The organism is Mucilaginibacter sp. SG564 (assembly GCF_013149275.1).
GTDB lineage: Bacteria > Bacteroidota > Bacteroidia > Sphingobacteriales > Sphingobacteriaceae > Mucilaginibacter.
The window spans coordinates 1-57,671 of sequence record NZ_JABGNA010000004.1 but is presented as its reverse complement, the minus strand read 5'-3'; the positions used below and the strand labels follow the sequence as shown (position 1 = coordinate 57,671).

Here is a 57,671-nt window from a genome sequence, read left to right as displayed (position 1 = left end):
CTACTTACGCCAATGCCAATACCACTACCTGCTAAATAATCAAGCTTAAATTTGGGTTTGTAGGCGATGTTGACAACTGAATCGGCAGGAATCTTCTTATAGGCCAGGTAATTATTCAGATTAGAGTTGATCAGATCGACGCCAACAGCGCGCGCCGGTGGCAATATACCTGCACTAAAGTTTACATCGGTGGCCTGCAAAGTAGCGGGTTTAAAGTCGGAAGCTTTGGCATTATAGATAGCATATTTTTGGGCCCGATAGTAAGAGTAAACTATATCATCGTGACTGGAGATACTTAAGGCGGGCGAATACTCGGTGATACCACAGATGCCAGTAAACAGATCGGTCATTTGCTCAATTTTGCCGTTGCTGAGGGTATAACGGTACATATTGCGGAAACCATCGCGGTTGGATAAAAAATAGATCTGTGAGCCGTCGGCAGAGTATTGTGGGTTGAGGTTATTGGAGCCGTTGAATATTTTGATGTCAGTTATCTTTCCGGTTGCAATATCAAGTTCGGCCAGGTTAAAGGGGATATCCTGCTCTAAGGATTGGTCATAAGTGGTTCTATCACTCGAGAAAATGATCTTTTTACCATCCCTGGAATAGCTTGGTTGGTAATCGGAATATTTATCGTTGGTTAATTGGGTAACCTTTTTAGTATCAAAATTATAAGAGTACAAATCGCCCTGACCTTCGGATAAGCCTTGGAAAACAATATCCTTTCCGGTAGGCGACCAGGATAGATTACTGAACTGCTCTGCTTTTTCCATCGACACGTCATTGAGCGTATTGCCACTGGCTACGTCAACCACGATCATACGATTTCGGCCCTTGCTGAATACGCTAAAGGCAAAACGCTTCCCATCAGGCGACCATGCACCTGCCGACTCAATAAAGTTAAACTCGTCAATATGCGTGTTGGATACCTTGCTCGTGAGCTTTCGTAAGATGCGCCCCTTGTGTGCATCGGCGAGATAAAGGTCAATAGAGAACAAACTTTTAGCAGATAGGAAAGCCACGTAATTGCCATCCGGGCTCACTGCCGGTGCCACCACCAGATCGCCGCCGGTTTTACTGTCCACCAGTTTAAGGCCTACGGGTTTTTGAACCGTATCTTTTAAAAAAGGTTTATAGGTGTTTTCTATCGATGTTTTCCAAAGGCGCGATAAAGTCTTGTCGTCATATCCAAAGGTGCGCCTGATGCCATAATTAAGACCGTAGCGGGCCGTATTTTTAAAGAATGGTACAATTACCGTATCACCATAGGTTGAGCCGAGGAACGACCAGAAAGCCTCGCCATAGCGGTATGGGAAATACTTATTGCTTTCTGTAAGGTCACGTACCGAGGGTATATCATGGTTAAGGTAGGCATCACGCATCCACATAGCCGTGTACGAATCTTTTTTACCCAGTGAAAGATACTCGGCCATACCCTCGATCATCCATAGTGGAATGTTGTTGATCTCCTCAAAATTATCACCCTCGCCACCTTGCAGTGCCCGGTATTGAAAAGCGTGCACCAACTCGTGCCCGATAACGTGGCGGGTAGTTTGATTAGTTTCCATCACCGGCATCACTACCCGGTTTTTTAAGCCTTCGGTAACACCTCCGGTACCCACACCAATTTCGCCGTCGATGGCTGTAGTTTGCTGGAAATCGGGGTGATTGGCATATAAAATGATGGGGTTGGCGGTCTTAAATGTGTCTTTAAACACCTGCTGATGTAAAGTATACCACAACTCACTTTCCTGGGCAAATCGCTTTACCATACTATCATTTTTTAGGTAATAGTAAATTTCAAAATGCGGAGTTTTGTAAACATTAAACTTTAGGTTTTTATAACGAACCTTATTTTGCCCGAAATACTGGGCATAGGCACCCGTACTTATCAATAAAGAACCTATAAAACAAAGGAATATAAACGTGAGCTTTTGGGCCTTATTTGATAAGGAGTAGTGTTTATTCATAACTTAACTAAATAGATATTGCTAATTTAATGAAAAGCATCAAGACTCAAGATATTAGAATCAAGAGTCAAGATGGGTGCAAAACAGTTCATTATAAAAGTACTTTTATAAGTGCAACGCTAACCTTTTATTCCTGACTCTTGATTGTAATATCTTGACTCGCTATTTACTGCCCCGGCGGTGTACCTTCCGGGTTTTCGGGTGTAGTGGTTGGTGTTGCCGGTGTAGGTAATACGTGCGTTGTGTCAATAGGGTTGCTTGTGCTGTCGACAGTGGCGGTATCGGTTACTATTCTTGGCGATGGACAATTGTACTCCTTAGTGATTTTTACCCAAGGTTTCGGGAACGAACCATAAGTATAGCCCGATTTTGGATCGGCATAAACTTTTTCCATAAAGCGCCCAAAAATAGGTAGCGCCGTATGCGATCCCTCACCGGTTTCGGAGGTGGTAAAGTGTACACTGCGGTCATCAGCACCAACCCAAATACCGGTTACCAGGTCTTTGGTAATACCCATATACCAGCCATCTACATAGTCAGATGAAGTACCTGTTTTACCACCAATCTGGTTATCTTTTTTCCACAGGCCAGGATATTCCCATAAAGCCTGTGAAGTGCCTCCCGGTTCTTCCATACCACCGCGGAACATGTATAGCATCAGCCATGCCGTTTCCGGACTGATAACCTGCTCTTGTTTTAAGGTAAACTCTTTCAATACGCTGCCGTCCTGATCCTCAATTCTGGTTACCAATATGGGGTCTAATTTCTGACCTTTATTCAGGAAGGTGCTGTATGCCCTTACCATTTCAAAAACCGAAACATCATTTGAACCCAATGATACCGATGGTACTGATTTAAGCGGACTTTCGATGCCGCATTTATGGGCATATTGCACAATTTTATCCCAGCCTACTTTTTCGGTCAGCTGAGCGGTAATAGAGTTTACCGATTTACCCATGGCCCAACGCAGCGACATTTCGCGGTACGAGAAATTAAAGTCGGCATTGTTGGGTTGCCAAACTTCATCCTTGCCGTTATCCTTATATTTTATGGTTACAGGCTTATCCGTGAATTTATCGCAGGGGGTAAAGCCATTATCCAGCGCGGTTAAATAAGCGAAGGGCTTAAATGTTGAACCCGCCTGGCGACGTGCCTGGTTTACGTGATCGTAATTAAAAAAGCGATGATCGATACCGCCTATCCAAACCTTTATTTTGCCTGTTGATGGCTCCAGGGTCATCATACCGGTATTCAGGATCTTCGCGTAATATTTGATCGAGTCGATGGTGGAGAAGGTGGTATCCTTTTCGCCGTTCCAGGTGAAAACGGTCATCCGTTTTTTCTGTTTAAAATATTGCTGAATCTGAACGGTATCGCCCTTATATTTCTTTTCCAGTAAACTGAATATAGGCAGGCGTTGTTCGTTTTTGAGGATAAAATCTTTGATCTCGACACCCTTGGAGTCGCGCCATGGGTTTTTATTACCCCAAAGGTTGTTGAAACGCTTTTGCAGCATTTTCATTTTTTCGGCAACTGCCTCTTCAGCATATCGCTGCAGGCGGGAGTCGATGGTGGTATATATCTTTAAGCCATCCTCATACAGATTATAGCCATTCTCTTTACACCATTTGTCCAGCCATTTTTCTACCGCGCGGCGCAGGTAGGAGTCGCCATGTGAGTCCTCTTCCACATAGCTGAGGTTAAGCTTTATAGGCGATTTGAAACTGGTATCATAGCCGGCTTTAGTCAGGTAGCCATATTTCTGCATCTGTCCTAAAACTGTATTCCGACGCTCCAAAGCGCGGTCGGGATTTTTAATCGGATTGTAGCTCGAAGTAGCTTTAAGCATCCCGATCAATAAGGCGGCTTCGGCCGGTGTAACCTTATCCGGGGTTTTATTAAAATATTTTAACGATGCGGTTTTAATACCGAAAGAGTTATTGCCGAAAGGTACCGTATTTAAATAAAGCGTAAGTATTTGCTCTTTGTTATAAACGTGTTCAATTTTAAAAGCGGTAAGCCACTCTTTGCATTTATAAACTATGGTGCGGATAACCGGGATATGCTTAATAAAGCCTTGCGATTTGCGTTTGCGGGTCTCGAACAGATTCTTGGCCAGCTGTTGTGTAATGGTACTGCCCCCGCGGCGTTCGCCTTTGGCGGTGGATAACATACTGGTAAAGAACGAGTAGAAATCAACCCCGTTGTGTTTGTAAAAACGGACGTCTTCAGTAGCAACAAGTGCGTTGATGAGGTTGGGGGAGATGTTTTTGAGCTCTACAGGTGAGCGGTTCTCTTTATAGTACTGGCCTATTAGCTTACCATCGGCTGTATATACCTCAGAACCAACGGACATTACAGGGTTTTTAATGTCCTGCATATCAGGTGAGTAACCCGAAAGCCAAAGGAAATTGAGTTCGATACAACAAAAAAAGATGATGACGAAGTAAATAAATATGGCGAAATATCTTAAAAATCGGTTTCGTATACGTCGGAACATTGGGTAAAGATGTAAAATAATGACACTAAATCATAGTGTCAAACAAATATTAATATATACAGTTTACATAAAAGTTACAGTATACCCGTCACCAACCTGTTTGCAAGTATAAGGTATTAAATTTTCAGTACCTTAAAACCGTTTTATTATAGGTCTGGTCAAATCGAATTGGCCTTTTGGTGCGGATATTTATAAATTTAAATAAACTGCATTATTATCAACGCAATTTTAACATCTAAATTTTAAGCTGGCAAAAGGTAAAGCAATTTCTTTGATATGAGTAACATAATTAACAAGTTTAAGATTGATAACGGCAAAGGGTTTTCGCTCAAAGATCAGGACGCTGCTTATGCCGATGGTTTTGAAAAGGACGATGCCAAAGATGTGCTTACCGCGCTGATAGCAGAAACATTTGACCTGCAAACCGAGCTTTACGCTGCCAATAAATACGCGCTGCTCATCATTTTCCAGGCGATGGACGCAGCCGGTAAGGATAGCGCCATAGCACATACGTTATCAGGCTTAAATCCGCAGGGCTGTCAGGTGTATAGTTTTAAACAACCCAGTACCGAAGATTATGAACACGATTTTTTATGGAGGCATTACAGATCGCTTCCCGAGCGCGGGCGTATTGGTATCCATAACCGATCGCATTATGAAAATGTGCTGGTTACCAAAGTTCACCCAGAACTGATATTAAAAGAGAATTTACCCGGTATTCAAGATGTAAAACAAATAGATGGCAAATTTTGGGATAAGCGTTACCAAAGTATCCGGGCCTTTGAGGAACATCTTACCGGTAATGGAACGGTGATCATTAAATTTTTTCTGAACGTATCAAAGGGAGAGCAAAAGAAACGGTTTTTAGAACGAATTGATGACCCAAAGAAGAACTGGAAATTTTCGGCTGCTGATATCGAAGAACGTAAACGTTGGGGCGATTACATGGATGCTTATCAAAGGGCTATCCAGGAAACAGCCACCCCAAACTGCCCATGGTATGTGATACCGGCCGACAAAAAATGGTTTACCCGTATAGCCATTTCAACCGTTATTCTTCAAACACTAAAAGATCTGAAATTAAAATATCCGGTGTTGCCCAAAGAGGAAAAGGAAAAGTTGGAAGAAGCGAAAAAGCTGCTGGAAAAAGAGTGAGGGGCATTAGCGCATAAGAAATACTTGCAAAGTTTTTAAAACTTCGCAAGTATTAAAATATAAAAGGGTGATACCCTTTGTTCATTAGAAATGCCTTATATATTCGAGAACATTGTTTGTGCTCTTTCGCCGATAAGCGGTATTGGTTTACTTTCGCCATTAATGGCACCAATAAAGCCTATCACCCATAAAATAAATAACCCAACGCGTACTATCCAGAAAAGTGAGTAACCAATAGTATATCCTCCGGAGAAAAATATGGCCGCGAAGATGGCCGAGGCCGCCCAGTAAATAACTATGGAAACGATGTGAAATAATAACGTTTGTCTTAACTGATAGCTCGCCTGTGCGGTTTTATTATCCTTATACATAGCAAAATAAGCGATAAGCCAGCCGATGATAAAAAAGTAACTTACAATTCCGGCTGTTTTGCCGTCGTCTTTTGATGGAATGTCATTCATGGTGATTAATGATTTAGATTTTACAGTTTATTAATTAAAGCTAACCATATTTTGCCATTAAATGTTTGAATTTTTTTTTAAATCATAGCTTTTGAGGATGTAGTGGGGAGATGAGAACTAAAGAAAATCATCTTTAACTTGTTTCAGGATCTCGCAGGACAGGTTAATCATGATGTTGTGTAAGCCTGCATGTGGGATGCCGAAATAAATTCGGCATGCCGTATTCTTAATTTTCCTTCACAAAACTAGCCTCATCAACAAAGCTGCTTTTACCGTTTACAATGGCTATGGCTTTAACCATTGTACTGGCCGATATAGTGACCGGCGTGTTATACAAGGTTGACGAGGCTGTTGGTGCCGATCCATCGAGTGTGTAATATATTTTAGCATCAGCATCCGAGCTTTTGATCTGGATGCTGAATGGTTGTTTAAACGTTTTGGATGGCGCTATGATGTAAGGATTGGCCACGATGAGGTTATCAGTAATGGAGGATATGGGTTTTTCCAGATCTTGTAAAAACAGTTTGTTGGATAGCCGGCCGGTAAATACTTCAAATTCGCCGCCATCAGCCATGTCACTGTAGTTTAAATACAGTTTATTATATGATTTTTTGGCCAGGCTCATGCCCTGCAAATAGGTATTGGCCCTGCTTATACCCGCGCCCGAATTGGTGATAGTGAATTTTTTGCCATTCTCCAGGTAAACAGTAGCCTTATCAAACTGGGGTATCCCCACCAGGAACTGGTTTTGCCCCGGCGCGATGTTATAAATGCCCAGGGAGCTCATCACATACCAGGCCGACATTTGACCGCAATCTTCATTACCAGCCAAACCATCCGGTTTTTCGCTGTATTCCTCGCGCAGGATACGGTCGATATAGAACTGGGTTTTATCAGGCGAATCGGTAAAGTTATACAGGTAAGCCATATGATGGCTCGGTTCGTTACCGTGCGCGTATTGCCCGATCAAACCGGCCACATCGGGTGGCGTGTTACCGCTCAGTTTGGAATCGGTGGTAAATAGTTCATCAAGCTTAGCCTCAAAAGCCTGTTTACCGCCCATGCGGGTTATCAGACCATCGACATCCTGTGGTACCAGGAACGAGTATTGCCAGGAATTGCCTTCGGTATAATTGTGGTTGATTTCGGTAGGATTAAAAGGAGCAAACCAGCCGCCGTTAACACGGGCCTGCATAAACCCATTTTGGTTGTTATATATGTTTTTCCAGTATTGGGCGCGTTGTATGTATTCTGCATAATCCTGGGGCTTATCCAGCATTTTAGCCATCTGGGCAATACACCAATCGTCATAAGCATACTCGAGCGTTTTCGAAACAGACTCCTTTTGCGCATCGGCCTGTACAGCACCATTTTTACGATAATTATCCAAACCAAACTGGTCGCGGTTTACAGCGGCCTTCATGGCTGTAAAAGCCTCGGCAGCATCAAAATCACGGATGCCTTTGGCATAAGCGTCAACAACAACCGGGATAGAATGGTTGCCGATCATACAATAGGTTTCGGAACTGGCCAGCGGCCATATCGGCAATAAACCACCCTGCTCATACATCGCCAGGAAAGTTTTGATAAAATCGTGTGTCCGTTTTCTATCTATCAGCGTTAACAAAGGGTTCTCGGCCCGGAAGGTATCCCATAATGAAAACACAGTGTAATAATTAAAACCCTGCGCGGTATGTACCTCTTGATCAAGCCCAAGATATTGCCCGTCCACATCGTTGTAAATGTTGGGCGCCAGCATGGCGTGGTATAAAGCGGTATAGAAAATGGTTTGTTTAATGCGGGAATAATCGGGTACTACCGGGCGTTTTTCTTTAGGTACACGACCAGTACCGCCGCCGCTGGCCCTAAGTTCTGTTTGAGCGGTTTGCGTGGCCTGGGCAACAGTAGGGGCGCCACCTTCTACTTGTATCTTGTTCAGCTCGATATTCCAGGTGGCCCTGGCAGCTTTTTGTACTTTTTTAAAGTCAAAATCGGGCACTTCGGCATCCAGATTTTTTAATGCCCCCTCTGCACTTACCGAGGATATACCCACTTTTGAGATCACCTCGCCAGGGTTATCAAACTGCAGGTACATCTTGACGTTTTTGCCTTCCACCTTTTTCTGGCCTTCCTGTAATTGGTCGTTGCTGGCTATACCATAAGTTTTAAAAGGTTTAGAGAATTTAGCGTAGAAATAAACAAGCTGACCTTTGGCCCATGAGCTGGATTTACGAAATCCACGCACTTCATGATCGTTCACCACTTCTATCCAGGAATTAATAACCGCGTCGCGGTGTTGCAGATCAATAATAATATTAGCCTTTGCGGTACCGGGATAATCATAACGGTGAACGCCAACCCGGGTAGTGGCGGTAAGTTCTACGCCGATGTTATATTTATCAAGCAGGGTTTTATAATACCCTGGCGAGGCCAGTTCGTTCTTCTTTTTAAAGCCCGAGCTGTAATCGGTGTTTTTAAATTGCGGATCGCCGGTGGTGGGCATAAACAATACATCGCAATAATCGGCAATACCGGTACCACTCAAATGCGTATGTGAAAAGCCATAAACCACGGTATCGGTAAAATGATAGCCTGAGCAACCATCCCAGCCGGTCAAACGTGTATCCGGACTTAGCTGCACCATACCAAAGGGCAATACCGCACCGGGATAAGTATGCCCATGCCCGCCGGTACCAATAAAAGGGTCAACCAGTTGCGCATAATCTTTCTCCTTTTTCTTTTCGGCCTTTTGGGCTATCGCAAGAGATGCCGAGGCTAACAATAAAGAAAATGTTAAAACATTACGTAGTGCAAATTTTGTTACGGGCATACAGGTAAATGCTGTTTATTATATCACGCAAATTAAAACTTAAAAGTCACAATCAAAAAACGCAAATTAAGTGAGTGGGGATTTTGGGAACAACGAGTAAGGGCTTTCAAAGTAATGAGTAAAATGCCGGGTAGGTTGCTAATCAAATCCTGAGAATTATTAAATTCTGAAAACCCTGATTCAGATGATTTCTGTACATATAACAAGAGTCCCGGTTTCCTTGAATAATGGAAAATCGGGACTCTTTAGTTAAGATCTACAAGGGATAAAACCGACCGTTTGGTATGTAGTTATTAATACTTTTTAAAACTTTTAAAACCCGCCAAAAATTTGTTAAAAAGTGTTAAATTGGTGTTAAAAATTCGTTAAACAGGGTAAAAAGAGGCCCTTTTTGTCCTGTTTTTGATCAAAAAGTGTTAAAATAAAAGCTTTAAAAAGTTTTTAAGCATTGCGCACCATCCCCATTTTTTTCAAAAGTTTACGGTTTTCACGGCGATGGATAAGACGGTAAACAATGGCATAAATGATTGGCAAAATCAGTAATGTCAAAATAGTTGATGTCACCAGGCCACCTATCACCACAATAGCCAATGGCTTTTGGGTTTCGGAACCGATACCGGTTGATACTGCTGCGGGCAATAAACCAATAGCAGCCATCAGCGCAGTCATCACCACCGGGCGAACCCTGGAAATTACGCCCTCTAATATGGCTTCATTGAGATGCATTTTTTCTTCGAGGTTCTTTTTGAAAACCGATACCAGGATCACACCATTCTGAATACAAACACCAAACAAGGCTATAAAACCTATACCTGCCGATATACTGAAGTTGGTGCCGGTAATATGCAGGGCCAGGATCCCGCCAATAAGTGCAAATGGTACGTTCATGATAACCAGTATAGCATCCTTGGCATTGCCAAAGGTGATAAACAGAATCAGGAATATAACCAGTAAACAAACAGGCACTACATGAGCCAGCGTGTTTGAAGCGCGGATCTGGTTCTCAAACTCACCGTTCCAGGTAAAGGAATAGCCCTGATCGAGCTTAACGGCGGAATTTACTTTTTGCTGTGCTTCGGCGATGGTACTGCCCAAATCACGACCACGAACCGAGAATTTAACCGCTATATAACGCATGTTATTGTCTCGGTAAATAAAGGCCGGTCCGGTTTGGGTGGTGATGTTGGATATTTCCTTGATAGCGATCTTAGAACCATTCATAGTAGGTACCATCAGGTTTTCGATTTTATCCTGAGTATCTCTGAAGGGCTTTTGGTAACGGATCCGGATATCGAATTTGCGCTCGCCTTCGTAAAGTGTAGTGGCCGCTTTACCACCAATGGCCATTTCAATAACGGCGTTGGCATCGGCAGTTGATACGCCATAAAGGGCCATTTTGCGCTGATCGAGTTCAATCCTGAACTCGGGCTGACCCAAGTTGCGAAGTATGCCAAGGTCTTCAACACCTTGTACGTGTTTGAGCACCTCCATTACAGAATCAGCCTTATGGTCAAGTACATTGAAATCCGGGCCGAATATTTTTACAGCCATAGAAGCAGGTACACCAGCAACTGCTTCAGCCACGTTATCAATAATAGGTTGCGAATAGTTGAAGATGATACCAGGAAACTGGCTGAGTTTTTTATCAATATTGGCGATCAATTGCTCCTGGGTAAGCCCGCTTTTCCACTGGTCTTTTGGTTTCAGATCCACCTGTATCTGTACGTTAAAGAAACCCTTCGGATCGGTACCGTCGTTAGTACGACCAACTTGCGATAGGGTCTGTTTTACCTCGGGAAAGGTGGCCAGTACATCGCGCATCTTGTTGGTCACGTTTACCGAGCTTTCCAGCGATGTGCTCATCGGTAACTGTGCTGTTACCCATAATGCGCCCTCATTAAGCTGCGGTAAGAACTCAGAACCTAAGAACTTGGCCGAAAAGAAGGTGACCGCCATAAAGGATACTGCCACTAGTAAACTTAACTTTTGATTGCGATAAGTATAATTAAACATCCTGCGGATGCCTTTCTCGAAAAATATAACTATTGGGTTATGTTTTTCCCTAACGTTTTTGCTCAATAATATACTGGATAGGGCCGGTACCAGGGTAAGGGTGAAAATCAATGCTCCCAATAAGGCGAAGCCTAAGGTGTAGGCCAATGGCGAGAACATTTTACCTTCAACCTTTTGGAAGGCGAAAATCGGCACTAAACAGGTTAAAATGATGAGTTTGGAGAAGAATATGGCTTTACCCATTTCGGAGCCTACATTTTTAAACAAGCCCAATTTGGCGAGGCCGTTAAACTTCTGCATGCCTACTTCTTTGGCGCGATGGTCAAGGGCCACAAATATCCCTTCAACCATTACCACGGCGCCATCAATGATGATACCAAAATCGACGGCACCCATCGAAAGCAGGTTGGCGCTCATGCCCTTTAAGCGTAAACATATAAATGCAAATAGTAGTGCAAGTGGTATAATGATGGCCACAATGAGCGTTGTACGCCAATCGGCCATGAACAGGAATACGATAACTGTAACCAGGATGATACCCTCACACAGGTTATGGATAACCGTTTCAGTACAAAAATCCATCAGGTTGGTACGATCGTAAAAAGTATCGATCTTCACATCCTTGGGTAATACGTTATTGTTTAGGTCGGCTACTTTATCACGGATGCGTTTTAGGACTTCGGCAGGATTTTCACCTTTGCGCATTACTACAATGCCTTCAATAACGTCGTTATGCTTATCGCGCCCTACCTGTCCTAAACGGGGCAAACCGCTTTCTTTAATTTCGGCAACGTCTTTGGCCAGGATTGGTACGTTGTTTACATTTTTGATGATGATGTTCTGGATCTCATCAATATTATTGATCAAACCAATACCACGCACAATATAGGCCTGGTCGTTCTTTTCAATAATATCGCCACCTACGTTAATGTTGCTGCGGTTGATAGCGTTGTATACGTCCAACGAGGTAAGGCCATATTTTTGAAGTAAGTAAGGATTAACACTTACCTCGTAAGTTTTTTCCTCACCGCCAAAGCTGTTTACGTCGGCCACACCTGGTACCGATTTGAACTGACGATCCAGGATCCAATCCTGAATAGCGGTCAGATCATGAATGGTTTTGGTACGGCTTTTAAGCGTATAACGGTAAATCTCGCCGGTAGGGCCGTAGGGTGGTTCTACTTCGGGTTTTACACCGTCGGGTAGGTCGGCATTTCCCAGGCGACTTAATACTTGCTGTCGGGCGAAGGCATCGTCCACATCGTCATCAAAAATGATACGGACATAGGATAAACCAAATGAGGAAGTAGTACGCAGGTTAGCCTTTTTTTGTACCGAGTTTAAAACGGTCTCCATGGGTATGGTGATCATTTTTTCAACCTCCTCGGCGCTGCGGCCAGGCCATTGCGCTATGATGATGATCTGCGTATTGGTAACATCGGGGAACGTTTCAATAGGCGTATTCATGTAGCTCCATATACCGAGCACTACCAGTACCAGTGTCATAAAAAACACGAAGTAACGATGCCTTAACGAAAAGTAGATTATATTTTTAATGAATTTATTCATTGCAGTATCTTGTAGTTAAGTTAGTATCGAGTAGCTAGTATCAAGTATCAAGATCTTTTGGAGACTATAAATATCACGATTAGGGTCATGATACTTGATACTAGCTACTTGATACCAATAAAAAATCTATTTATCACCCATTAGCGCATCATAAAACAATAGCTGATTTTTAGAGATGATCTTATCGCCGGCATTTAAGCCCGATGAGATGTAGCTTACATCATCAACCGTTTTAATTACACTTACTTCGCGTACTTTTAAATCACTTTTACTGTTGTATACCACTACGTAGTACTTACTGTTATCGAAAATAACTGCTTTTGCAGGTACAGCTACTGATTGAGCCTTGTCATTATTAGAGATCACCACATTAGTAAACATTTCCGGCTTCAGCAGCATATCTGTGTTCGGTAATACGATCTTGATCTTCATTACCTTGTTATCAGGGTCAAGCACCGAGCTGATGGCGTCAACCTTGCCGGTAAATACCTTACCCGGATAGGCTACTGTAGTTACCTTTGCGGTATAGCCGGGTTTTACCTTGCTGATATCAGATTCAAACACGTTGGCCCATATCCAAACATCTTTCATGTTAGAGATAGTGAACATGTTGCCGCTATTATCAGGGCGTATAAAGCTTCCGGCCGTGATGTTTTTTTCAACGATAAAACCACTCTCCGGCGCCTTAATGATCAGGGAACCACTTGCGGAGGTGTTACCACCGCCGTTGATGGCAATTTGCTGTTGAACCTTGGTACTGGCTGCAGCTGCTTTGTTGTAGTTTTCTTTAGCTTCGGTATAGTCGCGCTCGCTTGAAATGCCATTTTTGTACAAGTATTCTGCTTGCTCCAACTGGCGTTTGGCAATAGCGAGATCCGATTTGGTAGCTGTTAAATCGGTGTAATTACCGGCAATATCAGCACTGCGCATTACCGCCAGCGTTTGGCCTTTTGTAACTTTATCACCCAAGGACACTTTTACTTCCAGTATCTGACCACCAGCAAAAGGGAATACCTTGATCACGTTATTATCATCATAAGATACTTCACCCGAAAGGCTAAGCTCATCTTTCATGGCGGTAGTTTTTGCTGTGTCAATAGTGATCATACGCGCCATAGAGTCGCTTACAGTAACAGGCAGGTTTTCTGCCACAGGCTGGGGCTTGCCTTTGCAGGCGGCAAGTAATAGTAAAGCGGAGATGCCGGACAACAGCGTTTCTCTTTTCATCATTATTTTATATTTATAAAAATTATCAGGATTTAATTACAGGAATACCAATAGCAAAATTGAGATCAGCAATAGATTTTTGCAGATTATACTGCTGTTGCAATATCTTGAGCTTGGTGTCTTTATAGGTATCAAAAAAGTCAACAAATTCAATCAGGCTGATCTGTCGTTGCTGAAAGCTTTTGAGCATGCTGCTAAATAATTTATCATACTGCTCATTAAATTCAACCTGCTGTGTAGTAAACAGCTGCTGATTTAATTTATATTGATTTACAGCAGCAACAACATCATTTTTAAGCTGTAGTTCGCTTTGTTTTAAAGTGCTCTCCTGGCTCTGGATGTTATACTTAGCCGATTTGATATTACCCTGGTTGCGGTTAAAGAAGGGCAAGGGTAAGCCAATTTCCAGGCCATAATAGTTTGGTGCGTAGTTACTGTTTTTATCATATGATGCACCGATGGTAATGTCTGGAACTGCCAGTGCCCGCTGATAGGCCAGGTTATGCGTGGCTGAATTCAGTTGGTACTGGTTCGACAGGTAATCGGGTCTGCTGGCTTTAGCCTGTTCAATTAACGACGGAATATCAAGCGACACGTTCTCTGTTGGGTTATCATTAATGATCGGGTCTACAAAAGCAGTCTCTTTGGTTTGCAGTAAGGTTTTTAGCTCGGTTTGAAGATCATTGATCTGGCGGTTGTTCTCTACCATGTCGTTCTGCAGGCCGAAAAGTAAAGCTTTAAGCCTGATCAGATCTTTCATGGAGGTATTACCCGCATCATATGATTTTTGGATAGCCTTCACGAGGTTGGTTGCAGAAGTGATCTCGTTCTGATAAACTTTAGCCTGGGCGTTCAGCGTAGCCAACTGACTAAAATCAAGGCGGAGATTATAACGCAGGTTGCGCATCAGATCATTAAAAGCAGCCTCCTGCACCATGGCATCATCTTTGGCCATTTGTACCTGTTTGCCGCGTTTACCGGCTGTGGTAAATACCTGGTTTAACTGTACAAATACTTGTCCTTGGCCTTTACTATGGTCAAAGAATTTGTTGCTGCCACCGGTATGGATGTTTTGATCGGTGCTTAATACGGGATTGTCCCAAAGTTTGGCCTGTTGTATGAGCGCCTTCGACGCTTCTATGTTATACTTTTGGGCTAAAAGGCTTAAGTTGTTTTCAAGAAATTGTTTTTCTGCATCCTGAAAGGTAAGCTTAACGGTGTCAGTTTGGGCCTGGGCCCGGGTGGTACTAAAAGTAAAAAGTACGACTGATAAAAAAAGCAGGGGTTTTATCTTATACATAGTCCTAGTCTATTCAACACTACAAAAATTCATAATAGGTATGAATTTTATATGAAGATGGGTTAATGATAGAATTAAAAGAACGTTGATACAAATACGGGCGATACAATATAATATATCGGGCAGTGATAAAGTGTAAATACAGTTAAATATAGAGGTTATCAGAATGTCTTACGTAAAGTTTTCAAAATAAGTTCGGCAAAAGGCTTACCAAAAGTTTTTGGCTTGAAAGTTATCAATGGGGAATTTTTAAGAAGCTTGTAGCTAATTTCCTAAAGCATAATTTTAAAAAAAAATGGGACTATTTTATTAAAAAAGTGGGTTTACATGGTTTACACTTTTTTATGGTTTACATTGATTTAATTAATTGATAATCAAATTATTGAGTATATTTTATAGCCGTAAAACAGGTTTATGTGTAAACCCACTTTATGACGATGAAAGCGATCTTAGGAGGAGATACGTTAGTCTTCAGGATTCTATGCGAGAACCCTGGCGATATTGTAAATGGGTTCGATATTGGAAATTAAAAATTCATTATTCGATACGAATTCTCTTATTCCTGATTGGGTTAACAACAGTTAAATTTCTATCTCAAATCCATCGGCGTCCTTTAAGAAAGGCAGAGCCCGGCGGGCTTTTTGAACTTCATCGGCTATAATGGAGAAGGTGTACACATCATCTTCGTCGCGTTTGTAATATACCACATTGCCATTCGGGTCGATACAAGTGGAATCGCCGGAGTGATAAACCTCATTACCATCATGGCCTACACGGTTTACGCCAATTACATAGCTCTGGTTTTCCACGGCGCGCGCAGGCAATAGTGTACGCCAATGTAAGGCGCGGCGTTCGGGCCAGTTGGCTACTACAATGAGCAGGTCATAAGCGTTTTCGTTTATATTACGAAGCCATACCGGGAAACGAAGGTCGTAACATATTACGGGGCAAATTATCCATCCGTTAAGTTCAACAAAAAGCTTTTTATTACCTGCTGTGTAAGTATGGTGTTCTTTACCCAGTGCAAAAAGGTGACGCTTATCGTAATGATTATAAGCGCCATCTGGTCGCATCCAGATGAGGCGATTGTAAAACTTATCACCTTCTTTTATAATAATACTGCCGGTTACTACGCAATCATATTGCTGAGCGGTTTTAAGCATCCATTGCATGGTTTTACCATCCATGGGTTCTGCCAGTTTTTCGGCATCCATAGTAAAACCCGTGCTAAACATTTCGGGTAATATAATGAGATCGGTTTTCTCGCGTATTCCGCCTGATAATCTCAAAGAAATGTTCTGTAAGTTTTTATCGGTATTTTCCCAGAAAAGGTAGCCTTGAAAAACAGTAATTTTAAGATTATCCATAAGCAGTATTTTAATAGTTAGTAGATGGACAGGTGGTTGTAAAAATAAATTACAATTACTCTACCTTATTGCTATTCATCAAAAGTATGATTTATAGACAATATATTTAACCATAAATTAAACCTTCAATAATCTATCAACGGCTTTATCCAAGGTTTCTTGCCTTTTGGCAAAACAAAATCGCAATACATGATGATCGATGCCTTTGGTATAAAAGGCCGAAACGGGTATAGAAGCCACCCCGTTTTCCTTAGCCATACGGATAGCAAAGTCAGCGTCTTTTTCATCCGTTATGGCACTATAACGTACTGATTGAAAATAGGATCCGTGGCAGGGCAATAGTTCAAAACGGGTTTGTTCAAGCCCTTTCCGGAAGTAGTCTCTTTTTTGCTGAAAAAAATCAGGTAAGCCTAAATAAGTCTCTTCATTTTTTAAATGTTCGGCAATGGCATATTGTATAGGCGTATTCACCGCAAACACTAAAAATTGATGGATCTTTCTAAACTCTGTCATCAGATGCTCCGGGGCCATGCAATAGCCAATCTTCCAGCCGGTAGCATGAAAGGGTTTACCAAATGATGCAACTATGAAACTCCTTTGCTGTAATTCGGGGTACCGGGCCATGCTATGATGGGTTTCGCCATCATATATCAGATGTTCATATACCTCGTCGCTCAATATCAATATGTCCTGATTTTTAACTAAGGCGCTCAACTCGTCAATATCCTGCCTGTGTAATATGGTGGATGTTGGATTTTGAGGTGAGTTAAGGATGATCATTTTAGTTTTGTGATTGATCAGTCTTTTTACCATATCCCAGGCAATGCGATAGTTTGGCGGTTCAAGCGCCAACGACTTTACAACGCCTCCCATCAATTTAATGGCAGGGGCATAACAATCAAAAGCCGGCTCAAAAATGATCACTTCATCATTGGGGTGAATAACCGCGCTAATGGCCGTAAATATAGCTTGGGTGCCACCAGCGGTTATCGTGATCTCGGTATCCGGATTATAAACGGCTCCGTATAGTTTTTCTGTTTTCTCAGCAATTTTTTCGCGTAAGCCCATAACACCTGCCATGGGCGCATACTGATTATGGCCATTTTTCATAGCCTTGTTTACCAGTTCAATAAGTTCTGGTGAACAATTATAGTCAGGAAAACCTTGCGAAAGATTTATTGCACCAACCTCGTTGGCCAGGGCCGACATGACGGTGAATATGGTTGTGCCAGTTTGGGGGAGTTTTGAAACAACAGGTATCATTGGGGTTAAAAATAAACAAAAAACAGTAACCACACATGCGTAAAAACACGTTTTTTTTGTTTATTGAAATTATTTATTCTTATATGAAAATTAATTACGCCCAATGTATCACCGCATAAAGCGCACTGGCAGATATGGCTATCCATAATAATATGCTTTGAAACAGAGGCCTGAAACCTACAGATAATAAAACCGCACGGGATAAACCGGCCCCGATCAGGAATAGGGTGAGCGTTAAACCGGCCTTGGCAATTTTGATGATGTAAGGGCTGATAACAGAAACGGCAGGTAAATAGGTATCAATGATCATGGCCAAAATAAACAGGCCTATAAAATAGGGCACTTTTATTTTTTTTGAGTTGTTTTTAAACAGGTATGAGGACAGAAAAGCTACAGGTATTATCCATAAAGCCCTGGCCAGTTTAACGGTAGTTGCAATTTCCAAAGCATGGGTGCCATATTTGCTGGCGGCGCCTACTACCGAGCTGGTATCATGAATGGCTATCGCGCACCATAAACCAAACTGGCTTTGTGACAGGTTTAAATAATGCCCGATCAGCGGGAATATGAATAACGCTACGGAATTAAGAATAAAAATGCAGCCCAGCGCTACCGATATTTGTTTTTCTTCGGCTTTAATTACTGGTGATATCGCCGCGATGGCACTTCCGCCGCAAATAGCGGTTCCTGAAGAAATAAGGAAAGATGTTTTCTTTTCGATATTAAACCATTTACCCACGAAATATCCTAAAATAAGCGTTCCGCTGATAGAGGATATGGTAAATAGAAAACCTTCGTTACCCGCATGCAGCGCGCTATGAACGTTCATGCCAAAGCCCAAGCCTACAACCGATACCTGTAATAACAAATGTGTGGCCTTATGATTAAGATGGAGGTAAGGGTGACCAGTGAACTGAGCTATAATAAGCCCCATTAAAAGTGCTACCGCCGGACTTACAAATGGCGTTAAGCAAAGTATAAAACATATTATAAAAATTACTATGCGCGCGTTAGAGCTTACATTAAGCAATAACGTATTTGTGTTATTGGTAAATTGATGATTGGTATGCATGTGATATATAATTTAACACCACAAAAGTGAACTTTTACTCACTGCAATTTTTATCACAAAAGACAATCTTTGATAACTTTTAGTTATGGAGCGAGCGTGTTTTAATAAAATGTATATGATTAATGAAACAGGTAGGGATGTGCGTGTTTCTTCTGTAAAAGGATCAATAGATAAAATAATTGCCTTTGAATATTCCCTTTTTTATATGTAAATTTAATAAGACGCATTATTTAATACTGATCTGATGAAAAATGCATTTGTTAGCGGCTTAGTTGTAGGTATATTTAGCGGAACCTGGTTGTTCGTGATGCATACGTTTGGTTACAGTAATTCGGGTAACCATGTGTATCCTATTGAATACTTATCTATTTTAATACCATTAGTAGGTGTTTACATGGGGGTGAAAAGTTATAAGGAGAATGAGAAAGACAATAACCTTAGTTTTTTCGAAGCATTTTTTCAAAGTTTCAGAATATTAGTCATTGGTGGTATAGTTGCCTGTCTGGCCGGGCTTGTATATCTTAATTATGTGGATCAGGGTAATAACTTTCTGGGTTTTTCTGGTCGTTTATTGGGCGGAGCGCTAATAGGGGTGTTGATTTGTGTAGCTGTATCTGTGGCTCTGATGAATCGTCCGGGTAAGCTGAACTAGGTTATCATCTGTTAAACCTGAAAATATCAGCGTTGTTATTTTTTTTACCCATTATCAAGTCATGTATAATTTCTGCTGCTATCACACTGAAGGTTATTCCATTACCGCCAAAACCCAGTGCAAAGAAAGTATTTGGTCTTTCCGGTATCGAACCTATATAGGGTAAGCCATCCTTTGTTGAGGCAAACGCGCCTGCCCAGCTAAAATCGGGCACCAGAGGAATGTGCGGCATTCTTTTCAAAAAAGCTTTCTGTAACATCTCTGTTTTCCGGCTAATTACCGAAGGGTGAATGTGAGGGTGGTGAAACGGATCATCTCTACCGCCTACCAAAATTCGATTTTCGCTAACTACCCTGAAATACATATAAGGGGTGGCGGTTTCCCATATCAGGCTGTTTTTATGCCAAAAGAATTCATCTGGTAATGGCTCTGATACCAAAGCATAGGTTGAGTTGATGTCTGCGATTTTTTTTGGGATATATTGCAGGCTTTCGTAACCGCAGGCTATGATCAGTTTTTTTGCTTTTACCGTGTAACTATTGTTAGTATGCAGTATAATATTCTGCTTCGCATATTCAATATGTTTTACACCTGTTTTATTATAAACCTGGTGACCCGAACTCTGAAAGCTTTTAAATAAGGCATGTGTAAACAAATACGCGTCTATCTCACCACCATCGACAGAAAACAAGGCGCCTGGCGCGTCAAAATTGAATTTTTTTCTTACATCTGCGTTTTCAAGCCATTCCACTTTAAAACCGTGTTTTTTCCGAAGACTGAATTCATCTTGTAAAGCTTTAGTGTGGGTTTTAAAACTGGCGTATTGTAGGCTCGGTCGTAAGTGAAAATCAAATTTAGGTTTGAATGTCTGGCAAAGATCGCCGATATCATATATCGCCTTACGGCAAAGCTCATAACTTTTAACTGCATCCTTTTCTCCAACCAGGTTTTTCAGTTGGATTAATGGTGTATCTATCTCATATTGTAAAAAAGCAGTACTCGCGGCGGTACTGCCCATGGCAGTGTGGCCTTTATCGAAAACGGCAACAGATAATCCCGAATTTCGTAAATTATAAGCAGTTAAAGCAGCGCTTATGCCCGCACCCATAATAGCTACGTCTATTTGTAGATTTTGTTGCAAAGAGGGGTATGACGTAACAATACCATTCTTCATTAACCAATAAGGGTGCTGTTCGTAAAGATTCATGTCTGTTGAAAGTTTGTTTGAACAACAGGGTTGGTTATTTAAAGTTTTAATGCATTTCGTTATCTTAAATTATAGTAATTACAGGTTATAAACATTTACGCTGAAATTTTTTTAAGTTCAAATCTGTGCTAATGAATGGGTTAGCTTTTAACTTGAAAAATCTTTTAAAAAAAGTTTTGCAACTTGATTTAAAATCCTACTTTTGCAAACCCAATCGGGAACGGGATGTAGCGTAGCCCGGTATCGCGCCACATTTGGGATGTGGAGGCCGCAGGTTCGAATCCTGCCATCCCGACACCAGCGATACCAAACTGAGTCAAAACCCTCTAAATTGTAAGATTTGGAGGGTTTTTTTTGACCATTTCAGTAATTATAGTCCAAGGCAACCTATATAGCACCAAACTTCTGAATGCCCTATTTCGCACCCTCTTTTTAATCTTTAAAATTGTTCAATGCGTTTTACTCGTAACTCGAGGTTGCTTGTAACTGATTTAATGTTTTAATCCGCCCAGCATAAATGGAAAGTTATGGTGGTGGGGGAATAATATCAAATGAGTTTTAAGAATAATGGTATGAAAACAACAATTTCATTCAGCGTCCTTTTTTCTGAAAAGGATAAAGCCAGCAAGGGCCTTGCGCCCGTCTATGTGCGGATTAATGAAAAACTAGTACAGTACCGAGTGGTATGTTAGAGAGTTTCTGATCAAACAAAAAAACGAACCGACATCTACCTATCCCAATTGGAATTATAAGTTGGTAGCCGCCTGTTCATTATCTCCGTTTTGATAAACAATGACCGAGGAAATGAATGGATTTAGACGTTGTTTAAATTAAATGGGAGTTTCCTGATCCTTTTGCCGGTTAAGTCAAAAATGGCATCCGTAAGCGCAGGAGCAAAAGGGGGGAGGCCCGGCTCGCCCACGCCACCGGCATCCGCTGTGTTTTCCATAATATGCACTTCAACTGGAGGCATGTCACTCATCCTCGGCATCAGGTAGTCATAAAAGTTCTTTTGTTCTACTAACCCATTTTTGAAAGTGATCTCATGAATAGTAGCTGCGCCAAGGCCCATTACGACAGATCCTTCCACCTGCGCTTTGATAATATCGGGGTTCACATACCAGCCACAATCCATCACTGCCCAAACCTGGTCGATCTTAACTTTTCCATTGGTATGTCTGGAAACTTTAACAATCTGGCCTACAGTGGTTTCAAAACACTCGGTGATGGCTACGCCAAACCCTTGGTTCTTTTTCCTGGATTTCCAGCCTGAAACCTGTTCCATTTTATCGATCAAAGCCTGGCAGCGCTCATCCTTTAAGTATTTCCTTCGAAAGTCGAGCTGATCCTGTCCCGCTAAAACAGCCATTTCATTGATGAAGCTTTCATAGGCAAAACCATTAGTAGATGCATAAACTGAACGCCACCACATGTTGGGCAGGGGCATTTCATAAGGAACGTCAGCAAAGCTGATGTTTTTAATATTGTCGAAATAAGACTTTAAAAATCCTTCTGTTGTGCTACCATTTGCCTTATCTCTTTTGTTATTATTCCAGTGGTCTATATTTTGACCCGCCATTTTGAATTTCAAAGCGCTGATCTCGCCATTTTCAATCGATCCTTGTCCCCGGTAGGAGATCCCGGCACGATAAGGCCCCTGTGTCAGATCATCTTCTCTGGTCCAAACTACCTGCACCGGTCCGCCAATTTGCTTGGAGATGGCAACCGCTTCCTGGGTATAATCCAAAAAAGCTTTTCTCCCAAACCCGCCACCTAAAAATGTCATATTAACTACGACCTTTTCTTTCGGCATTTTGAATTTATCGCTAATGTCGCCTTGCACCCAATCTGGAGCTTGTATAGGTCCCCATATTTCTATTTTGTCGCTTTGATAATGGGCGACGCAATTTAGCGGTTCCATAGCGCCATGCGATTGATAAGGCGTCTGGTAGATCACGTCTATCTTTTTTGAGGCTTGTGCCAGTACGGGATCTGGTTCGCCTTGCTTTTTAAAAGAAAGCCCTTCTTTCGTTTTAAGTAGTTCCTCGTGGGCTTTATAGATATCGCTGGTGTTCACATGCTCAAATCCACTGTCATCCCATTCAACGCGCAGGGCTTTCCTGCCCTGCATAGCTGCCCATGTGGAATCGGCTATAACGACCACCCCATCCCGGGTAGTATTAAAAACAATCATTTGTACCTTAAATACCTGCTTAACACCAGGAACTTTTAAAGCTGCCGAACCATCAAAGCTTTTTACTTTGCCCCGTAGTCTTGGATTGCGCTCCACTGCCGCATAAAGCATTCCCGGTAGTTTTTTATCCAAACCGAAGATGGCTTCTCCATTAGTTTTCATTGGAGTATCAAGTCTTTGGAGCGGTTTGCGGATCAGTTTATATTCAGATACCTTTTTGAGCTTAACCTCTTTGGGGGCCGGTAGTTTGGATGCCGCGGTCACCAGATCCCCGTAATTCAATTTCTTGCCGGTGGGCCTGTGAATGACATGGCCAGACTCTGCATAACATTCGCTTACAGAAACGTTCCATTTGGCAGCACCAGCAATAATGAGCATTTCACGCGCAGTTGCACTTAATCTCAACAGGTTTTTATAAGCCCCTCTAATGGTCGAGCTTCCCCCGGTGATCTGACTTCCGTATTTCGTTGGACTACCTTGGGCAAATATCACATGGATATCCTTCAGATCAACTTCTAATTCTTCGGCGATAATCTGGGGTACAGATTGGTAAGAACCCTGGCCCATTTCTGCACGGTGATCGGTTAAGGTAACCTTTCCATTGGTATCGATGCGTATCCAGGCGTTAAATTCGAACGCCGCCTGATCGTCCGATACACCAGCAACTAAAATTTCCTTTTTCGCGTTTACCGGAAAATAAAAGCCCAGACATAGTGCCGTTCCAACAAGACTGGATGCTCTTATAAAATTTCTTCTTGATATTGTGTTAGTTTCCATAATGGTTACTATAATCGTTTAAATCTTTATTTTGCTTTGGCAGAGGGCGCATAAGCGCCTTTAGCTATCCATAAACGTACCTGTGTGGCGAAAGCCAGTCTGCTCATCGGCGGAAGGGTACGACCCTCTCCCGGATGCCAAGCCCAACCGACCAGTTCATCATTAGCCATATGATCTATGAGTTGTGCTTTTGTCCGTCCGCCGTTCTGCTTTGGGTCAAGCAGCTGTAGCGCGAGTTGTCGCGGCGTACGCCCCTGAAATACCATACGCATGTGAGCAGGCGGCAAGCCCCATTTAGGATTCCCTGGTGGCATATGTGGTCCGGCGGTATTTTCTGCCTGGTGGCAATTGTTGCAACGCATGGAGTAGACGCCTTTTCCATCTACACCCCGCTGTACATTCATGGTATGAATATGATTATCATCACCCTGTAACGGCGCATTGCCGGAGGGGTGGCAGTTCATGCAACGCGCGCTCATCAATACTTTATATACCGACATATATGCTTTCACAGAGCCGATACTATCCTTTGGCAGCGTAGCAAAGCTGCTTTCTTTTGTTGCCGGCAGCTCTCTGAATGACAATGTTATCATCCCTGCTATTAACACGATGCCGGTTATGATGATCAGTTTCTTCATGATTTTGCTCCTTCCGCCTGCATAGCAGCCGCTTTGTGTATCGCAGCACGGATACGCTGATAGGTTCCGCAGCGGCATATGTTGCCTGACATCGCATCATCAATATCCTGATCGGTGGGGTTTGGATTTTCCCGCAACAGTACCACTGCGGACATGATTTGTCCAGACTGACAATAACCGCATTGAGGAACATTCATTTCATTCCATGCCAATTGCAGGGGGTGATTATTACCAGAGGAGAGTCCCTCGATGGTTACAATATTTTGCCCGGCCGCCCGGCCTGTTTTTGTTACACAGGATCGCACCGCTTCACCGTTCAGATGAACGGTACAAGCTCCGCATTGAGCTGCTCCGCAACCAAATTTAGTACCTGTTAAACCAAGGATATCCCGAATGGCCCATAGAAGCGGCATATTTGGATCAACATCAATATCATGACGTTGACTGTTGACGGTAATGGTGATCATAGACGAAATGGTTAGTAAAGTAAATTTAAGCTAAAAATTAATATAAAATACCTACGCACATTAAATATTCTGAAGGATAATTACCAATCAGTCTTCGCTTTTGTCCGTTGTGACAGTTTGTTTTTTAATTACTCTTTGCCTGCTTTGAGAAGAATATGCGGTGATTAGGTATTTTTTGTCGTTCTATATAATCAATAGTCAAGGATAACCGCTAAAATACAATTTCGTCCGGATCATCGAACGCGGGCAAATCCGGCTTTAGGATGTTAAATCTATTGTTTTGGACGGTCATTATAAGTAACACTTCCTCGGCTTGAGGGACAGGCATTTGGTGAGAGCCAGGTGGGTATCCGGAAACAGGTAGATGTTTGTTTTATTGCCTTTTTATTTTTCGTTATTATGGATTGAAATGCTATTTACATTAACATAATTGTATTGATTGTAAATAGAAATAGAGTGGGAGCAAGCCATAAGTAGGGAGTCAAGGAACGCTTATCCGTTAAAAGTGATAATGTGAATGTGTTTTTCATTTTAACATATTTAATATGGAAAATTTATTTCCAAAAAAGTAATAAAGTAATCATTGAATGTTAAACTTTTGTTAATTTCAGTTCTAAAACCTACCACATATGAAAAAAAAACTACCATTTTTGGGTATTTTGCTGTTTTTCTCTGCATCTAACCTGTTTGCACAACGCACGATTAAAGGGAATGTAATTGACTTCAGAGATAAACTCCCGGTACCGGGGGTATCTGTTTCATTGAAAGGCACAACTACGGGTTCTATTACTAACAACAATGGCGATTTTAGTATTATAATTAATACGGATAACCCCATCTTAGTATTTAAATTTATTGGGTATCTGACACAGGAAGTGCCTCTGGTGCAGGAATCCGTCATCAACATTCAGCTAAAGCAGGATAATAAACAACTTAATGAAGTTGTTGTTACTGCCTTGGGTATCAAAAGAGATCAGAAATCCCTGGGGTACTCGGCTCAACAGATAAAAGGATCGGATCTTACGGTTACCAAAGATCAAAACGTTATCAATGATTTGGCCGGTAAAATTGCCGGTGCCCAGGTAACTGGTTCGTCCGGTGCGAATTTAGGCGGAACTGCCAAAATAAAACTGAGGGGTATTAACTCACTCAATGGTAGCGGTTCTCCATTAATGGTAGTAGACGGCACACCCGTAGCACAGGATAACTTTGCCGATACAGAAAATGGTGTTGACCGGGGAAATATTTCACAGGATATCAATCCTGATGATATTGAAAGTGTAAGTGTCTTGAAAGGCCCTGCTGCATCAGCCCTGTATGGATTGCGCGGGCAATATGGCGCGATACTTATCACCACTAAGAAAGGGATAAAAGGAGCTAAAAATGTATCAGTTTCGATCAACAGTGCTTTTTCCTTTGAGCATATCGGTAACTTCTTACCCCTCCAAAATACTTATGGTGTAGGTAATAACCAAATTTTCTCCACATTGGCTAACGGTCAAAAGTATATTAACGGCAATGACGAAAGCTGGGGCCCTAAAATGGACGGAACTCCCGTTAGAATGTATTACAGTTTTTATCCAGAAGACCCGCAATACGGTCAGTTAACACCATTTGTGCCACATCCTGATAATATCAAAGACTACTATCAAATTGGGCAAAATATCAATAATGGCATAACCGTTACCGGAGGAAGTGAAAATGCTGCTTATAGATTCAGCTATAACAATAACTACATCAAGGGCACTATACCCAATACTTCACTAAAGCGGAATAATTTGGGGTTAAGCACTTCTTTAAACTTAAACTCAAAATTAACCCTGGGCGCAAATGTCAGTTATGCAAATAACAGTGGCCAAAGACCTTCACAAGGTTACCAGGGATCATTTACCGGAGCCCAGCAATGGTTTCAGCGCAATTTAGATATCAACCGTTTGCGCAATTATAAATATCCCGATGGAACTATTTTAAACTGGAACGTTAACCCAAATTCGGCCGGAGTAATAATAACCAATAAACCAAGTGATTGGGATAACCCGTTTTTTGATGCATATGAAGTGCTTAATAATGATAGCAGGGATCGTGTTTTTGGGGATGTTAACTTAAGTTACCAGATATTACCCGGATTAAAATTAAGCGGTTTTGCCCGCTCAGATTTTTATACCCAAAACATCACCAATAAAACGGCTTTGGGGGGCATATCGGATGAGGGGTATGCGGTCGGTAAATATCAGAACACGGAAAATAATTATGAGTTTTTAGGGCAATACGATAAAAAATGGCATGATTTCTCGGCCAACTTCCTGTTGGGAGCCAACCTGCTTACGCAAAATTATTCCCAATTATATTCAGCTACGGTGGGTGGTTTATCCAGCCCAGGTGATTATACCATAGCGGCTTCCGTTAACAGGCCTTTAAGCACCTCTTATATCAGGAAAAAAGAGGTAAGAAGTGTGTACGCCACAGGATCATTTGGCTATAAAGACATTTATTTTTTAGAAGCTTCGATACGTAATGATATATCATCAGCATTGCCAGCCAACAACAACTCCTACTGGTATCCATCCGTATCAGGTAGTTTTGTTTTTAGTGAATTGTTGAAATGGGAGCCGCTATCATTCGGTAAAATAAGAGCTGGATATGCCATAGCAGGTGCTGACCTTGATCCCTATCAAACAAGTTTCACTTACGCCCTAGGTACTGTTTATCCAACCGCAACATCAAGCATCAATCCCTTAACAGTTCCTGATTTACTTAAGAATCCTAACATTAAACCTTCATTTGCTAATTCATTTGAATTGGGTACCGATCTTAAGTTCTTTAAGAATCGTTTCGGATTGGCGTTTACATATTATAATCAACAAAACAAAAATCAGATCATCAACTTATCAGTTTCTGGGGCAAGCGGCTATAATCAAACGGTGATTAATGCCGGCCTGATAGAAAACAAAGGCATAGAGCTTTCCTTAACCGGGCGCCCGGTACAGTCGAAGCTATTTAGTTGGGATGTTACATTTAACGCAGCCCATAACGAAAGTAGGATTAAGTCGCTATATCCGGGCATCAATACCTACCAGTTGGCTGTACAAACTTATTCAAGTGTGTCTGTTTACCTAAACTCCACTGTTAATCAGGGGTTCGGTAACATCGTAGGTCAGGGTTACCAGCGCGATCCGGCAACCGGAAAAATATTGCTGGGCACAGACAATATGCCGCTTTACGAAGCCAATCATAATTTTGGTAGTGTATTACCCAAATTTACCGGTGGTCTTCAGAACAATTTCAGGATATGGAAATTTAACCTGGCCGCTATGATTGATTTTCAAGACGGCGGGCAATTTTTCAGCTGGTCGCAAATGCTTGCTGTAAAATCTGGTCAAGCGGCAGAAACTGCCTCACAAAATGACAAAGGCTTTAATGTTCGTGACCCCTTAGCGAGTGGAGGTGGCGTTAAAATAACAGGCATCTCGAAGGCAACTGGCCAGGAAGTAACCGCATATGTAGATGCCAGGAGTTATTACCGCAATGTTTTGGGCACACAGGTGACGGAAAATTGGATATACAGTGCATCTTATATTAAATTAAGAGAAGTAAGCCTGGGCTATACATTGGATAAAAGCATACTAACAGGATCTCCGTTTAAAGCGGCAAAAATAGCCTTTATCGCCCGTAATCCATGGATGATTTGGCAAAAAGCCCCAAAAGGAGTTGACCCATCTGAACTTTCTTCCGGCAGTAATTCCATCAGCTGGATTGAAAAAGGGGAACTGCCCACAGTACGTTCATATGGCCTTAACCTGAGTCTGACATTCTAAGAAATCACAATATGAAAAAGATATTTATACATAATTGCTTATTGCTATCTGTTATTTTGTTATCGAGTAACTGCAAAAAATTCAGTCAATCAATTACAACCGATCCTAACAATCCCACAAAGGCATCAGGCACACAGCTCATCGCTAATGCCGAACTGACGCTGCCAACCCTTAGCTCATCACCTTATGGAGTGCATTACCCACAATACCTGTCCAATACATCATTTACGGATAACAGCAGGTATACTACGGTTAATTTTAATTTTTACAGCTTTTATACAGGCCCATTAAACGATCTGGAGAATGTACTCCAAACACAGCTTGATGCTAACCAAGGCCCTATAGCCAACCAAATAGCAGTAGCTAAAATTTTAAAGGCATACTTCTTTTGGCATATGACAGACCGCTGGGGGCCCCTACCATATACCGAAGCGTTAAAAGGAAACGCCCACTTTACGCCGAAATATGACAGTCAGCAGACCATTTATACTGCGGGGTTTAAATTGTTGGATGAAGCCAATGCAGGAATAGTTGCTACAAATGGAACTATAAAAAATGACATTGTTTATAATGGCGATATAACCAAGTGGAAAAAGCTGGGTAATACTATACATATGTTAATGGCGCTCAGACTATCAAAAGTTGATCCGGCAACCGGAAATCATGAATTCAACAAGGCCCTGACTAACGGTATTATGACGGCCAACAGTGATAACCTGGCTTATCCATCCGCTGCTGATCCGAATAATGAAAATTATTGGTATACCTCATTTACACGTTTGGGCAGAAATTGGTTTGCTTTGAGCAAGCCCCTGGTTGATTATATGCTTCCCTTAAATGATCCCCGCCTGCCAGTGTTTGGTGATAAAAATAGCACGGGGAATTATGTTGGTCTGGAATATGGCAAAGCTGTTCCTAATTCTAACGATATTAATAACGTGTCATTATTGGGTTCACCTCTTCGCCAGCAAACCTCGCCAGTTTATCTGGTTACTTATGCGCAGGCTTTATTTGCCATGGCTGAAGCTGCCAAACTGGGATGGATAGGCGGGGGTGATGTAACCGCAAAAAACAATTACGAATTAGCTGTGCAAACCTCTATTGTACAATGGACGGGCAGTACCGCCGGCGCGGCTGCGTATCTGGCGCAAAGCCAAATTCAATATAACCCGGCCACAGCAATAATGCAGATTGCTTACCAGCGGTGGGTACACCTGTTCCTGCATGGTTATGAGGGTTGGGCCGAATGGAGAAGAACTGGGTATCCTGTTCTGGTTGCAGCCCCAGGGGCAAATGGCGACCATATACCACGTCGGGAAGGCTATCCAACACAAGAACAAACAAATAATACCAGTAACTACCAGGCAGCCGTAGCCTCATTTCCATATGGTGGCGCTGATGATTTAAATACCAGATTATGGTGGGATAAACCATAGAAAATATGATCACGCTATCATGAATTAATATGGCCTAAAAGTTAAGCGAAAAAGCGGGTAATTGTCAGCGATTGCTGGGTTTATGTATTTTGAGAAAACCATGGGAGGAATTTGTATTAATGTGCCCTATTCGGTGCCCATCCTTTTTTTTTGATATAAAAAATTGAATATCATAGATATAAGTGGAGTTGGATCATCTGGCCATGAGCTCATTATTCATAACCTATTTATTCTTCCCCTAATTCTTTTTTCCGTTTCGCTCGCATCGCTTCCTGTATGCCGGTTATGGTGTTTTTCCGGTTTGTTTCAACTGCTCTACAAAAGATGCATTGCCCTCCGAATTCATATACTTGCCGCCAAAAGCGAACATATCTAAATTATTAGGCATCGTTTTGATGCCTTTTTTAGTTAAATAATACAGGGATTTTGATGCATTTTGAGACGAAGCTTTTTTATAAGAAATCCCTCCTGAACCAATAGTGCAAGCTTTGCCGTACATTACCTGTTCACAAATTCACGAAATGTATATTCTTCAATATACCTTAATTCCGTATCACCTTTTTCCTGGAATCCCACAGTCACGAGCTCTGCTAATATTGCCTGTGCTTCCGGTTTTTGGTAATGCACAAATAATAACTGGCTTAATGATCAGTCTCCGGTAACTGCTTGATCTCTATATTCCTGAAATCGACAGGCTGGCCCTCGCTTTGCAGGGCAATAAAGCCACTACTTAATGATTTTCCATCCTGTTTGTACTTCAGGTCATAGCCATGCGCCACGCCGCCGCCAATGGTGGGCTTGGAATATTGGAGCACGGTATCTCCGTTGATGATATGGGTAATTAATTTATTGCCGAGGACGATCAGCTCGCCCTTTACCCACTGCTCGCCATCATAGGTTTTTGAAGTAGAATTGATACAATGGTCAGGCGAGACCCTGCCTTTATAAACAACGTCGGTTCCGGGTGAGCACATATTCCCCGTAGGCCTTGGCTTTCCATCACCAAAGCCACCTAATAACTGCATCTCTATAGAGATAGGCCAGTCCTGATCCTTTAACATGGTCCTGGGATCCTGTGAATGAAACATGACGCCACTATTAAGCAGGGTGTAGTCCGGTGCGCCTTTTTGCTGTTTACCAACAAAGCGATACTCAAACCGCAGCTTATAGTAAGAAAACGGTGTTTTGTAATAAAGGTGGCCAAACTGATCGTTGAAATCGCCATACTGGTCATAGCTGATCCTGATCATGCCATCTTCCACCCGAAACGTATTCCCGAAATTTTCACCAACCGGGTGGTGGTTGATCTTGACAAACCAGTCGTTAATGTCTTTGCCGTTAAACAGCTTCCTCCAGCCTTTGTCTGTGTGGTTAGTATCGGCCAGTTTTTTTGTACCGGTACAACCCAAAAGAAGAAAGCAGGAAAGCATAAAAAAATAAGATGTTTTTTTCATAAGTGGTAAAGTATTGTGTTATGCATATATTTCAATAATCAAAAATAGTATGTTTATATTCAGATGTTTAGTTATTTGTTTTTAATCGGGAAATGGTATTTACCAGACCCTAAGTCATATATCAATTGGTTGTTTTCTGATTTTGAAAATTTGACACCAATATATTGGGATAAATCTTTAATCATATCAGTTATAGTGCCATGATAAAAATGGTCTACACCTGGGATCTGGCATGGATTTCGGAGTAAGTTCACAGACTAAGATTTTACGAAAAAAGTTTAAGCGGACTGAATTTAAATATTTTTATATCAATCATTTATAACTTTGTGTATAAATTAAATAAATTACCCGATGAGGTAAATGCATTAAGGATAATTTAAATTAGTTTCCATCGTTTGTTACATCAGAAAATACCCCTCTAAAATAACAATGAATGTACCACCAGCCTATCGCTTATTTGAAGAAAACAGCTTTAATAATATCCATCACATTTATCTTAGCTGCTTGTCATCAATCCGACATAAACGGAAAAAACTATCCGACCCGTACGGATAGTATATTGGACCGGGCAAATTTGTTGCTGAGCGCGGGCAAAATCCACCCTTCATTACACTTTGTAGACTCAGCTTACCGGGCTTTTCCTGAAGCAGGTCCGGCCGACCTATGGAACAAGTACAATTATTTGTATAAATTTTACTTAAACGACCAACCGGATACTACAAAATGTAAGGCTTATATTGATAGTATGATATTGGTTCTAAGAGGGCGGGAAAGTCTGTATAAAACAGAATATGCCCATACGCTATTTGCCAAAGGCGATCTCCTGATGTCAGAAAAAAAATATACAGAAGCTTTTGGTTATTATTATAATGGTCGTAGCTATGCCCAAAAAAATCTGGATAGTTGCAGTCTGTCTGCGTTTACCTACCAACTGGCTATGGTCAGATATAACCAGTTGCAGTTTCGGGAGGCAATTCCCTATTTCAAGCAAACTTTAAAAGAAACAAACTATTGCGAAACAGGGACAAATTTCACCAATCGTTTTATGCTGCCGCAGAATATTATGCGCATGACCGGACTGTCTTATGCGCAGCTCGATCAAAGAGATAGTTCTATTTATTACTACAAGCGGACATTGGCATTTATAAACCGAATGGAGTCACTTTTTCCGCAAAAAAAAACCGATATTCTGATAGCCCGTGGTATGATCTATGGCAACCTGGGCGGCGCTTATATGTGGAGGAATATTGATGACAAAGCAGAATATTATTTAACGGAAAGTATCCGAATCAATGATCAGCTGGGGTTTAATAACACTGATGCTATAGGGGGCAGATTTACCCTGGCATATCTTTATATCCGTGCCTCCAAATTGGATTCGGCAGCCAGATTGATCCGCGAGATACAGAATGGATTGAAAATTATTAGAAAACCGGATATGGATGAGTATTGGGTAAACCTTTACAGCATAAAGCGAACTTATTATGATAAAGTTCCCAATGTAGATTCCGCTTATTACTACCAGACAAAATTTTTCACTTATGTTGATTCGCTTAGGAAAGCCCAAAAAGATCTCCGGAAAGCGGATATGGAAGGAGCTTTTAAAAGTACAGAACAGCAGTATAAACTAGAACTGCTAAACCGGGACGATAAACTGAAAACAGTTTACCTGCTGGCAATTATTACCTTTGCAATTATGGCGATCATAATCCTTTTGGTGATCTGGGGCAATTTAAAACGTACCAATAAAGCCAACAAACAAATCAGCGAAAAAAATACCCATATGCAAAAGGCCCTCAGCGCTTTGGAGCAAAGCCAGGAGGACAATACCCGGATGATGCGGATCGTTGCCCATGATTTACGGAACCCGATTGGAGCCATCACCTCTGTCGCCTCCCTGATGTTGGAAGAATCGGAGCATTCTGAAGATGACAGAATGATGCTGGAACTGATCAAAACGTCCGGGCAAAACTCGCTGGAGCTTGTTAGCGATCTTCTCCAGGTACATACCCGCACGGAGGAATTAAAAAAGGAGCCGGTAGATTTATATCAGATGCTATGTTATTGCATTGACCTCCTGAATTTTAAAGCTGAAACTAAGGGTCAGCAATTAATTTTAAAGGCGCTACCTGTAATTATACCACTTAACCGCGAAAAAATGTGGCGGGTAGTCAGCAACTTAATCACCAATGCTATCAAATTCAGCCCAAGTGGTTCCCATATTACAGTGCAATTATGGGAAAAACCACAGAGTGTGGTTATCACCGTACAAGATCATGGCATTGGTATCCCGATGGAAATGAGCAGTAAAATATTTGATATGTTCACAGAAGCTAAAAGACTTGGAACAGCAGGCGAACAACCTTTTGGCCTGGGACTGGCCATTTCCAAACAAATCGTTGAGGCTCATGGCGGGAAGATCTGGTTTGATAGTATGTTGGGTAATGGAACTACATTTTATGTAGAATTGCCACAGCCATAGTATGACCATAGTAGGTTCATCCATTTGCGCCTCAACGCTCACAAAGTTTTTGTTAAAAAGGTTGCCGATCTTTTCTTGCGGAAAAACTTCAGCTATCATTTTTTTTTAAAAGATGCACCAAGTAGCTGAACAATCCACAAAAACATACTTGTTTTCTTTTTTTTAGCTTTTTCTTTTATCTGTTGGAAACTGAGCCCGTGTTCAAATGTACCCTTTTCTTTTTGTATCCATCCAAAAAGGGATCAATAGTAATAATAATATTAACTGAATCACTTCTTTCTTCGTACCCGGGATTTGTTTCTTTTCGACCTTGAATGACCAGCGAGCCATCTTTACAAGATGCATTTTCTCTATGGTACCATTGGGCCTCCTTGTTTCTAATAAAACCTAATCTGAAGGTCCGCTTTTTGGTGCAGGAGCACCATTTCCGTTAAATTCATCTGGCCAGACCAATTGATAGTTCTCTGATTTGAAAGCTCGTTGAATAGCTATTGTCTGCTTATGCCTGATTAACCTAAAACCACTATATATGAATGCTGCGCTGAGGATAAGCAGGGTCAAAGGCATTGATGCCTTTCGATGATAATAGCTTAATGATTTCTGTGGGTCTATATTTATACATTGAAAATAATCCGAACTATGATCCATTCCTGATCGCATCACTTTGTTGATTTAAATACAATGCAAAAAAGAGAAGCTAATTTTTACCGGTACAAATCAGCAAAAAAGTGGGTCAACTCACCTGTAATATATTTTTTTTCTTCTGGCATTTATATTGGTTTATATCTTATTTATGACATTTTTCGGATTAAGCTAAAACACTATTACTGGCAGTTTTCAGGTCAGGCCGGATGAAAGGTGATCCATATCATTTTTAAACAACACCTTCATCATGGAACAGGCTATGGCCGCAACGGATATTTGTACTATTAAAATATCAATTATGGCAACCTTAACAGCATCTGCCCAATGGAATACCAAAGCGGCAGTAAAATCTAAATCAAATAACCTTATCAGCAAATGGACCGCTTTTATGGAAAGTCAGTCCGGAAATAAAACGCTATGGTTTCTGGTGTCCCTGGTGGTTCAGGGTGTCTTTTTTCTCCCGGTTCCGGCGGTGCTCATTTACTATTTTGACGCTCCTGTACTGGTACTGGCCGTTACACTGACGCTCTTCTTCGCGAATATTATAGCAGGCATGGGGGGCGCCGGAATCAGGACATTGCTTCGGCTTTTTGCAGCCAGTATCATCATTCATACCCTGATGGTGTTGGTCTGTATTGTATAAATGATGAAACAGTGTTTTTTTAAATAATTGCGATATGATACCTCAGAAAATGAAAGCAGCGGTGATTCATCAGTTTGGCGCACCCTTGCAAATAGAAGAAGTGGCTGTAAAAACACCGCATGCGAATCAGATTCTTGTAAAAGTGATCGCCTGCGGAGTTTGTCATACTGATCTGCACGCCTGTAACGGCGATTGGCCTGTAAAACCCAAACTTCCGCTTATACCGGGTCACGAAGCCATTGGTTATGTTGTTGCGATGGGTGCGGATGTACAAGACATTAAAGAAGGCGATATTGTTGGTGTGCCTTGGCTTCACAGCGCCTGTGGGTGCTGTGAATTCTGTATCACTGGTTGGGAAACACTATGCGGGACTCAGCAGAATGGCGGTTACAGTATTGACGGAGGTTTCGCGGAATATGTCTTGGCTGATCCCCGATACGTAGCACGCTTTTCAAAAGGCATTAATTTTACGGAAATGGCGCCGATCATTTGTGCCGGTGTTACGGTTTACAAGGGCCTGAAGGAAACAGAGGTTAAGCCTGGAGAATGGGTCGCCATTTCCGGCGTTGGCGGTCTTGGCCATTTGGCTGTTCAGTATGCGAAAGCCATGGGGATGCATGTTGCTGCCATAGATATCGCTGATGATAAACTGAATCTGGCTAGAAAACTGGGCGCCGATCTCGTAGTAAATGCGAGGGAAGAGGATCCCGGAGCCTTTCTTCAAAAAGAAACAGGAGGAATGCACGGTGTGTTAGTTACCGCGGTTTCCCCGATAGCCTTTCAGCAGGGTATTTCCGCGCTGCGCCGAAAAGGCACCATCGCCCTGAATGGACTGCCTAAGGGGAGTTTCGATCTTTCGATATTTGATACGGTATTGAACCGATATACAGTCCGCGGGTCCATCGTCGGAAACCGTAAGGATATGCAGGAGGCTATTGCATTTGCTGTAGAAGGCAAGGTGAAAGCAACAGTGCATGCCGCAAAGCTGGAAGATATCAATATGGTATTTGGTGATATGAAAAAAGGCCTGATCGACGGACGTGTGGTTCTGGAAATTGCGAAACCTTGAACTGCTCCACATTTTATATATGCGAAAAGAACTTTTACTGGTCAATTTAGGTACGCCGGACAGCCCGGCCGTTGGCGATATACGGAAATATCCGGCCGAGTTTTTAATGGATAAAAGGGTGATCGATGTTCACCCTTTTTTACGCTTTCAACTGGCGCGCGGGGGGCATTGTGTCTTTTCGCGTAACAAAATCTGCTGGGCTCTACCGGCAGGTCTGGAATGACCGGACCGGTTCTCCCTTATTGCACTTTAGTAAACTCCAACAGCAGCTGCTCAAACCGGAGCTGGGCAATGATTACATCGTTGAACTCGGTATGAGGTATCAATATCCGTCTATTGAATTGGCGTTAAATAAACTGAAATGTGCCGGTGTCAACAGTATTACAGTTATTCCGCTTTTTCCGCAATATGTTTCAACTACTACGGGCTCAGTAGTTGCCGAAGTGATGAGGGTGATAAGCCGGTGGCCGGATATTTTGCCGCTTAGTGTTAAGGGAGCGTTCTATGATCATCCGATATTCATCGATGTTTTCACAGAAAAGGTGCAGCATTACGACCGAGGTCCTTATGATCACCTGTTGTTCAGCTTTCATGGCTTGCCGGAAAGGCAGTTAAAAGCCTGTGATCCCTCGGGGACGTATTGCCTGATGCGCGCTGCGGGCGATAGTAATGGAGAAATCTGTCTGCCCGCTTGTTTAAATAGCCATACTAAATAACTGAGAGGATGGCTTGTCTGCCCACAGCCGGGTATCAAAGCACATGCAGATGTTGCGTAGAAACCGCTTACCAAGCTGGGTCACCTCTAATCCTGAAGGATCTATAATCACCAGGCCATCACTTGCCAGTGGGTGCAGCCGGATTAATACTTTTGAAAGCTCGTGGTTAGCTCCATGGAATTGTTTCCAGGAGGTATATCCTCTGCACATCATATTTAAAATTTGTTGGCGGATAACCAGGTCTGTTCCACTGAGGAGGTGCCCTTTAACAACAGGAAGATCATCCTTACGGATCATCTCCAGGTATGCTTCCACTGTCTTTGCATTTTGTGCGAAACCATACCATGAATCACTGATAGCCGAAACTCCCAAGCCGATGAGCAATCGGGTATGCTGTGGAGTATAACCCATGAAATTCCGGTGCAGGGTACCCTGTTTTTCAGCACGAAACAATTCATCCTCAGGCAACGCAAAGTGGTCCATGCCAATCTCCCGGTAGCCATGGTTAATGAGTAAATTCCTGCCGGTTTCCTGTAGTTTACCCTTCATTTCCGGATCAGGAAGATCGTCTTCCGTAAATTTACGCTGGCCGGGTTTTATCCAGGGCACGTGCGCATAGCTGTAAAAAGCGATCCGGTCCGGTTTTAGTTCAGCTACTGTGCTCATGGTTTTGACCAGTCCTTCTATTGTCTGCAATGGCAGGCCATAGATCAAATCATAATTAATGGACGTATAGCCGATTCTCCGGGCTTGCAGTGTAACCGTCTGCACCTGTTCAAAGGTCTGCCGCCGATTGATGATCAATTGTACCTGAGGATCGAAATCCTGAATGCCGAGACTAAGCCTGCGGAAACCCAGACCGAATAAAGTCTGGAGATGGTCCACTGTAGTGTTCGCCGGATGTGCTTCAAAACTAAAGTCCGCATTTTTGTGGATATGGACGTCCCTCAACAAGCCGTCGATCAGCTTATGCAGGTTGTGCACGCTAAAAAATGTGGGTGTACCGCCGCCTAGGTGTATTTCCCGGATAACGGGTGTTTCTTTGAGAATGTTGCGGTATAATTGCCATTCCTTTAATACCGCAGCGATATAAGGTTCTTCAACCCGGTGATTTTTGGTGATACGCGTATTGCAGCCGCAATAGGTGCATAAATTTTCGCAAAAAGGGAGATGAATATATAAACTGATACCGGATGCTTGATTACTTTCATCAAAAGAAAGCTTAACGGATTTTGTCCAGGATGCAGTGTTAAAAGAATTACTGTCCCAATAAGGCATCGTCGGATAACTGGTATAGCGCGGCGCCGCGACATTATATTTAGCGGTGAGTTTTTTTAATCTGTTTTCCATAATTCAGGAATGAACGGAATCTTCGGGTTTGGGTGTTTTGTTACATTCATGGGAACAGGCGCAAGCCTTCCCCACACATTTATTTTGCTGCCAGAGGTCCAGGCTTTTGATAGTTTGATCGGCGATCTCCTGCAAAGCTTCTTTGGTTAAATAGGCCTGGTGTGGAGTGATCAATACATTCGGGAAACTCATCAGCTTCTGTAGTAAAGGATCTTTAACCATGTCCTGCTGATGGTCCCCGAAAAACAGGCCATTTTCAAATTCATAAACATCCAGACCGAGGTAACCCAGCTTTCCGCTGTTCAGGGCCGAAAGGATATCCGTTGTATTTAACAGTTCCCCTCTGGCGGTATTGATCAGCATTACCCCATCTTTCATCTGGCTAAGTGTTTTCTCCCGAATCAGGTGTTTGCTTAAAGGAGTAAGTGGAACGTGAAGGGAAATAATATCAGAATTGTTTAATAAGGTTTCCAGGGCAACTGGTTTTACAAAACGGTTATGATGAACGGTGTTGACATCATAACCAATAACATGACAACCCATGCCATGATAGATCGCCGCCGCTGCCTGACCGGTTTGCCCCATACCGATGATACCGACGGTTTTTCCTGAGAAGTTGAAACCGATTAGTCCGTCATTGGAAAAGTTAAATTCATGACCCTGCAGATTGGCTTTAATCAAATGGCGGCTGAGTGCAAGGGCCAGCGCGATGGAGTGTTCGGCAATCGCTTTCGGTGAATACGCCGGGACACTGGCTATTTTGATACCATGTCTTGCGGCTGCCGCTTTGTCGATATGATCTGTGCCGGCGGACCGGGTAATGATATATTTGACCCCCAGCATCGCGAGTATATCAATAACGGTACGGGAAACATCATCATTAATAAATACGATCACCGCGTCTTTGCCTTCCGCGTAAGCGGCCGTATCCGGGCTTAGTGGGTTTGAAATGAGCGTAATGTCGTGTTTTTTCTGGTTGGCTTTTGCCAGATATTCCTTTTCAAATGGCTTGATACTATAGGCTACCGCTTTCATCTGTTATCGTTTATGAAAACAAAATTACCCTTAAGCCCACAGGCCCAGTATGAGCGGCGTCAGCAATAATAATGATTTGAGTCAGTTTTTCATTTTGGCCAGTTTCTCCGGATTAAGAACCTGGATAAGGCTACCTTTCTTCTCAATTAACCCTTCCTCTTTAAAATCGGACAATGTGCGGCTTACGGTTTCCGTCGCCATTCCTGCCATGGCGGCGAGGTCTTCACGCGTAATTTTAAACCCATCCTTCTCACTGCTTTGCTGCTTGTACAAGCGCGACAGCGCTTCGGCCATACGTTTTCGGACAGAATGATAGGCCAATTGCATCAGTTGATCTTCCTTATCCCGAATATCATTGGCCAGCAGTTTAATAAATTCACGTGCTACTTCCGGGTACAAATGCAGTAATTGCTCCAACTGGTCTTTGGGTATCAGACAAAGCGTGCTGTCTTCCAGAGCCGTTGCTGTGTCGGTATAAACTTCATTGGATAACATCGCATTGACACCCAGATACTCGTCTGCACCATAAATCCCGGTCATTAGTTCACGGCCGTCTTCGGCTAGTTTAATCGTTTTGATCTTTCCACCGGTGACCAAGTAAAGGCCATTACCTTTATCGCCATCATAGTATATCACCTGATTTTTTTTGAATAGCCTGACCTTACGTTCCTGGATGATCTTTTTAAGCTCTGCCAATCCATCGTTTTTTCCGATCAGGTTGTTTAAACGGTCCAGAGATTTACTGTAAAAATTCTTCTGTACCTCCTGTTTCTTCAGCCGGCTTTCGATCGCGTTCAATAAGTCCATGTCATCAAAGGGCTTGGTCAGGTAATCATCCGCGCCCATCTCCATACCTTTTCGAAAGTCTATCCGTTCAGCCTTGGCTGTTAAGAATATAAAGGGTATAGCGCTGATTTCTGGATTCTTATTCAGCATGTATAAAACACCATAGCCATCCAGCTCGGGCATCATGATATCGCATAAAATAATATCAGGAGGATTTTTAAGTGCGAGTTCCACGCCAGTTTTGCCATTGTTGGCATCAGTTACCTCGTAACCGGCCAGTTCCAGTATTTCAACCACGTTCTCGCGGATGTCATTATTGTCTTCAATAATCAATACTTTTTTGCTCATGATATTGGAAATTTAATGGTGAATATGGTGCCTTTGTTGATGTCGCTTTTAAATTCGATCTGGCCGTTCATCAGGTTGGCATAGCGCGCGACGATATTCAAGCCTAATCCGGTTCCCGGGATATTGCCAGTGTTATGTGCCCGAAAAAATGCTTCGAACATGTGTTTCTGATCGGTTTCCGGTATGCCAATTCCATTATCTTTGACTGCAATCAGGCAAAATTGTTCATTGACCTCTGTGTTAAATTCTATGAAAGTATTTTCTCCCGAGTATTTAATTGCGTTGCCGATGAGATTGATCACGCAGTTCCTGATTAAGTTTTGATCTAGGATAGCGAGGCTGCTGATTCCGGTATGCTGGTAAATAATGCTTTGATTTTGTTTGGCCACCATTTGCATTTCTTCAGTAATTTCTTCCGAAAGTTTAACCAGGTCGAAAGCCTCGAATGAAGGGGTTACTTTTCCGGCTTCCAGCTTTTCCAACGATAGAAAATCATTCAGGATAGCCGTAAGGTTGCCGATTGCAGTTTTTATTTTGGTTACGTGCTTGCCGATGTTTGGATTATCAAAGGGCTGTGCATATTTTTCTATTAAGGAGGATGACAACTGTATGGCACTTAGCGGTGTGCGGAACTCATGAGATGCCATGGATACAAACCTGCTTTTTAACTGCCCCAGTTCTTTTTCTTTTTCCAGGGAAAGACTTACTTCTTCTTTGGCCTCCTGCAAGGCCTCAACTGTTTTTTTTAGCGATAAGGTTCGTTCCTCAACCAATTCCTCCAGATGGGCGGCATACTCCTTTAATTGTTCTTCCGCTTCCATCTCGCGGCTAAGGTCATGGATAAAGCCGGCATAGATCTTTCTCCCCGAAAAAGGTACATCGCTCACGCCCAGCTTAAATGGGAACGTGGTACCGTCTTTACGCAAGCCCGTCACCACCCGTCCAATGCCGATGATATGCGGCTCGCTTGTGCGCTGATACCTATTGATATATTCATCATGCTGTTCCTTGTAAGGCGGAGGCATTAAGGTAGAGATATTTTGTCCGATTACCTCTTCCGGGCTGCAAAGGAATAACTTGCAGGCGGCGGGGTTGATCGTTTCTACGATACCTCTTCCGTCGATCGTAATGATACCATCAATGGCGTTTTCAATGATTGCTTTTAACAGGGCGGTGTTTTCCATATGCTGGTTTTATCAAATACTGATTGTGATCACAAATATTGGCAATCGAAACCGGATAAAATATAATTGTTTTCACGCAAAAAAGTGACGATGGTCATTTTTTTACTCCCGCCATTTTACATAAGCCATAATCAATACAAAGGTGACCGGGATCACCTTTGTATTGAACGGCCGTCATTTATCCGGCGATGGGTTGATCGTAGCTTAGTCCCAATTTAAAGCGTGTTTAATCAGAAATCATGACAACTCCGTCTGGCTCCTATATATTAACGATCAATTGTGGCTCTTCGAGCCTGAAATTCAGCTTGTGGAAATCCCAAACCTTCGCTATGAAATTGTATGGATCTGTTGCGCTTTCCGGACCGCAGGAACGGTGTTTCCGCATTCATGATAAGGACGGACAAATATTGCAAAGCCACCCGATAAAGCATGACAATATCCGATCAGCTGTTCTGGAACTCACGGTCTGGTTGCTCAATAATAAGAGGCTATATCCGCTTGTTGCGGTAGGCCACCGTATTGTACAGGGTGGTCCCGATCACCGCGCTCCGGAAATCATTACGGAAAAGTTACTGAAGACTTTACAGAAACTCATTTACCTGGCGCCGAATCATCTCCCAGATGAAATCCGCACTATCAAGATTTTTCAAACTGCGTTTCCAGCTATTAGACAGGTGGCCTGCTTCGATACTTTTTTTCACCAGGATATGCCGACTTGTGCTAAATATTACCCATTACCGGAAGTCTACAAAAAGCAAGGACTGATCAGATATGGTTTTCATGGACTTTCTTATGAGTATATTATCACAAAGCTTGCTGAAAAAGATCATGCCTGGCTGAAAAAGAAGATCATTATCGCCCATTTGGGTAATGGAGCCAGTATCACCGCTGTTAAAAACGGGATCAGTATAGACACGACCATGGGACTGAGCCCGGTTGGCGGCCTTATTATGGGCAGCCGTTCCGGGGACCTCGACCCCAGCGTTCCGTTATATTTATTGAAACAGGAGCACTTGACTCTTGACGAACTTGACGATTTACTGAGCAAAAAATCAGGCCTACTGGCTATCGCCGGAACGGGTGACATGCAAACTCTATTACGGCATCGAGAAGATGATACAAAAGCACAGGAAGCTATTACGCTGTTCTGCTACCAGGTAAAAAAGAACATCGGGGCCTTGGCCGCCGCGATGGGGGGCCTGGACTTGCTGGTATTTACCGGCGGAATAGGGGAGAACTGTCCGCTTATCCGGGAATATAGTTGCAATGACCTCGGTTTTTTAGGTATTTCCATTGACAGACAGTTAAATCAAGGTAATCACAGGCTGATTTCCGGGCCATCAAGCAAGGTAAAAGTGCAAGTGCTGGCGACGGACGAAGAGGCCATGATCGCCCAACATACCTATCCATTTATAAAGAATCAATAATCAAGCATCAATATCATGAGCACATTATCATTAAAAGAACTGACCAATATACATGCTTACTGGCAGGCTGCCAATTATCTAGCAGCTGGACAGATTTATTTACAAGAAAACCCGCTATTAAGGGAACCTTTAAAGCCAGGAGATATTAAACCGCGTTTGCTTGGCCATTGGGGAACCTCGCCCGGATTGAACCTCATTTATGTCCATTTGAACAGACTGATCAAAAACACCGGTGCCAATGTACTTTATGTTTGCGGGCCTGGCCATGGCGCCCCGGCTATTGTCGCCAATACTTATTTAGAGGGTACTTATTCGGAGGTTTATCCCGAGGTTGGGCAAAATGAACAGGGTATGCGGCAATTATTCCGGCAGTTTTCGACACCGGGAGGCGTGCCCAGCCATGTTGGTGCCCATGTACCGGGCTCGGTGCATGAAGGCGGTGAGTTGGGATATGCGTTGGGTCACGCCTTTGGAGCAGCCTTTGATAACCCGGACCTGCTGGTAGCCTGCGTGGTAGGCGATGGGGAGGCCGAAACCTGCCCACTGGAAGGTAGCTGGAAATCGATAGCGTTTCTGAACCCGGCGAGGGATGGAGCAGTTTTACCCATACTTCACCTGAATGGTTACAAAATATCCGGACCAACAGTGCTTGCCCGGATGAGCAATATGCAGTTGACCCAGTTGTTCTCTGGTTATGGCTATGATGTGCTCTTTGTGGAGGGCGATATCCCCGCAGCTGTTCATCAGCAAATGGCCGGAACGCTGGACGAGGCTTACAGGAGGATTAAACTGATTCAGGAAAAGGCCAGGACTGGTAACACAGCACCTGTTCAATGGCCTATAATCATTTTAAGAACGCCAAAAGGCTGGACAGGACCAAAAGAGTGGAAAGGTGTGCCGATTGAGGGGACCTTCAGGGCACACCAGGTACCCTTGACCGGGGTGAAGGAAGATCCGGAAAAACTGAAGCTGCTTGAATCCTGGATGCGCAGTTACCGGCCCGAGGACTTGTTCGATACAAAAGGAAAACTAATCCCTGAACTTGCAGTTCTGGCGCCGAAAGGTGATAAGCGTATGAGTGCATTGCCTGTTGCCAATGGAGGAGTGTTGCTCAAAGATCTCCTGTTGCCTGATTTTAGGTCATATCAACTGGAAATAACGGGTCCAGGTGAAACGCAAGCGGAAAGCACCCGTAATTTGGGTAAATATCTCCGGGATGTTTTTACGCTTAATAAAGACGCTAAGAACTTCAGGCTATTTTGCCCGGATGAAACTACCTCCAACCGCCTCGAAGCAGTTTTTGAAGTAACCAACAGGTGCACCCAGGAGCAGATTTTTCCGAAAGATGATAAACTGGCGACAGACGGCCGGGTGATGGAAGTATTGAGCGAACATTTGTGTGAAGGCTGGCTGGAAGGTTATCTGCTGACCGGAAGACATGGCCTATTTCCTTGCTATGAGGCTTTTGTCACCATCGTAGATTCCATGGTGAGCCAGTACGCTAAATGGATCAAGACATCGCGTGAACTGCCCTGGCGCAAACCCGTAGCCTCCCTGAACTATTTATTGACTTCCCATACCTGGCGACAGGACAACAATGGTTATAGTCATCAGGGGCCTGGTTTTATAGACACCGTAGTCAATAAGAAAAGTTCGGTGGTCCGGATCTATCTGCCGCCTGATGCCAATACGCTTTTATCAGTAATGGACCATTGCCTGCGCAGTAAAGATTACGTCAATGTAGTAGTAGCAGGTAAACAACCGGAATTACAGTGGCTATCTATCGACGACGCTGTGGAACATTGCGCCAGAGGGGCCTCGGTCTGGAAATGGGCAGGTAATGATCACGGGCAGATTCCGGAGGTTGTATTGGGATGTGCCGGTGATGTGCCGACACTGGAAACGGTTGCGGCAGCACAACTATTAATGGATCATTTTCCGGACCTGAGGGTCAGGGTGGTCAATGTGGTGGACTTGATGGCCTTGTCTCCAGTGGCTTATCATCCGCATGGAATGAGTGAGGAATTATTCAGCGAATTGTTTACAAATACGGCTCCGGTTATTTTCGCGTTCCACGGTTATGTACGCATCATTCATGACCTGGTGCACGGACGGCCGGATCCTGCCCGTTTTCATGTACGCGGCTTTATAGAAGAAGGTACCACAACTACACCTTTTGATATGGTGGTATTGAACCAGATGAGCCGTTATCACCTCGCCATGGAAGCTGTAAAAAGGGTGTCACGAATGCACCTGCAAACAGATGGTTTTATCAACTTCTGTGAATCCAAATTAAAGGAGCATCACAACTATATCTGCGCTTACCTGGATGATATGCCCGAAATTAAAAACTGGAAACTGGACCGGCACTGAAACAGGGGTAGCAAAATGATTACTTCTTATAAATAGCCTGACCTCAAACAATTCTTTACGTGACAAGGATCATTTAATTGCCGGGGCATTATAGCAAATTTTACGACATCAGAAATTCAACCAGATACGTTATGAAAACTATTATCGTCCTCAATGACAATTCGCCCGCTGACATTCATGCGGCTGCATTTGCCACCATGATAGCCAGAAAGATCCGGGCAAAAATGGTGATTTGCCATACCTCAAAAGTACGGGAACAGAAACGTGAAAAAGTAAGAATTGGAACAGATCTTTACATGGACCATCATGAGCGTCTTGAAAACAATGCATTGGATAAAACAGGAGAGCCAGGTCGTTTTGAAACCGATAATAGCCCGATAATCGAAGAAATAATGATTGCTGATTTCAACATCCCCGGCTTTGTGGAGATGGTTAATAAGGATCAAATATATATGATCATCAAGGGTTTGCCTCATGAGGTAAAACAGAAAAATATCAAAGAGAAACTCGATGCTTATTGCTTATTAAATAGGGTACGCTGCCCGTTGCTGCTGATCCCGGAGAGCTGGCCCCTAAAGGATCTGGAACGTCTGGTATATATCGCGGACCTGCGTTATTGTCGCTTAGTCGTTGTTAAATATCTGGCTGAACTGGCCAGATCTATCTGTGCGAGCTTAACGATATCCCATTTGTCTGCTAAAGGGTTACCGCCTATTATGGAACCTTATGCGCAAACCTTATTTGAAGAAACAGTATGTTCACCTATCGATTATGATCAAGTGTTTTTTAATAACATTATGGAACGTGACCTGACCAAAGCTGTAGATGTGATGATCAACGGCATGCATAATGACCTGATCGTTCTGGTCAATCACCGCTTTCATTTTGAGCAGATTATAGGTGACTATGTAGGGCATTCCCTACCTGCACATATCGCCGTACCGCTGATGATTTTTCCCTATTGATCAAACCATGGAAAGCATCACAGATACTGAAATAAAATTCTGGCAGTTGGATATGGAAACAGCCTGTCACCGGTTGTCCGCTGGCCTTAAGGGTTTGTCAGATCAGGAAGCTGGGATGAGATTGCGGCAATACGGCCCCAATACGATCAGGAATCATCCCAAAACATCAGTTCTCCTTTTGTTCCTGACGCAATTTAAAAACCCGGTTACGCTATTGCTGATCGCGGCGGCTTTACTCTCGGCAGGCTTGGGTGATGTGGCGGATACGGTAATCATACTGACCATTGTCCTGATCAGCGGTTTTTTAGGTTTCTGGCAGGAAAAAGGAGCAGCGGATGCGGTTAAGGGACTGTTAAAACTCGTACAACTGCATTGTGATGTACAGCGAGGGGGGCAGCTTAAAGTCATCCCTGTGGAAGAAGTTGTTCCTGGGGACCTGGTCACCTTAAGTGCCGGTGACTTTATACCGGGGGACTGTTTACTGGTGGATTCACAGGAGTTATTTGTGGATGAAGCGGCATTTACAGGCGAAAGTTTTCCGGTTGAAAAGAGTTACGGCGCCGTTACCGCCACCGCGCCTATGGCCGGGCGCAGTAATGCGCTGTTTATGGGATCCCATGTGATCAGCGGTAAGGCCAAAGCTTTGATTGTCCAAACTGGGGCCCGGACGGAATTTGGTAAAATATCGGCAGAATTAATGAACCAGATACCCGAAACCGATTTCGAAAGAGGCATCAGGAAATTTGGGTATATGCTCATGGAGATAACCTTACTGCTCGTTATCATCATATTTGCCGCGAACGTGCTGCTTCATAAACCTGTACTGGATTCTTTTTTATTTTCCCTGGCGCTGGCTGTTGGGTTGACGCCCCAGTTATTACCCGCCATTATCAGTGTGAATTTAGCCACGGGAGCCAGGAGAATGGCCAGTCAGCAGGTGATCGTCAAACGGCTGTCGTCTATCGAGAATTTTGGAAGCATGAACATTTTATGCACCGATAAGACCGGGACTATTACTGAAGGAAAGGTAACCCTTGGTGACAGCCTTGATTGTAATGGCAATCATAGTGACAAGGTGTTGCATTATGCCTGGCTTAATGCAGCGATGCAACAAGGTTTCCATAATCCCATTGATGAAGCAATTTGCGCGTTATGTACAAAAACGGAGAATGATTATCGGCTCATAGCTGAAATTCCATATGATTTCATCAGGAAAAGGTTGACTGTTCAGCTTAGGAATGAAAATACTCATATCGCGGTAACCAAAGGCTCACTGCAGGGCATTTTAGCCCTGTGTAGCCAGGCGGAGACAGGTGAGGGAAAGTACGTTGGTATCCGGGAAATGGAAAGGGTGCTTAATGAACAGTATACGAAGTTAAGCGAAGCGGGTTACAGGACATTGGGCCTGGCCTACAAGTCCATTGACAGAGGGCATATCATTACCAGGGAAGATGAGTGTGACATGATCTTTTTAGGCTTTATTACCTTGTTCGACCCGCCGAAAACAGGAATTTACGATACGATTAAAAATCTGAACGAACTTGGTGTCCGGCTGAAAATAATTACCGGTGACAATGCCCTGGTAGCTAAAAGCCTGGCCTTGCGAATCGGTATCGGGCAACCCCGGTTGCTTACCGGGTCCGCGATACAAAAAATGAGCAATGCTGCATTAGCTCACCAGGCGCCATTAACAGACATATTTGCTGAAGTGGAACCTAACCAGAAAGAACGGATCATCATGGTTTTAAAGAAAGCCGGGCACGTAGTTGGATTTATGGGGGATGGTATCAATGACGCTCCGGCTTTACATGCAGCCGACGTAGGCATTTCCGTGAATACTGCGGTGGATGTAGCTAAAGAGGCGGCTGATATTGTACTGCTCAGCCAGAACCTTAACGTACTGCTCGAAGGGATCCTGGAGGGTAGAAAAACCTTTGCCAATACCATGAAGTATATTTTTATGGCCACCAGCGCGAATTTTGGGAACATGTTCAGTATGGCAGGAGCTTCCTTGTTTTTGCCTTTTTTGCCGTTATTGCCAAAGCAGGTACTTCTGACCAACCTGTTAACAGATTTTCCCGAAATGGCGATCGCGACAGACCGGGTAGACGATATTAATATCCGGACGCCGCAACGCTGGGATATGAGATTTATCCGTCGCTTCATGGTCATCTTCGGATTGTTAAGCTCCATTTATGATTATCTCACTTTTGGCGTATTGTTGCTGCTTATTCATGCCAATGAGAAAATATTTCAAACGGGCTGGTTCACTGAATCCGTGATTTCGGCGATCCTGATTGTTCTGATTGTTCGTACACGCTTTCCTTTTTTTAGAAGCATACCAGGGAAATACCTTTTTATTGCAACAATAATGATCCTTTTGACGGTATTGACGTTGCCTTTAACCTCTTTTGCTGCCTGGTTTGGTTTTGTTCAGTTACCCTTTACTTTTTATAGCTGGATGTTATTAATCATCATTTGCTATATGCTTAGCGCTGAGCTCGCTAAATATTGGTTTTACAGGGGGGCGGCATCTTTTGAAAAAGCAGCGTTTTAACCTGTTTTAATTTTTGCGTTATGAATCAAACTGAAATTCGTTTCCTGGAAGGTCCGCATTCGCGCTTACAGGAATTGAAATTTACTTTACAGACCATGATTGATCTCATCCATGGTTTGCGGGCCTTGCATTTTATCGGTCCCTGCATTACTATATTTGGTTCCGCGAGGTTCAAAGAAGATCATCCTTACTACCAGATGACACGGCGTGCAGGTGCCGCATTTGCCAGCTTAGGTTTTACTATTTTAACCGGCGGCGGGCCAGGGCTAATGGAGGCTGCCAACCGTGGAGCAAAAGACGTCGGTGGGCGTTCCGTGGGCTGCAATATACAACTGCCGGTGGAACAGCTACCCAATGCATATCTTGACAAGTGGGTGTATATGAAGCATTTCTTCCTGCGTAAAGTATTGCTGGTGAAGTACTCATTTGCTTTCGTGGTGATGCCTGGTGGATACGGAACCCTGGATGAATTCTTTGAGGCGCTGACTCTGATACAAACCCATAAGATCCATAATTTTCCGGTTATTATTTTTGGTAAGGAATATCATCGGGAATTGCTTGAACACATTGCTGTAATGAAAAACGATAAGACTATCAGTGACCCTGATACGCTCCTTTATCTGGTGACCGATGATATGGACGAAGCTGTAAGCCTGATCAGGGAAAAAAGTATCAGGCAATACGGGTTGAAACCCAAACGCAGGCAAAAACCCCGCAGATGGCTGTTGGAGAATGATTGATATCAGGAGACGGAATCGCTTATAGAATCAGCCAGTATAAAGGACCCCACAGCATATGGGAACTTGTTTTAACCAGACATTTTTGACCGATATAGCATGTGTTTCTTAAATCCATCTTATTGCAAATGATCATGAAAGAAAGTGAACAACCATTGGAGTATGACGCGTCATCGCTGGCAGGGGTAAAAAAGAAGTTTGAAACTTTATTGGCCAGGGAAAGGGAAGTAAGCCGCTTAAAGGGCCAGATGGTTTCCATCGCGTCTCATGAATTCCGAACACCGTTAAGCAGTATCCAATTATCTGCCTCCATGATCGAGCATTATTTTGACCGGCTTGACCGCGCCAAGATATTTCACCACCTGAAAAAAATTATACAGGCCGTACAGGATATGACCGCTGTACTCGACGATATTCTATCATTGGAAAAAATAGATTCAGGCAAGATTCCATTAAATAGGAGACATTTCGACCTGGCTTCCCTTGGTAGAGAGATTTTGGATGAAATGCAGGGCCTGACGAAAAAGAACCAGCAACTGCAACATCGTCATGATGGGAAGGAGAGCAGTGTTTATCTCGATCAAAATCTTGTCAGACACTGTATTACGAACCTGATTTCAAACGCAATTAAATACTCACCGGAAGCCGGCGTTATTGAACTAATAACCGGCTTAACAGAACGGTTTATCGACATTCAAGTAAAGGACGATGGCATTGGCATCCCCGAAAATGAACAGGTCCGGCTATTTGAAACATTTTTTCGGGCCAGTAATGTAAAGGCTATACAAGGCACAGGTCTGGGCCTGAGCATTGTTAAACGTTATGTGGAACTAATGGAAGGGAGCGTCAGTTTTACCAGCACGGAAAATAAGGAAACAATATTTAAGCTAAGATTTCCAAGGGGAATGAATGATAGGGATCAGCCCATTAAATGATATTCATCACAATTGGTGCGCCCGGCTACTGCGATATTAGCATATGCAATTATCTTTCCAAGAAACACAAATACATATTTTATAATTGAAAGCAAGCACTCACTGTTAACTTAATTTTGAAAAAATACCCCATGGATCCTCACACCAAACAATTACAGTTATTAAAGTTAGTAGACGAAATTGAGGGGTACGCCATTTTAGTTCTAGATAAGAGGGGAAATATTGAGACGTGGAATAATGGTGCGGAAAAGATCAAAGGTTACAAGGCTGAAGAAGTTATCGGACGGCATATACGCATTTTTTACACAGACCTCGATTTAATGATCAGCTTGCCGGAAAGACTTCTGGAGGAAGCCGCACAGAAAGGGACGGCCTACAATGAAAGCTGGCGGGTAAGAAAAGATAAAACAATGTTTTGGGGTTCCGTAACCATTACAGCCTTACACGATGACGACGGTAACATAACTGGATTTGCCAAAGTAACCCGGGATCTTACCGAGAGAATGCTCACAGAAACAACCATACGGCAACATGCAGAGGATTTGGAAATTAAGAATAAAGAGATTGAGCAATTTGTTTACATCGCTTCTCATGATCTCCAGGAACCCTTGTTTACCGTGACCAGTTTTATTGAGTTCTTTCGGACGGAATACGGCCATTTGCTTGATGAAAATGCCAACACCTATTTGAATTTTATAGTCCAGGCAGCCGACCGGATGAAAAACCTGATCAAAAATTTGTTGGACTATTCACAGCTGGGTTCAAAAAAGAAATTGGCCAAAATTGACTGCAAGCAGCTTTTGGATACACTGACCGTAGATTTAGATAGTCAGATCAAAAAATCGGGTGCTAAAATACATTACGGGAACCTGCCGGTTATTAGGGGGTATCCGACCGAATTGAGTCAGTTATTTCAGAATTTGATCAGTAATGCCATTAAGTTCCGGGATAAAAAGGAGTCTCCCGAAATTGAGATATCTGCGCTAAAAGAGCATGATGGCTGGCATTTTAAAGTAAAAGATAACGGGATTGGTATAGACCCCAGGTTTCAGGAAAAGATCTTTTTGATCTTTCAACGCCTGCATGGCCGGCATGAATATGAAGGAAACGGAATAGGTCTGGCTCATTGCAAAAAAATAGTCGAGTTACATGGAGGAAAGATTTTCGTAGAATCCAACCAGAGCAAGGGGAGTTCCTTTGTTTTTACTATTCCGTTCAAACCAAATTTAATTACAGTATGAAAAAATACCAGGGGCTTGAAGGCATTCTTTTAATTGATGATGATCTTCCGACAAATTTTATACATAAAAAAGTTATTGAGAAGGCATCCATTGAGGCCGTGGTGAAGTCTGTTACAAATGTAGAGGAGGCGCTTGATTTTATCACTTATTCAGGTATTTATGAAGATACCTCGGATATTCCAAGGCCGGGACTGATCTTCCTGGATATCAATATGCCCGGATTAAACGGATGGGATTTTATGGACGCCTATCGCCAATTGGATAAACGTTTTAAAGCGACAGCGGTTATCATAATGCTAACAACTTCGCTTGATCCTGACAATAAGGAATTAGCATTGATCGATAAAGAGGTCGTAGTCTTTTTGAATAAACCGCTGAAACCCGAAATGGTTACCACCCTGGTCAATAGCTATTTTAAAGAAATTTCAGATTAGTGAAGATTGGGATACAGTTATTTAAAGCGCCGGTAATTACCGGCGCTTTTACTTTTTAAGGGACTTGGTTGATATTAATGCCGATGATCAAAAATTAGGGTGAGCGCTATCATTATTTAAGAAATAGTCTTCGTCGATCTTTATATCATAATTCAATGTTATGGAAACCAGAGTTAGCCAATATTTATTATCCATAGGAGTGGTAATACTAATCGCATTCAATCTGCAAAATTGCAATGCCCAAACAAGATTTGCACAAAAGACCGGGACTCTTGCGCCTGATACAGGATTGAGCCTGGAGATCAACAAGCAGGTTCAGGCTGGGCGCCTCGATGTCCAGCTATATTATCCAAAGTCTGTTCATCGCTTTTATCAGCAAAACGGATTTAAACCTGCCTGGATCAAACCGCAAAGCGAGACTGGGCCAGCTTGGCAAACCATGCTGATGCTGGATTGCGTATTACAGTTCGGGTTGTCACATGCCGATTATCACCCGCAGGAACTGCTATATAGTCGCCTGCATGACATATTGGATACTCCAGGGAAGGTAAAGCCAGATCTTCAGGCTCGTTTCGATATCATACTTACTGATGCGGTGATCACCTTAATGAACCATTTGCACTACGGCAAATTAAATCCGGAATTTTTAGCAGGCCGCATAGATAAGGGGGTGGGCAATGGCTTTGAAGCAGCTTCTTATTTATACAGAGCGTTGAAAGAAAAAGATGTTATGGCCGCCATTGCCCATGTTCAGCCTAAAGCAAAAGAATACACTGCTTTACAATACCAGATGCATTTGCTGGAAGGGCTTTACCAGGGTGATTGTTATGAAATACCGGAAGAGAAAGTAAGAAAGATCGCCATCAATATGGAACGTTTGCGCTGGGCCAATACTGAGGATAGTGTTTATGTTCAGATCAATATACCCTCTTACAGCTTAAAACTAAGTCTACCGGATTCTACCTATCAGTTCAAAGTGATCGTAGGTAAGCCGGAAAACCCCACACCCACATTGGTAAGTAAGATCGTTTACTTCACCACTGCCCCGGAATGGAAGATCCCCGCCAAAATATTCCGGCAGGAAGTGCTGCCTAAGGCACTGGCCGATAATGTATATCTTGAAAATAGTCATTTCGCGATCTATGATCACCAGGGAAACTATGTGGAACCGCTTAAAATCAATCTGGCAAATGTCAAACGCAACCCGGATCTGTATTATGCCAGGCAGTCCGCTGGATGTGACAACGCATTGGGCCTGCTCGTTTTTCGTTTCCCTAATGTTTATGATATATACCTCCATGATACCCCTGAGCAAAAACTTTTTAGACAAAAAGAAAGAGCGCTGAGCCATGGCTGCATCCGGGTTGAGCAGGCAGAGAAATTAGCGGCTCTTTTATTGAAAAATGATGGTTCAGCTACAAAGATCGCGGCATTGCATAACGGGGTAGTTAAATACCTCAAACAGGATATTTATCTGAAAAAACCTGTTGCCATCAAGATCACTTACCTGACCTGCGAGATAAAAGAAGGAGAATACATCACTTATAATGATATTTATAACCTTGATAAGAGTCTGGAGATGGCTTTGTATGGTGTAGATCAGCCCTTGAGTATGCGATAAAGAAATTAGTTATGGGATGTTAGATAAGGCTATACTTCAGGAGTGATCCGGTAAAAATGCTTATTATAACGCTGTGATATTTTTTCTACAAGACCAGCGTCTACTAACTTTTTCAGCCTGGTATTAAATGAACTGATGCTCATGTTGCTTCCTTGATCTTTCATTCCAAACCAAAGTGTTTCCGCATCTTTTGCCTCGTTAACACGCTTTATATATTCAAATATTTGGGTATTTAGACGATCATGATTTTCCTGCTGCTTGGTAATTCGCGATTTAGAAGATCTGTATTGAGGGTTGATCATCATAGATTAAACTGTATGTTCTACGATTATTTGATGAAATAATCAGGTCTCTCGCCAATTTAGTTGACAAATTTGAAGCAAATCTGAAGTTGTGTCCCGTCAATAGTTTTCGGTTTTTGACTCCACATCAATCGGAGAGAATTCCCGAACTGGTTTTGGCCGGTTACTTGTGTTTTATCATCTCAATGGCCGATCAATCTTGTTAAAATTCGTTAAACGAAGGCATTTTCATGCCAACTACAGAATCTTCTGATATTATTGTTCCTGAAGCGATGTGAAGGCTTCCGGCATATCAAACTACTTAGCTGGAATATCGCTGTTGTGTCTCATTTAAAAATATATAAAAATGAAACTATTAACTGTCTTTCTTTTCCTATTGACAAGCAATCCTCCTACATGGCTCGGCGATTTTAATAAAGCGCAAACTGAAGCGGCAGCGGCACATAAACTAATCCTGGTTAATTTCTCCGGATCTGATTGGTGTGGCCCATGCATAAGATTGAGGAAGGAAATCCTGGAATCGGAAAAATTCAATGATTTTGCTACAGATCACCTGGTGTTGGTTCGTGCCGATTTTCCCAGACAAAAGAAAAATCAACTGAGCAAAGAACAGGTAAAGCTGAACGAAGCTCTGGCCGACAAATATAACCCCGATGGTAAGTTCCCTTTTACCCTATTGGTTGATGAGCATGGTAAAGTATTAAAGGAGTGGGACGGATACCCTGATGAAACGCCTGATCAATTTATTAATCAAATCAAACCTTTTGCGAATGCCAGTCATTGAAACGATAGAAAAAGCACGAATCGTGCATAAGCGAATCCTGAAATTGATGGGAAACAGGTTCGAGATCAGCGTGGTTAGCGATGATGTGGATTGGGCAAATAGCCGTATCGATATGGCTGTTGTCGAGATCAACCGTATTGAAAAGCTACTGACAACTTTTAGCGACGATAGCCAAACCAACCAAATTAATGCAGCAGCCGGTATCAAACCAGTGAGAATAGATCTTGAAGTTTACCAGTTGATAGAGCGTTCGCTGAAAATATCTCAGCTTACTCAGGGTGCATTTGATATTACCTATGGTTCTATCGATAAAAGCCTTTGGAATTTTGATATTAACATGAAAACGTTGCCAGATGCTGAAACTGCACTTCAATCCGTTGGACTGATCAATTACAGGAATGTCATTCTTGATCCTGATAACACAACGGTTTTCCTAAAGGAGAAAGGTATGCGCATAGGCTTTGGGGGAATAGGGAAGGGCTATGCGGCTGATCGTGCCAAAGTTGTGCTGCAACAAAACGACGTAAACAGCGGGATCGTGAACGCAGCCGGTGACTTGATCACCTGGGGAACCCAACCCAATGGCAACCCCTGGACGATTGCTATTGCCGACCCCGATAAGCAGATGACGCCGTTTTCTACACTTAATATCAGCAATATGGCCATTGCTACCTCGGGTAATTATGAAAAGTATGCTATTATCAACGGTAAAAAATATTCGCATACCATCGATCCCAAAACTGGCTTACCGGTAAGCGGGATCAAAAGTGTAAGCATTATCTGTCCCAGTGCCGAGTTTGCTGATGCCATGGCCACACCGGTAACGGTGATGGGTATTCGCGTGGGGCTTGATCTGGTAAACCAACTACAACAACTCGCCTGCGTCATTATTGATGACGATAACCGGCTTTACACGTCCAGAAATATAAACGTTAAAAATTAACACATGAAAAAATTACCCCTGATTAAATTATTGCTGGCCGGCAGTATACCTGCTCTTGGATTAAGCTCATGTTCATCGGTAAAAGCATATCAAAAAAACAGGTTAAACGACGCGGAGATGGAGCTTTCTGCCCGTAAGTCACAGAAGTTTGAACAAAGTTTCCAGTTATATCGCGAAGGCGGTTCGGGGGCTAATGGCGGAAAAAGCGGTGGTGGCTGCGGATGTAACTAAAAACGCGGCTTTACATGAGAAAAATATACCTATGTGTTGCCGCCCTATATTTAGGGATAGTTGCTTCACATGCGCAAACCAAAACATTACCGGTTAAGGACAGCAGTAACTATGAAGCCCGCAGACTTAAAATTGAAGAGATCAACATCATCTCAGCGTACTATCATCAGGATGGTAATAACTCTGCGGTTACCGGCGGTATCGGTACTGAAAAGTTGACCGACTTTGCCAACACCTTTGATCTGCAATTATCAAAATATGGTGCCAGCGGTAAAAAGCACACTTTTACATTTGAACTGGGCGTAGATCATTATACTTCGGCATCTTCTGACAAGATTGACCCGAACAGTATCTCCTCCGCCTCCAGGCAGGATACCCGCGTATACCCATCTTTGAACTGGACGGTTTCAAACGACAAAACCGGTAATGCTTTCGGATTTACAGGCTCTTATTCGCATGAGTTCGATTATCAGTCTTTTGGTGGTGGAATAAATCTTACACGGGTGTCTAAAGATAAAAATACCCAGTTTGATTTTAAAGGAATGGTTTTCCTGGATACCTGGAAGGTGATATTGCCTGTTGAACTGCGACCGCCAGGCTACGGTTCAGGATCAGATCGTGAAGGTAAAGGGCCGGTTGATCACAGCCCCCGTAATTCATTTAGTGCTTCGTTTTCTTTGTCTCAGGTACTCACCTCAAGGCTGCAGGCCTTACTGATCATCGAGCCTTCCTATCAGCATGGTTTGCTGGCCACTAAATACCAGCGTGATTATTTTACCGATGGATCTGAGAGGGTAGAAAACCTGCCGGGCAGCAGGTATAAGCTCCCTATAGCGATACGGTTTAATTACTTCCTGGATGATCATTTTGTGATCAGGACATTTTACCGGTATTATATGGATAACTGGGGTATACGCGCCCATACCGCAGAAGTGGAAATACCTGTTAAGCTAACTTCATTTGTATCGATTAGTCCTTATTATCGCTATAATAACCAACAGGGTACGCGCTATTTTGCACCATATGGGCAACATAATCCTGCGGATACCTATTATACAAGTGATTATGATCTGTCTACCTTACACAGCAATTTTGTTGGGGCTAATATCAGGTTATCTCCGCCAACTGGTGTGTTTGGCTGGCAATATTTCAATTCGCTGGAGATCAGGGCTGGCCACTATATGCGTTCTACCGGCCTGAATTCAAATATTGTAACCCTGGCTATGAAGTTCAAATAGGGTATTGGTATTCAAATAGAAGATTAATCGCAGCAAAAGCTTAGGTAATCCATTGAAAACCATCAGGGATGTTGTAATTAATATGACTGATGGTTTTTCTGCTAAATTGGTTGCTCGAAAACGATTAAGGATGACCTCCTCCCCCGTTGATCATATCGGAAATAATACCCTTATTACTCTTATGCTCGGCTAAAAAAACACCGACAAGATGAACAAAGATAAAGGCAAGTATCAGGTACATACAAAAGCCATGGACTT

The 57,671-nt window shown here is 42.8% G+C and carries 43 protein-coding genes and 1 tRNA gene (1 of these 44 running past the window's edge); 24 read left to right on the top strand and 20 right to left on the bottom strand.

The genetic code is table 11. The features are described from left to right. Positions 1 to 1,433: the 5' portion of a tolB protein precursor gene (locus FHW89_RS10150; protein ID WP_371742440.1), read on the bottom strand. The gene continues 1,246 nt to the left of window position 1, outside the view; only the first 1,433 of its 2,679 coding nucleotides appear in the window; the start codon lies at positions 1,431 to 1,433; its stop codon lies beyond the left edge, outside the window. A gap of 84 nt (positions 1,434 to 1,517) precedes the next feature. On the opposite strand from FHW89_RS10150, the gene FHW89_RS29125 reads away from it, so the two are divergent. Next, entirely contained in the window at positions 1,518 to 1,595 is a 78-nt protein-coding gene (locus FHW89_RS29125) for a hypothetical protein (protein WP_371742445.1), read from the top strand. 541 nt (positions 1,596 to 2,136) lie between these two features. On the opposite strand, the gene FHW89_RS10145 is transcribed toward FHW89_RS29125, so the two are convergent. Beyond that, entirely contained in the window at positions 2,137 to 4,470 is a 2,334-nt protein-coding gene (locus FHW89_RS10145) for a penicillin-binding protein 1A (RefSeq protein WP_172334933.1), read from the bottom strand. Between the two features lie 276 nt (positions 4,471 to 4,746). On the opposite strand from FHW89_RS10145, the gene FHW89_RS10140 reads away from it, so the two are divergent. After that, positions 4,747 to 5,625 carry a polyphosphate kinase 2 family protein gene (locus tag FHW89_RS10140; RefSeq protein WP_172334932.1) on the top strand — a complete coding sequence of 293 codons (879 nt, stop codon included), beginning with the start codon at positions 4,747 to 4,749 and terminating at the stop codon, positions 5,623 to 5,625. Positions 5,626 to 5,720: 95 nt separating this feature from the next. Here FHW89_RS10140 and FHW89_RS10135 read toward each other — a convergent pair whose 3' ends face one another. The 8 genes from FHW89_RS10135 to FHW89_RS10100 all read right to left on the bottom strand — a co-directional run bounded on the left by FHW89_RS10135 (position 5,721) and on the right by FHW89_RS10100 (position 18,727). Beyond that, on the bottom strand, positions 5,721 to 6,086 hold the full coding sequence (locus FHW89_RS10135; protein ID WP_172334931.1) for a hypothetical protein: 366 nt from the start codon (positions 6,084 to 6,086) through the stop codon (positions 5,721 to 5,723). A gap of 226 nt (positions 6,087 to 6,312) precedes the next feature. After that, complete coding sequence (locus FHW89_RS10130; RefSeq protein WP_172334930.1) at positions 6,313 to 8,916, bottom strand: GH92 family glycosyl hydrolase; 2,604 nt, start codon at positions 8,914 to 8,916, stop codon at positions 6,313 to 6,315. Between the two features lie 441 nt (positions 8,917 to 9,357). Next, positions 9,358 to 12,498, bottom strand: a complete 3,141-nt coding sequence (locus FHW89_RS10125) for an efflux RND transporter permease subunit (RefSeq protein WP_172334929.1) — start codon at positions 12,496 to 12,498, stop codon at positions 9,358 to 9,360. A 126-nt stretch (positions 12,499 to 12,624) separates the two neighbouring features. Beyond that, on the bottom strand, positions 12,625 to 13,728 hold the full coding sequence (locus FHW89_RS10120; protein ID WP_253952212.1) for an efflux RND transporter periplasmic adaptor subunit: 1,104 nt from the start codon (positions 13,726 to 13,728) through the stop codon (positions 12,625 to 12,627). 22 nt (positions 13,729 to 13,750) lie between these two features. Next, the gene (locus FHW89_RS10115) at positions 13,751 to 15,025 is read right to left on the bottom strand and encodes a TolC family protein (protein WP_172334928.1); all 1,275 of its coding nucleotides are present in this window, start codon (positions 15,023 to 15,025) and stop codon (positions 13,751 to 13,753) included. Positions 15,026 to 15,606: 581 nt separating this feature from the next. Beyond that, the gene (locus tag FHW89_RS10110) at positions 15,607 to 16,392 is read right to left on the bottom strand and encodes an amidohydrolase (RefSeq protein ID WP_172334927.1); all 786 of its coding nucleotides are present in this window, start codon (positions 16,390 to 16,392) and stop codon (positions 15,607 to 15,609) included. 117 nt (positions 16,393 to 16,509) lie between these two features. After that, a complete protein-coding gene (locus FHW89_RS10105; protein WP_172334926.1) occupies positions 16,510 to 17,655 on the bottom strand; it encodes a methionine aminotransferase in 1,146 nt (381 codons plus the stop codon). A 94-nt stretch (positions 17,656 to 17,749) separates the two neighbouring features. Further along, positions 17,750 to 18,727, bottom strand: coding sequence for a YeiH family protein (locus FHW89_RS10100; protein WP_172334925.1), 978 nt, complete (start codon positions 18,725 to 18,727; stop codon positions 17,750 to 17,752). A gap of 244 nt (positions 18,728 to 18,971) precedes the next feature. Here FHW89_RS10100 and FHW89_RS10095 point away from each other — a divergent pair, with 244 nt between their 5' ends. Then, complete coding sequence (locus FHW89_RS10095; RefSeq protein ID WP_172334924.1) at positions 18,972 to 19,379, top strand: DUF4199 domain-containing protein; 408 nt, start codon at positions 18,972 to 18,974, stop codon at positions 19,377 to 19,379. A gap of 4 nt (positions 19,380 to 19,383) precedes the next feature. Here FHW89_RS10095 and FHW89_RS10090 read toward each other — a convergent pair whose 3' ends face one another. Beyond that, positions 19,384 to 20,586 carry an FAD-binding oxidoreductase gene (locus FHW89_RS10090; protein WP_172334923.1) on the bottom strand — a complete coding sequence of 401 codons (1,203 nt, stop codon included), beginning with the start codon at positions 20,584 to 20,586 and terminating at the stop codon, positions 19,384 to 19,386. 221 nt (positions 20,587 to 20,807) lie between these two features. Between FHW89_RS10090 and FHW89_RS10085 the strand changes: the two genes are divergently transcribed. After that, a tRNA-Pro gene (locus FHW89_RS10085) sits at positions 20,808 to 20,881 on the top strand. Positions 20,882 to 21,400: 519 nt separating this feature from the next. Here the strand turns inward: FHW89_RS10085 and FHW89_RS10080 are convergent. Genes FHW89_RS10080 through FHW89_RS10070 form a run of 3 tightly spaced genes read right to left on the bottom strand, consistent with a single transcriptional unit; the run spans position 21,401 to position 24,662 of the window. After that, positions 21,401 to 23,557: a molybdopterin cofactor-binding domain-containing protein gene (locus tag FHW89_RS10080; protein ID WP_172334922.1), complete on the bottom strand. Its 2,157-nt coding sequence runs from the start codon at positions 23,555 to 23,557 to the stop codon at positions 21,401 to 21,403. Positions 23,558 to 23,583: 26 nt separating this feature from the next. Continuing rightward, positions 23,584 to 24,195 carry a hypothetical protein gene (locus tag FHW89_RS10075; RefSeq protein ID WP_172334921.1) on the bottom strand — a complete coding sequence of 204 codons (612 nt, stop codon included), beginning with the start codon at positions 24,193 to 24,195 and terminating at the stop codon, positions 23,584 to 23,586. After that, the gene (locus FHW89_RS10070) at positions 24,192 to 24,662 is read right to left on the bottom strand and encodes a (2Fe-2S)-binding protein (RefSeq protein WP_172334920.1); all 471 of its coding nucleotides are present in this window, start codon (positions 24,660 to 24,662) and stop codon (positions 24,192 to 24,194) included. The genes FHW89_RS10075 and FHW89_RS10070 overlap by 4 nt, the downstream gene beginning before the upstream one ends. 629 nt (positions 24,663 to 25,291) lie before the next feature. Here FHW89_RS10070 and FHW89_RS10065 point away from each other — a divergent pair. Together FHW89_RS10065 and FHW89_RS10060 are read left to right on the top strand one after the other, a co-directional pair. Next, positions 25,292 to 28,477: a SusC/RagA family TonB-linked outer membrane protein gene (locus FHW89_RS10065; protein WP_172334919.1), complete on the top strand. Its 3,186-nt coding sequence runs from the start codon at positions 25,292 to 25,294 to the stop codon at positions 28,475 to 28,477. Between the two features lie 11 nt (positions 28,478 to 28,488). Next, entirely contained in the window at positions 28,489 to 29,913 is a 1,425-nt protein-coding gene (locus FHW89_RS10060) for a SusD/RagB family nutrient-binding outer membrane lipoprotein (RefSeq protein WP_172334918.1), read from the top strand. Positions 29,914 to 30,554: 641 nt separating this feature from the next. On the opposite strand, the gene FHW89_RS10055 is transcribed toward FHW89_RS10060, so the two are convergent. Then, positions 30,555 to 31,367, bottom strand: coding sequence for a DUF1080 domain-containing protein (locus FHW89_RS10055; protein ID WP_172334917.1), 813 nt, complete (start codon positions 31,365 to 31,367; stop codon positions 30,555 to 30,557). Positions 31,368 to 31,800: 433 nt separating this feature from the next. Here FHW89_RS10055 and FHW89_RS10050 point away from each other — a divergent pair, with 433 nt between their 5' ends. The 5 genes from FHW89_RS10050 to FHW89_RS10030 all read left to right on the top strand — a co-directional run bounded on the left by FHW89_RS10050 (position 31,801) and on the right by FHW89_RS10030 (position 36,922). Continuing rightward, complete coding sequence (locus tag FHW89_RS10050) at positions 31,801 to 33,849, top strand: HAMP domain-containing sensor histidine kinase (protein WP_172334916.1); 2,049 nt, start codon at positions 31,801 to 31,803, stop codon at positions 33,847 to 33,849. Between the two features lie 943 nt (positions 33,850 to 34,792). After that, positions 34,793 to 35,137, top strand: a complete 345-nt coding sequence (locus FHW89_RS10045) for a hypothetical protein (RefSeq protein WP_172334915.1) — start codon at positions 34,793 to 34,795, stop codon at positions 35,135 to 35,137. Between the two features lie 34 nt (positions 35,138 to 35,171). Then, positions 35,172 to 36,206, top strand: coding sequence for an alcohol dehydrogenase AdhP (adhP, locus tag FHW89_RS10040; protein WP_172334914.1), 1,035 nt, complete (start codon positions 35,172 to 35,174; stop codon positions 36,204 to 36,206). 19 nt (positions 36,207 to 36,225) lie between these two features. After that, positions 36,226 to 36,429: a ferrochelatase gene (locus FHW89_RS10035; protein WP_172334913.1), complete on the top strand. Its 204-nt coding sequence runs from the start codon at positions 36,226 to 36,228 to the stop codon at positions 36,427 to 36,429. Next, complete coding sequence (locus FHW89_RS10030; RefSeq protein ID WP_172334912.1) at positions 36,332 to 36,922, top strand: ferrochelatase; 591 nt, start codon at positions 36,332 to 36,334, stop codon at positions 36,920 to 36,922. The genes FHW89_RS10035 and FHW89_RS10030 overlap by 98 nt, the downstream gene beginning before the upstream one ends. On the opposite strand, the gene hemN is transcribed toward FHW89_RS10030, so the two are convergent. The 4 genes from hemN to FHW89_RS10010 form a co-directional block, all read right to left on the bottom strand. Beyond that, positions 36,902 to 38,272 carry an oxygen-independent coproporphyrinogen III oxidase gene (gene hemN, locus FHW89_RS10025; RefSeq protein ID WP_172334911.1) on the bottom strand — a complete coding sequence of 457 codons (1,371 nt, stop codon included), beginning with the start codon at positions 38,270 to 38,272 and terminating at the stop codon, positions 36,902 to 36,904. The two genes, FHW89_RS10030 and hemN, sit on opposite strands and share 21 nt — an antisense overlap. Positions 38,273 to 38,275: 3 nt before the next feature. Continuing rightward, entirely contained in the window at positions 38,276 to 39,307 is a 1,032-nt protein-coding gene (locus tag FHW89_RS10020; RefSeq protein WP_172334910.1) for a 2-hydroxyacid dehydrogenase, read from the bottom strand. 81 nt (positions 39,308 to 39,388) lie between these two features. Continuing rightward, positions 39,389 to 40,441, bottom strand: coding sequence for a response regulator (locus tag FHW89_RS10015; RefSeq protein WP_172334909.1), 1,053 nt, complete (start codon positions 40,439 to 40,441; stop codon positions 39,389 to 39,391). Continuing rightward, positions 40,438 to 41,625, bottom strand: a complete 1,188-nt coding sequence (locus FHW89_RS10010; protein ID WP_172334908.1) for a PAS domain-containing sensor histidine kinase — start codon at positions 41,623 to 41,625, stop codon at positions 40,438 to 40,440. Before FHW89_RS10010 ends, FHW89_RS10015 begins: the two co-directional genes overlap by 4 nt. A gap of 239 nt (positions 41,626 to 41,864) precedes the next feature. Here FHW89_RS10010 and FHW89_RS10005 point away from each other — a divergent pair, with 239 nt between their 5' ends. The 9 genes from FHW89_RS10005 to FHW89_RS09965 all read left to right on the top strand — a co-directional run bounded on the left by FHW89_RS10005 (position 41,865) and on the right by FHW89_RS09965 (position 53,915). Next, positions 41,865 to 43,052 carry an acetate/propionate family kinase gene (locus FHW89_RS10005; RefSeq protein WP_172334907.1) on the top strand — a complete coding sequence of 396 codons (1,188 nt, stop codon included), beginning with the start codon at positions 41,865 to 41,867 and terminating at the stop codon, positions 43,050 to 43,052. Between the two features lie 15 nt (positions 43,053 to 43,067). Then, complete coding sequence (locus FHW89_RS10000; protein WP_172334906.1) at positions 43,068 to 45,425, top strand: phosphoketolase; 2,358 nt, start codon at positions 43,068 to 43,070, stop codon at positions 45,423 to 45,425. Between the two features lie 131 nt (positions 45,426 to 45,556). Then, complete coding sequence (locus tag FHW89_RS09995; RefSeq protein ID WP_172334905.1) at positions 45,557 to 46,390, top strand: hypothetical protein; 834 nt, start codon at positions 45,557 to 45,559, stop codon at positions 46,388 to 46,390. A 7-nt stretch (positions 46,391 to 46,397) separates the two neighbouring features. Then, positions 46,398 to 48,947 carry a magnesium-translocating P-type ATPase gene (gene mgtA / locus FHW89_RS09990; protein WP_172334904.1) on the top strand — a complete coding sequence of 850 codons (2,550 nt, stop codon included), beginning with the start codon at positions 46,398 to 46,400 and terminating at the stop codon, positions 48,945 to 48,947. A gap of 20 nt (positions 48,948 to 48,967) precedes the next feature. Then, on the top strand, positions 48,968 to 49,687 hold the full coding sequence (locus FHW89_RS09985; RefSeq protein ID WP_172334903.1) for a TIGR00730 family Rossman fold protein: 720 nt from the start codon (positions 48,968 to 48,970) through the stop codon (positions 49,685 to 49,687). Between the two features lie 131 nt (positions 49,688 to 49,818). Further along, a complete protein-coding gene (locus FHW89_RS09980) occupies positions 49,819 to 50,619 on the top strand; it encodes a sensor histidine kinase KdpD (protein WP_172334902.1) in 801 nt (266 codons plus the stop codon). A gap of 131 nt (positions 50,620 to 50,750) precedes the next feature. Next, a complete protein-coding gene (locus FHW89_RS09975) occupies positions 50,751 to 51,860 on the top strand; it encodes an ATP-binding protein (RefSeq protein WP_172334901.1) in 1,110 nt (369 codons plus the stop codon). After that, on the top strand, positions 51,857 to 52,294 hold the full coding sequence (locus FHW89_RS09970; protein WP_172334900.1) for a response regulator: 438 nt from the start codon (positions 51,857 to 51,859) through the stop codon (positions 52,292 to 52,294). The genes FHW89_RS09975 and FHW89_RS09970 overlap by 4 nt, the downstream gene beginning before the upstream one ends. Before the next feature lie 160 nt (positions 52,295 to 52,454). Next, on the top strand, positions 52,455 to 53,915 hold the full coding sequence (locus FHW89_RS09965; protein ID WP_172334899.1) for a L,D-transpeptidase family protein: 1,461 nt from the start codon (positions 52,455 to 52,457) through the stop codon (positions 53,913 to 53,915). A 29-nt stretch (positions 53,916 to 53,944) separates the two neighbouring features. Here the strand turns inward: FHW89_RS09965 and FHW89_RS09960 are convergent, their stop codons facing one another. After that, entirely contained in the window at positions 53,945 to 54,220 is a 276-nt protein-coding gene (locus tag FHW89_RS09960; protein WP_172334898.1) for a hypothetical protein, read from the bottom strand. A gap of 343 nt (positions 54,221 to 54,563) precedes the next feature. On the opposite strand from FHW89_RS09960, the gene FHW89_RS09955 reads away from it, so the two are divergent. From FHW89_RS09955 to FHW89_RS09940, 4 genes are read left to right on the top strand one after another with little or no spacing between them, the layout of a single operon-like run. Then, on the top strand, positions 54,564 to 55,001 hold the full coding sequence (locus tag FHW89_RS09955) for a thioredoxin family protein (protein WP_172334897.1): 438 nt from the start codon (positions 54,564 to 54,566) through the stop codon (positions 54,999 to 55,001). Next, positions 54,988 to 55,944 carry an FAD:protein FMN transferase gene (locus FHW89_RS09950; protein ID WP_172334896.1) on the top strand — a complete coding sequence of 319 codons (957 nt, stop codon included), beginning with the start codon at positions 54,988 to 54,990 and terminating at the stop codon, positions 55,942 to 55,944. Before FHW89_RS09955 ends, FHW89_RS09950 begins: the two co-directional genes overlap by 14 nt. Positions 55,945 to 55,947: 3 nt before the next feature. Beyond that, positions 55,948 to 56,175 (top strand): DUF4266 domain-containing protein, encoded by a 228-nt coding sequence (locus tag FHW89_RS09945; RefSeq protein ID WP_172334895.1) that lies wholly within the window; start codon positions 55,948 to 55,950, stop codon positions 56,173 to 56,175. Positions 56,176 to 56,189: 14 nt separating this feature from the next. After that, entirely contained in the window at positions 56,190 to 57,413 is a 1,224-nt protein-coding gene (locus FHW89_RS09940; RefSeq protein ID WP_172334894.1) for a DUF3570 domain-containing protein, read from the top strand. Positions 57,414 to 57,671: the final 258 nt, after the last annotated feature.

What these genes read in the sequence shown, in the direction of transcription:
- FHW89_RS10145 (WP_172334933.1), bottom strand. Translation starts at nt 4,470, where the DNA reads ATGTTCCGACGTATACGAAACCGATTTTTAAGATATTTCGCCATATTT.
- FHW89_RS10140 (WP_172334932.1), top strand. Translation starts at nt 4,747, where the DNA reads ATGAGTAACATAATTAACAAGTTTAAGATTGATAACGGCAAAGGGTTT.
- FHW89_RS10135 (WP_172334931.1), bottom strand. Translation starts at nt 6,086, where the DNA reads ATGAATGACATTCCATCAAAAGACGACGGCAAAACAGCCGGAATTGTA.
- FHW89_RS10130 (WP_172334930.1), bottom strand. Translation starts at nt 8,916, where the DNA reads ATGCCCGTAACAAAATTTGCACTACGTAATGTTTTAACATTTTCTTTA.
- FHW89_RS10125 (WP_172334929.1), bottom strand. Translation starts at nt 12,498, where the DNA reads ATGAATAAATTCATTAAAAATATAATCTACTTTTCGTTAAGGCATCGT.
- FHW89_RS10120 (WP_253952212.1), bottom strand. Translation starts at nt 13,728, where the DNA reads ATGATGAAAAGAGAAACGCTGTTGTCCGGCATCTCCGCTTTACTATTA.
- FHW89_RS10115 (WP_172334928.1), bottom strand. Translation starts at nt 15,025, where the DNA reads ATGTATAAGATAAAACCCCTGCTTTTTTTATCAGTCGTACTTTTTACT.
- FHW89_RS10110 (WP_172334927.1), bottom strand. Translation starts at nt 16,392, where the DNA reads ATGGATAATCTTAAAATTACTGTTTTTCAAGGCTACCTTTTCTGGGAA.
- FHW89_RS10105 (WP_172334926.1), bottom strand. Translation starts at nt 17,655, where the DNA reads ATGATACCTGTTGTTTCAAAACTCCCCCAAACTGGCACAACCATATTC.
- FHW89_RS10100 (WP_172334925.1), bottom strand. Translation starts at nt 18,727, where the DNA reads ATGCATACCAATCATCAATTTACCAATAACACAAATACGTTATTGCTT.
- FHW89_RS10095 (WP_172334924.1), top strand. Translation starts at nt 18,972, where the DNA reads ATGAAAAATGCATTTGTTAGCGGCTTAGTTGTAGGTATATTTAGCGGA.
- FHW89_RS10090 (WP_172334923.1), bottom strand. Translation starts at nt 20,586, where the DNA reads ATGAATCTTTACGAACAGCACCCTTATTGGTTAATGAAGAATGGTATT.
- FHW89_RS10080 (WP_172334922.1), bottom strand. Translation starts at nt 23,557, where the DNA reads ATGGAAACTAACACAATATCAAGAAGAAATTTTATAAGAGCATCCAGT.
- FHW89_RS10075 (WP_172334921.1), bottom strand. Translation starts at nt 24,195, where the DNA reads ATGAAGAAACTGATCATCATAACCGGCATCGTGTTAATAGCAGGGATG.
- FHW89_RS10070 (WP_172334920.1), bottom strand. Translation starts at nt 24,662, where the DNA reads ATGATCACCATTACCGTCAACAGTCAACGTCATGATATTGATGTTGAT.
- FHW89_RS10065 (WP_172334919.1), top strand. Translation starts at nt 25,292, where the DNA reads ATGAAAAAAAAACTACCATTTTTGGGTATTTTGCTGTTTTTCTCTGCA.
- FHW89_RS10060 (WP_172334918.1), top strand. Translation starts at nt 28,489, where the DNA reads ATGAAAAAGATATTTATACATAATTGCTTATTGCTATCTGTTATTTTG.
- FHW89_RS10055 (WP_172334917.1), bottom strand. Translation starts at nt 31,367, where the DNA reads ATGAAAAAAACATCTTATTTTTTTATGCTTTCCTGCTTTCTTCTTTTG.
- FHW89_RS10050 (WP_172334916.1), top strand. Translation starts at nt 31,801, where the DNA reads ATGTACCACCAGCCTATCGCTTATTTGAAGAAAACAGCTTTAATAATA.
- FHW89_RS10045 (WP_172334915.1), top strand. Translation starts at nt 34,793, where the DNA reads ATGGCAACCTTAACAGCATCTGCCCAATGGAATACCAAAGCGGCAGTA.
- adhP (WP_172334914.1), top strand. Translation starts at nt 35,172, where the DNA reads ATGATACCTCAGAAAATGAAAGCAGCGGTGATTCATCAGTTTGGCGCA.
- FHW89_RS10035 (WP_172334913.1), top strand. Translation starts at nt 36,226, where the DNA reads ATGCGAAAAGAACTTTTACTGGTCAATTTAGGTACGCCGGACAGCCCG.
- FHW89_RS10030 (WP_172334912.1), top strand. Translation starts at nt 36,332, where the DNA reads ATGTTCACCCTTTTTTACGCTTTCAACTGGCGCGCGGGGGGCATTGTG.
- hemN (WP_172334911.1), bottom strand. Translation starts at nt 38,272, where the DNA reads ATGGAAAACAGATTAAAAAAACTCACCGCTAAATATAATGTCGCGGCG.
- FHW89_RS10020 (WP_172334910.1), bottom strand. Translation starts at nt 39,307, where the DNA reads ATGAAAGCGGTAGCCTATAGTATCAAGCCATTTGAAAAGGAATATCTG.
- FHW89_RS10015 (WP_172334909.1), bottom strand. Translation starts at nt 40,441, where the DNA reads ATGAGCAAAAAAGTATTGATTATTGAAGACAATAATGACATCCGCGAG.
- FHW89_RS10010 (WP_172334908.1), bottom strand. Translation starts at nt 41,625, where the DNA reads ATGGAAAACACCGCCCTGTTAAAAGCAATCATTGAAAACGCCATTGAT.
- FHW89_RS10005 (WP_172334907.1), top strand. Translation starts at nt 41,865, where the DNA reads ATGACAACTCCGTCTGGCTCCTATATATTAACGATCAATTGTGGCTCT.
- FHW89_RS10000 (WP_172334906.1), top strand. Translation starts at nt 43,068, where the DNA reads ATGAGCACATTATCATTAAAAGAACTGACCAATATACATGCTTACTGG.
- FHW89_RS09995 (WP_172334905.1), top strand. Translation starts at nt 45,557, where the DNA reads ATGAAAACTATTATCGTCCTCAATGACAATTCGCCCGCTGACATTCAT.
- mgtA (WP_172334904.1), top strand. Translation starts at nt 46,398, where the DNA reads ATGGAAAGCATCACAGATACTGAAATAAAATTCTGGCAGTTGGATATG.
- FHW89_RS09985 (WP_172334903.1), top strand. Translation starts at nt 48,968, where the DNA reads ATGAATCAAACTGAAATTCGTTTCCTGGAAGGTCCGCATTCGCGCTTA.
- FHW89_RS09980 (WP_172334902.1), top strand. Translation starts at nt 49,819, where the DNA reads ATGAAAGAAAGTGAACAACCATTGGAGTATGACGCGTCATCGCTGGCA.
- FHW89_RS09975 (WP_172334901.1), top strand. Translation starts at nt 50,751, where the DNA reads ATGGATCCTCACACCAAACAATTACAGTTATTAAAGTTAGTAGACGAA.
- FHW89_RS09970 (WP_172334900.1), top strand. Translation starts at nt 51,857, where the DNA reads ATGAAAAAATACCAGGGGCTTGAAGGCATTCTTTTAATTGATGATGAT.
- FHW89_RS09965 (WP_172334899.1), top strand. Translation starts at nt 52,455, where the DNA reads ATGGAAACCAGAGTTAGCCAATATTTATTATCCATAGGAGTGGTAATA.
- FHW89_RS09960 (WP_172334898.1), bottom strand. Translation starts at nt 54,220, where the DNA reads ATGATGATCAACCCTCAATACAGATCTTCTAAATCGCGAATTACCAAG.
- FHW89_RS09955 (WP_172334897.1), top strand. Translation starts at nt 54,564, where the DNA reads ATGAAACTATTAACTGTCTTTCTTTTCCTATTGACAAGCAATCCTCCT.
- FHW89_RS09950 (WP_172334896.1), top strand. Translation starts at nt 54,988, where the DNA reads ATGCCAGTCATTGAAACGATAGAAAAAGCACGAATCGTGCATAAGCGA.
- FHW89_RS09945 (WP_172334895.1), top strand. Translation starts at nt 55,948, where the DNA reads ATGAAAAAATTACCCCTGATTAAATTATTGCTGGCCGGCAGTATACCT.
- FHW89_RS09940 (WP_172334894.1), top strand. Translation starts at nt 56,190, where the DNA reads ATGAGAAAAATATACCTATGTGTTGCCGCCCTATATTTAGGGATAGTT.